This is a genomic window from Candidatus Binatia bacterium (genome assembly GCA_029243485.1).
In the GTDB taxonomy this organism is placed as follows: domain Bacteria; phylum Desulfobacterota; class Binatia; order UBA12015; family UBA12015; genus VGTG01.
This window is the reverse complement of record JAQWRY010000072.1, coordinates 1-57,141: the sequence shown is the minus strand read 5'-3', so window position 1 is coordinate 57,141 and position 57,141 is coordinate 1. Positions and strand designations below refer to the sequence as shown.

General features: G+C 65.2%; 56 protein-coding genes (1 of these 56 only partly in view). 23 read left to right on the top strand and 33 right to left on the bottom strand.

The genetic code is table 11. The annotated features are described in order from the left end of the window. The 3 genes from P8R42_20375 to P8R42_20365 form a co-directional block, all read left to right on the top strand. Positions 1 to 1,691, top strand: partial view of a sulfatase gene (locus P8R42_20375; GenBank protein ID MDG2306956.1) — the 3' portion only. 16 nt of this gene lie to the left of the window's left edge; only the last 1,691 of its 1,707 coding nucleotides appear in the window; the start codon falls outside the window, past its left edge; the stop codon is at positions 1,689 to 1,691. A 90-nt stretch (positions 1,692 to 1,781) separates the two neighbouring features. Then, complete coding sequence (locus P8R42_20370) at positions 1,782 to 3,329, top strand: FGGY-family carbohydrate kinase (protein MDG2306955.1); 1,548 nt, start codon at positions 1,782 to 1,784, stop codon at positions 3,327 to 3,329. A 198-nt stretch (positions 3,330 to 3,527) separates the two neighbouring features. Next, positions 3,528 to 4,919 (top strand): aminotransferase class V-fold PLP-dependent enzyme, encoded by a 1,392-nt coding sequence (locus tag P8R42_20365; GenBank protein ID MDG2306954.1) that lies wholly within the window; start codon positions 3,528 to 3,530, stop codon positions 4,917 to 4,919. Here P8R42_20365 and P8R42_20360 read toward each other — a convergent pair. From P8R42_20360 to P8R42_20350, 3 genes are all read right to left on the bottom strand, one after another. Next, positions 4,893 to 5,294, bottom strand: coding sequence for a hypothetical protein (locus P8R42_20360; protein MDG2306953.1), 402 nt, complete (start codon positions 5,292 to 5,294; stop codon positions 4,893 to 4,895). The two genes, P8R42_20365 and P8R42_20360, sit on opposite strands and share 27 nt — an antisense overlap. A 153-nt stretch (positions 5,295 to 5,447) precedes the next feature. Then, positions 5,448 to 6,212, bottom strand: coding sequence for an SDR family oxidoreductase (locus tag P8R42_20355; GenBank protein MDG2306952.1), 765 nt, complete (start codon positions 6,210 to 6,212; stop codon positions 5,448 to 5,450). After that, positions 6,205 to 6,504 (bottom strand): zinc-binding dehydrogenase, encoded by a 300-nt coding sequence (locus P8R42_20350; protein ID MDG2306951.1) that lies wholly within the window; start codon positions 6,502 to 6,504, stop codon positions 6,205 to 6,207. The genes P8R42_20355 and P8R42_20350 overlap by 8 nt, the downstream gene beginning before the upstream one ends. A gap of 133 nt (positions 6,505 to 6,637) precedes the next feature. Here P8R42_20350 and P8R42_20345 point away from each other — a divergent pair, with 133 nt between their 5' ends. Continuing rightward, positions 6,638 to 8,107, top strand: a complete 1,470-nt coding sequence (locus P8R42_20345) for an endonuclease/exonuclease/phosphatase family protein (GenBank protein MDG2306950.1) — start codon at positions 6,638 to 6,640, stop codon at positions 8,105 to 8,107. 262 nt (positions 8,108 to 8,369) lie between these two features. Here the strand turns inward: P8R42_20345 and P8R42_20340 are convergent, their stop codons facing one another. The 7 genes from P8R42_20340 to P8R42_20310 all read right to left on the bottom strand — a co-directional run bounded on the left by P8R42_20340 (position 8,370) and on the right by P8R42_20310 (position 14,151). Beyond that, entirely contained in the window at positions 8,370 to 8,780 is a 411-nt protein-coding gene (locus P8R42_20340; GenBank protein MDG2306949.1) for an OB-fold domain-containing protein, read from the bottom strand. Beyond that, positions 8,777 to 9,955: a thiolase family protein gene (locus P8R42_20335; GenBank protein ID MDG2306948.1), complete on the bottom strand. Its 1,179-nt coding sequence runs from the start codon at positions 9,953 to 9,955 to the stop codon at positions 8,777 to 8,779. Before P8R42_20335 ends, P8R42_20340 begins: the two co-directional genes overlap by 4 nt. Positions 9,956 to 9,959: 4 nt before the next feature. Then, positions 9,960 to 10,370: a hypothetical protein gene (locus P8R42_20330; protein ID MDG2306947.1), complete on the bottom strand. Its 411-nt coding sequence runs from the start codon at positions 10,368 to 10,370 to the stop codon at positions 9,960 to 9,962. Positions 10,371 to 10,380: 10 nt separating this feature from the next. Further along, positions 10,381 to 10,833, bottom strand: coding sequence for a MaoC family dehydratase N-terminal domain-containing protein (locus P8R42_20325; GenBank protein ID MDG2306946.1), 453 nt, complete (start codon positions 10,831 to 10,833; stop codon positions 10,381 to 10,383). Beyond that, on the bottom strand, positions 10,830 to 12,377 hold the full coding sequence (locus P8R42_20320) for an AMP-binding protein (protein MDG2306945.1): 1,548 nt from the start codon (positions 12,375 to 12,377) through the stop codon (positions 10,830 to 10,832). The genes P8R42_20325 and P8R42_20320 overlap by 4 nt, the downstream gene beginning before the upstream one ends. Before the next feature lie 15 nt (positions 12,378 to 12,392). Continuing rightward, complete coding sequence (locus P8R42_20315; protein MDG2306944.1) at positions 12,393 to 12,815, bottom strand: nuclear transport factor 2 family protein; 423 nt, start codon at positions 12,813 to 12,815, stop codon at positions 12,393 to 12,395. 322 nt (positions 12,816 to 13,137) lie between these two features. Beyond that, positions 13,138 to 14,151 carry an LLM class flavin-dependent oxidoreductase gene (locus P8R42_20310; GenBank protein ID MDG2306943.1) on the bottom strand — a complete coding sequence of 338 codons (1,014 nt, stop codon included), beginning with the start codon at positions 14,149 to 14,151 and terminating at the stop codon, positions 13,138 to 13,140. A 215-nt stretch (positions 14,152 to 14,366) separates the two neighbouring features. Here P8R42_20310 and P8R42_20305 point away from each other — a divergent pair, with 215 nt between their 5' ends. Genes P8R42_20305 through P8R42_20290 form a run of 4 tightly spaced genes read left to right on the top strand, consistent with a single transcriptional unit; the run spans position 14,367 to position 18,204 of the window. Continuing rightward, on the top strand, positions 14,367 to 15,332 hold the full coding sequence (locus tag P8R42_20305) for a thiamine pyrophosphate-dependent dehydrogenase E1 component subunit alpha (GenBank protein ID MDG2306942.1): 966 nt from the start codon (positions 14,367 to 14,369) through the stop codon (positions 15,330 to 15,332). A 4-nt stretch (positions 15,333 to 15,336) separates the two neighbouring features. After that, complete coding sequence (locus P8R42_20300; protein ID MDG2306941.1) at positions 15,337 to 16,359, top strand: alpha-ketoacid dehydrogenase subunit beta; 1,023 nt, start codon at positions 15,337 to 15,339, stop codon at positions 16,357 to 16,359. After that, the gene (locus P8R42_20295; protein ID MDG2306940.1) at positions 16,359 to 17,657 is read left to right on the top strand and encodes an alpha/beta fold hydrolase; all 1,299 of its coding nucleotides are present in this window, start codon (positions 16,359 to 16,361) and stop codon (positions 17,655 to 17,657) included. The genes P8R42_20300 and P8R42_20295 overlap by 1 nt, the downstream gene beginning before the upstream one ends. Before the next feature lie 16 nt (positions 17,658 to 17,673). Continuing rightward, entirely contained in the window at positions 17,674 to 18,204 is a 531-nt protein-coding gene (locus tag P8R42_20290; protein ID MDG2306939.1) for a nuclear transport factor 2 family protein, read from the top strand. A 123-nt stretch (positions 18,205 to 18,327) separates the two neighbouring features. On the opposite strand, the gene P8R42_20285 is transcribed toward P8R42_20290, so the two are convergent. Further along, complete coding sequence (locus P8R42_20285; protein MDG2306938.1) at positions 18,328 to 19,704, bottom strand: aminotransferase class V-fold PLP-dependent enzyme; 1,377 nt, start codon at positions 19,702 to 19,704, stop codon at positions 18,328 to 18,330. A 468-nt stretch (positions 19,705 to 20,172) separates the two neighbouring features. Here P8R42_20285 and P8R42_20280 point away from each other — a divergent pair, with 468 nt between their 5' ends. The 3 genes from P8R42_20280 (at position 20,173) to P8R42_20270 (ending at position 22,908) form a co-directional block, all read left to right on the top strand. After that, complete coding sequence (locus P8R42_20280) at positions 20,173 to 20,388, top strand: glutathione S-transferase domain-containing protein (GenBank protein MDG2306937.1); 216 nt, start codon at positions 20,173 to 20,175, stop codon at positions 20,386 to 20,388. Between the two features lie 108 nt (positions 20,389 to 20,496). Continuing rightward, entirely contained in the window at positions 20,497 to 21,390 is an 894-nt protein-coding gene (locus P8R42_20275) for an SDR family oxidoreductase (GenBank protein ID MDG2306936.1), read from the top strand. Between the two features lie 201 nt (positions 21,391 to 21,591). Continuing rightward, entirely contained in the window at positions 21,592 to 22,908 is a 1,317-nt protein-coding gene (locus P8R42_20270; protein MDG2306935.1) for a cytochrome P450, read from the top strand. A 101-nt stretch (positions 22,909 to 23,009) separates the two neighbouring features. Here P8R42_20270 and P8R42_20265 read toward each other — a convergent pair whose 3' ends face one another. The 3 genes from P8R42_20265 to P8R42_20255 are packed head-to-tail and all read right to left on the bottom strand — an operon-like array spanning position 23,010 to position 24,647. Next, positions 23,010 to 24,062 (bottom strand): TonB family protein, encoded by a 1,053-nt coding sequence (locus P8R42_20265; protein ID MDG2306934.1) that lies wholly within the window; start codon positions 24,060 to 24,062, stop codon positions 23,010 to 23,012. A 9-nt stretch (positions 24,063 to 24,071) separates the two neighbouring features. Next, on the bottom strand, positions 24,072 to 24,461 hold the full coding sequence (locus P8R42_20260) for a hypothetical protein (protein ID MDG2306933.1): 390 nt from the start codon (positions 24,459 to 24,461) through the stop codon (positions 24,072 to 24,074). Between the two features lie 15 nt (positions 24,462 to 24,476). Beyond that, complete coding sequence (locus P8R42_20255; GenBank protein ID MDG2306932.1) at positions 24,477 to 24,647, bottom strand: hypothetical protein; 171 nt, start codon at positions 24,645 to 24,647, stop codon at positions 24,477 to 24,479. Between the two features lie 60 nt (positions 24,648 to 24,707). On the opposite strand from P8R42_20255, the gene P8R42_20250 reads away from it, so the two are divergent. Then, positions 24,708 to 25,010: a hypothetical protein gene (locus tag P8R42_20250; protein ID MDG2306931.1), complete on the top strand. Its 303-nt coding sequence runs from the start codon at positions 24,708 to 24,710 to the stop codon at positions 25,008 to 25,010. Positions 25,011 to 25,125: 115 nt separating this feature from the next. Here P8R42_20250 and P8R42_20245 read toward each other — a convergent pair whose 3' ends face one another. Further along, on the bottom strand, positions 25,126 to 25,746 hold the full coding sequence (locus P8R42_20245; protein MDG2306930.1) for a hypothetical protein: 621 nt from the start codon (positions 25,744 to 25,746) through the stop codon (positions 25,126 to 25,128). 114 nt (positions 25,747 to 25,860) lie between these two features. On the opposite strand from P8R42_20245, the gene P8R42_20240 reads away from it, so the two are divergent. Continuing rightward, entirely contained in the window at positions 25,861 to 27,423 is a 1,563-nt protein-coding gene (locus tag P8R42_20240) for a glycosyltransferase family 4 protein (protein ID MDG2306929.1), read from the top strand. 1 nt (position 27,424) lies between these two features. Here the strand turns inward: P8R42_20240 and P8R42_20235 are convergent, their stop codons facing one another. Together P8R42_20235 and P8R42_20230 are read right to left on the bottom strand one after the other, a co-directional pair. Continuing rightward, on the bottom strand, positions 27,425 to 28,498 hold the full coding sequence (locus P8R42_20235) for a glycosyltransferase (protein MDG2306928.1): 1,074 nt from the start codon (positions 28,496 to 28,498) through the stop codon (positions 27,425 to 27,427). An 18-nt stretch (positions 28,499 to 28,516) separates the two neighbouring features. Continuing rightward, a complete protein-coding gene (locus P8R42_20230) occupies positions 28,517 to 28,975 on the bottom strand; it encodes a hypothetical protein (GenBank protein ID MDG2306927.1) in 459 nt (152 codons plus the stop codon). A 92-nt stretch (positions 28,976 to 29,067) separates the two neighbouring features. Between P8R42_20230 and P8R42_20225 the strand changes: the two genes are divergently transcribed. Then, entirely contained in the window at positions 29,068 to 29,502 is a 435-nt protein-coding gene (locus P8R42_20225) for a pyridoxamine 5'-phosphate oxidase family protein (protein MDG2306926.1), read from the top strand. A gap of 1 nt (position 29,503) precedes the next feature. Here the strand turns inward: P8R42_20225 and P8R42_20220 are convergent, their stop codons facing one another. From P8R42_20220 to P8R42_20195, 6 genes are all read right to left on the bottom strand, one after another. Further along, complete coding sequence (locus P8R42_20220; GenBank protein MDG2306925.1) at positions 29,504 to 30,253, bottom strand: SDR family NAD(P)-dependent oxidoreductase; 750 nt, start codon at positions 30,251 to 30,253, stop codon at positions 29,504 to 29,506. 31 nt (positions 30,254 to 30,284) lie between these two features. Beyond that, a complete protein-coding gene (locus tag P8R42_20215; protein MDG2306924.1) occupies positions 30,285 to 31,742 on the bottom strand; it encodes a wax ester/triacylglycerol synthase family O-acyltransferase in 1,458 nt (485 codons plus the stop codon). Between the two features lie 101 nt (positions 31,743 to 31,843). Further along, on the bottom strand, positions 31,844 to 33,040 hold the full coding sequence (locus P8R42_20210) for an amidohydrolase family protein (protein ID MDG2306923.1): 1,197 nt from the start codon (positions 33,038 to 33,040) through the stop codon (positions 31,844 to 31,846). 10 nt (positions 33,041 to 33,050) lie between these two features. Continuing rightward, positions 33,051 to 34,112 (bottom strand): LLM class flavin-dependent oxidoreductase, encoded by a 1,062-nt coding sequence (locus P8R42_20205; protein ID MDG2306922.1) that lies wholly within the window; start codon positions 34,110 to 34,112, stop codon positions 33,051 to 33,053. Further along, the gene (locus tag P8R42_20200; protein MDG2306921.1) at positions 34,109 to 35,323 is read right to left on the bottom strand and encodes a hypothetical protein; all 1,215 of its coding nucleotides are present in this window, start codon (positions 35,321 to 35,323) and stop codon (positions 34,109 to 34,111) included. The genes P8R42_20205 and P8R42_20200 overlap by 4 nt, the downstream gene beginning before the upstream one ends. Positions 35,324 to 35,366: 43 nt before the next feature. After that, the gene (locus tag P8R42_20195) at positions 35,367 to 36,704 is read right to left on the bottom strand and encodes a carotenoid oxygenase family protein (protein ID MDG2306920.1); all 1,338 of its coding nucleotides are present in this window, start codon (positions 36,702 to 36,704) and stop codon (positions 35,367 to 35,369) included. A 126-nt stretch (positions 36,705 to 36,830) separates the two neighbouring features. Between P8R42_20195 and P8R42_20190 the strand changes: the two genes are divergently transcribed. Beyond that, positions 36,831 to 39,191, top strand: coding sequence for a CoA transferase (locus P8R42_20190; GenBank protein ID MDG2306919.1), 2,361 nt, complete (start codon positions 36,831 to 36,833; stop codon positions 39,189 to 39,191). Positions 39,192 to 39,202: 11 nt separating this feature from the next. After that, a complete protein-coding gene (locus P8R42_20185; protein MDG2306918.1) occupies positions 39,203 to 40,309 on the top strand; it encodes a DUF1214 domain-containing protein in 1,107 nt (368 codons plus the stop codon). 12 nt (positions 40,310 to 40,321) lie between these two features. Here the strand turns inward: P8R42_20185 and P8R42_20180 are convergent, their stop codons facing one another. From P8R42_20180 to P8R42_20155, 6 genes are all read right to left on the bottom strand, one after another. Next, complete coding sequence (locus P8R42_20180) at positions 40,322 to 41,110, bottom strand: methyltransferase domain-containing protein (GenBank protein MDG2306917.1); 789 nt, start codon at positions 41,108 to 41,110, stop codon at positions 40,322 to 40,324. A 15-nt stretch (positions 41,111 to 41,125) separates the two neighbouring features. Further along, positions 41,126 to 42,556, bottom strand: coding sequence for a sulfatase (locus P8R42_20175; protein MDG2306916.1), 1,431 nt, complete (start codon positions 42,554 to 42,556; stop codon positions 41,126 to 41,128). A gap of 32 nt (positions 42,557 to 42,588) precedes the next feature. Then, positions 42,589 to 43,722, bottom strand: a complete 1,134-nt coding sequence (locus P8R42_20170; GenBank protein MDG2306915.1) for a sulfotransferase — start codon at positions 43,720 to 43,722, stop codon at positions 42,589 to 42,591. A gap of 19 nt (positions 43,723 to 43,741) precedes the next feature. After that, positions 43,742 to 44,539 (bottom strand): SDR family NAD(P)-dependent oxidoreductase, encoded by a 798-nt coding sequence (locus P8R42_20165; GenBank protein MDG2306914.1) that lies wholly within the window; start codon positions 44,537 to 44,539, stop codon positions 43,742 to 43,744. Continuing rightward, a complete protein-coding gene (locus P8R42_20160) occupies positions 44,539 to 44,901 on the bottom strand; it encodes a zinc-binding alcohol dehydrogenase family protein (protein ID MDG2306913.1) in 363 nt (120 codons plus the stop codon). Before P8R42_20160 ends, P8R42_20165 begins: the two co-directional genes overlap by 1 nt. A gap of 115 nt (positions 44,902 to 45,016) precedes the next feature. Further along, entirely contained in the window at positions 45,017 to 46,096 is a 1,080-nt protein-coding gene (locus tag P8R42_20155; GenBank protein ID MDG2306912.1) for an LLM class flavin-dependent oxidoreductase, read from the bottom strand. Between the two features lie 130 nt (positions 46,097 to 46,226). Here P8R42_20155 and P8R42_20150 point away from each other — a divergent pair, with 130 nt between their 5' ends. The 5 genes from P8R42_20150 (at position 46,227) to P8R42_20130 (ending at position 51,153) form a co-directional block, all read left to right on the top strand. Beyond that, entirely contained in the window at positions 46,227 to 46,820 is a 594-nt protein-coding gene (locus P8R42_20150) for a TetR/AcrR family transcriptional regulator (GenBank protein ID MDG2306911.1), read from the top strand. Then, positions 46,817 to 48,253: a carotenoid oxygenase family protein gene (locus P8R42_20145; GenBank protein MDG2306910.1), complete on the top strand. Its 1,437-nt coding sequence runs from the start codon at positions 46,817 to 46,819 to the stop codon at positions 48,251 to 48,253. Before P8R42_20150 ends, P8R42_20145 begins: the two co-directional genes overlap by 4 nt. Then, positions 48,250 to 48,393: a hypothetical protein gene (locus P8R42_20140; GenBank protein ID MDG2306909.1), complete on the top strand. Its 144-nt coding sequence runs from the start codon at positions 48,250 to 48,252 to the stop codon at positions 48,391 to 48,393. The genes P8R42_20145 and P8R42_20140 overlap by 4 nt, the downstream gene beginning before the upstream one ends. Continuing rightward, positions 48,393 to 48,596, top strand: a complete 204-nt coding sequence (locus P8R42_20135) for a hypothetical protein (protein ID MDG2306908.1) — start codon at positions 48,393 to 48,395, stop codon at positions 48,594 to 48,596. Before P8R42_20140 ends, P8R42_20135 begins: the two co-directional genes overlap by 1 nt. Positions 48,597 to 48,801: 205 nt before the next feature. Continuing rightward, complete coding sequence (locus P8R42_20130; protein ID MDG2306907.1) at positions 48,802 to 51,153, top strand: NAD(+) synthase; 2,352 nt, start codon at positions 48,802 to 48,804, stop codon at positions 51,151 to 51,153. A 10-nt stretch (positions 51,154 to 51,163) separates the two neighbouring features. On the opposite strand, the gene P8R42_20125 is transcribed toward P8R42_20130, so the two are convergent. Continuing rightward, the gene (locus tag P8R42_20125; protein ID MDG2306906.1) at positions 51,164 to 51,892 is read right to left on the bottom strand and encodes a phosphoadenylyl-sulfate reductase; all 729 of its coding nucleotides are present in this window, start codon (positions 51,890 to 51,892) and stop codon (positions 51,164 to 51,166) included. Positions 51,893 to 51,991: 99 nt separating this feature from the next. On the opposite strand from P8R42_20125, the gene P8R42_20120 reads away from it, so the two are divergent. After that, complete coding sequence (locus P8R42_20120; GenBank protein MDG2306905.1) at positions 51,992 to 53,290, top strand: acetyl-CoA hydrolase/transferase C-terminal domain-containing protein; 1,299 nt, start codon at positions 51,992 to 51,994, stop codon at positions 53,288 to 53,290. 27 nt (positions 53,291 to 53,317) lie between these two features. On the opposite strand, the gene P8R42_20115 is transcribed toward P8R42_20120, so the two are convergent. The 3 genes from P8R42_20115 to P8R42_20105 are packed head-to-tail and all read right to left on the bottom strand — an operon-like array spanning position 53,318 to position 56,737. After that, complete coding sequence (locus tag P8R42_20115; GenBank protein MDG2306904.1) at positions 53,318 to 54,247, bottom strand: alpha/beta hydrolase; 930 nt, start codon at positions 54,245 to 54,247, stop codon at positions 53,318 to 53,320. After that, entirely contained in the window at positions 54,244 to 55,371 is a 1,128-nt protein-coding gene (locus P8R42_20110; protein MDG2306903.1) for a phosphotransferase family protein, read from the bottom strand. Before P8R42_20110 ends, P8R42_20115 begins: the two co-directional genes overlap by 4 nt. Continuing rightward, positions 55,364 to 56,737, bottom strand: a complete 1,374-nt coding sequence (locus P8R42_20105) for an amidohydrolase family protein (protein MDG2306902.1) — start codon at positions 56,735 to 56,737, stop codon at positions 55,364 to 55,366. Before P8R42_20105 ends, P8R42_20110 begins: the two co-directional genes overlap by 8 nt. A 131-nt stretch (positions 56,738 to 56,868) precedes the next feature. Here P8R42_20105 and P8R42_20100 point away from each other — a divergent pair. Further along, positions 56,869 to 57,141: DUF3604 domain-containing protein (locus P8R42_20100; GenBank protein ID MDG2306901.1), on the top strand; the 273-nt coding region annotated here is incomplete at its 3' end.

The following is a 57,141-nucleotide window of genomic DNA, read 5'->3' as shown; positions in this document are numbered from 1 at the left end:
CCTTCCTGCTCTACGCCACGCTGCTGCTCTCGGCCTGCCAAACGCAGGACGGCGGCAGGACCACTCGCCAGCAGGAACGGCCCAACATCCTCCTGCTCACCGCCGAGGACCTGAGCGCCCGCATCGGTGCCTTCGGCGACGGCGTCGCCGTCACGCCCAACCTCGACCGGCTCTCGACGCAGGGCGTCCGATACCCGAACACCTTCACGACCGCGGGCGTCTGTGCACCCAGTCGCGCGGGGCTCATCACGGGCGTCCGCCAGACGGCGATCGGCGGCCAGCACATGCGTGCCTACGGCCTGAAGTCGTTCCGCGCCGTGCCGCCGCCGGAAGTGAAGGCGTTCCCCGAGCTTCTGCGCAAAGCCGGCTACTTCACCTTCACGACAGCAAAGCTCGACTACCAGTTCAGTCACACCCTTGTCGGCACAGGGCCCTTCACGATCTGGGATCAAGAGACCTTCTCCGAGGCGGATTGGTCGGGCTCCCCGGCCGAGAAGCCATTCTACGGGCAAATCAACTACAACGTCACGCACGAGAGCGGCGTGTTTCCGATCGGCTGGCCGCGCAGTATCACCCACGCAATCATGATCCTCCCACGCTGGATCGCCCTGATGGGCCGCGCGCAGGTGATGGACCCAGCGGACATCGAGCTCCCGCCCTACTACCCCGACACTCCGACTGTCCGGGCGGATCTCGCGCGACACTACGAGAACGTCCACATCATGGATGAAGGCGTCGGCGCGACCCTCGATTCTCTCGAACGCGACGGCCTCGCCGACTCGACCATCGTCATCTGGACCACCGATCACGGCGACGGCCTCCCGCGCGGGAAGCGGTCCCTGTTCGACTCCGGGATCAAGGTTCCGATGATCATCCGGTGGCCGGAGAAGTTCCGTCCTCCCGGCGTGGAGCCGGGCTCGATCGATGAGCGCCTAGTGAGCTTCGTCGATCTGTCCGCGACGATTCTAGATCTTGCCGGAGTCCCGACGCCGGATTGGATGGACGGCCGCGTCTTCGCGGGCCCGCGCGCGACGGCACCCCGCAAGTACGTCTTCGCCTCACGAGACCGCATCGACAAATGGCCCGACCGGGAACGTGCCGTGCGCGACGACCGCTACAAGTACATCCGCACGTACACCCCCGGCACACCCGCCGCGCTGAATCTCGCCTTTCGCAACAACCTGGACATGATGCGCGAGCTCCGCGCCAAGTTCGAAGCGGGCGAACTGAATCCCGCACAGAGCCTCTGGTTCCAACCCCGGCCGGCCGATCAGCTCTACGACCTCCAGAAAGATCCGCACGAGGTAGTGAACCTCGCCGAGGACCCCGCGCACCGGGAAACCCTGGTGCGCCTGCAGAGCGCCCTCGATTCCTGGATCGCCGAACGCCCCGACCTGAGCGACATGCCCGAAGAGGAAATGATCGAGACGTACTGGCCGGGGGGCGAGCAACCGGACACGGTTCGCCCCGACGTCCGCCTCGAACCCGCAGGAGACTACATGCTCGTGACGATCTCTTCACCAACCCAGAGCGCTTCGATCGGCTACCGACTCATCGACGGAACCGGAAACGGCGGAACCTGGCAGATCTACGCCGGCCCGTTCTCGGTACCGGTCGGGACCACCATCGAGTCGAAGGCCGTGCGCTACGGCTGGGCCGAGAGCCCCGTCATCAACGTCCCGACGATTTAGTGCACCGCAAGCATCATGGCATCAATGGATTGCCGCCGATCAACGGCAATCCACTGATGTCACCTCGTTTACGATACACTAGGAATCCTCATGGCTGATTCTCGGTACGCCCTCGCAATCGACCTCGGAACGAGCGGCCCGAAAGTCGCTCTGGTCGGTGCAGACGGCCACGTCGCCGCGCACACGAACCGAACCGTCCGGACGAGGCGCCTTCCACCAGACGGCGCCGAACAGGACCCCAAGGAGATCTGGCAGGCGATCGTCGAGGCGGTGCAGCAGGTCCTTGGAGACGCAGGTAAGTCGCCCGAGGAGATCGTCGGCGTTCTGTGCTCGAGCCACTACTTCTCGCTCGTACCGGTCGACGCGAACGGCAACGCGACGACGAGTCTGCTCGTCTGGAACGATCGGCGGGGCGCCGCCTACGGCACCCGCCTGGTGAAGGACGACATGAACGCGCTGATGAAGTGGATCGAGATCCACGGTGCGCTGCCCTTCGGAACGGAATCGCTCTCGCACATGCTGTACGTGAAGAACGATCTTCCCGAAGCCTATGAGCGCACGCACTGCTTCGTCGAACCCATGGACTTCGTGAATGCCCGCCTCACCGGGAAGTTCACGGCCAACTGCTGCACCGCGTTCGCCCTCATGCTCACCGACAACCGTGATCTCTCGAGTCTCGAGTACGACCCGGACCTCGTCGCTCTCTCCGGCATCGACCCCGCAAAGCTACCAAAGCTGATCCCCGTCGACTCGGTCATCGGAACGGTGCTCCCCGCCATCGCGGGAGAGCTCGGCCTCTCGCCGGACACCCCGGTCTTCTCTGGCATCAACGATACCCAGGCCGTCACGATCGGCACGGGCACCTATCTCCGCGGACGAGGCGGCTTGAACGTCGGCACGACCATCCAGGTCCTCGCGCGCGCCGAGGAGAAGAACACCGACGGCGAGTACCAGATCGTCAGCATGCCGAGCCCGATCCCGGGCGACTACATGTCGATGGTCGAAGTCGGGCTGGGCGGCCGGCTCGTCGAGCACTTCTTGTTGAACGTGGTGTACGCGACCGACGCGCTTGGAGAACACACGGTCGAAGACCCGTGGGCATGGATCGACGCAACAGTGCGGAACGTGGCACCGGGAAGCGGGGGGCTGCTGTTCCTCCCCTGGCTCGAAGGCGCCCAGGCTCCCAAACAGAGCGATACCATGCGCGGCGGTTTCCTGAACATCTCGCTCGAAACGACCAGGGCCGCGATGCTCCGCGCCGTTCTCGAAGGAGTTTCGTATCACCTCCGCTGGATGCTCCCCGGCGTCGAGGCGTTCTCTAAACAGACGTTCGATACGCTGTACTACTCCGGCGGCGGCGCCGTTTCCGACGAGTGGGCGCAGATCATGGCGGACGTGACGGGCCGCCCGATCCTACAGCTCGCCGACGCCCGCCAAGCGAACACCCGCGGCGCTGCCTTTCTCGTATTCTCCCGCCTCGGCCTAGCGACGGACGACGACATCGACGCATTCTGCCCCATCCGCAAGCGGTACGCGCCGCGACCGGACGCGCAGAAAATTTACGATCATCTGTTCGAGCAGTTCATCCTGGCCTACGAACAAACCGAACCGATCTACGACGCCCTGAACCGCTCCTAGAGCGGCCCACCCGCAGCTCGGCCGGCCCTCTGCCGAGACGCAAGCGGATGCGCACGATCGGGGCACGGGAGCGTTCGATTAAACAAACCGCCAAGACTAACGAACGTCCCTACTTCGGGGCGCTCTAGCGGCGAGGCCGGTCCTTCGTGTACCCGTGTCTGCAGCGGGCGGTCCGCCCGCCCAACGAGGAGCTGTCTCATGGCCGACTACTATCCGTACGCAAAGCGCTACCCTGTGAACCGGGCCATGCCCGACAAGGGTCGACCCCGCGAAGAGATCCTCGCCGAGTTGCGCGAGATGGCCACGCAGGAAGACGGCTTCTGGCAAACCGGCCAATGCTCCGGAACGATGTACTGCGGCGACATGGAGCACTACGGGTTCATGAGCGAAGCCTTCAGCATGTACTCGCACGTGAACGTCCTTCAGCGCGACATGTGCCCGAGCGCGACCCGCTTCGAAGGCGAGATCATCGCCATGACGCTGGACATGCTGCACGGCCACGAGGCGCCCGAGGGATCCTCGCCGTGCGGAAGCGTGACATCCGGAGGCACCGAGAGCATTCTCTCCGCCGTGCTCGCCTACCGCGAGTTCGCCCGCGACCATCGCGGCATCACGCAGCCCCAAATGATCCTCCCGGAGACCGCCCACGTAGCGTTCCAGAAGGGCGGCCATCTCTTCGGGCTCGAAGTCATCCCCGCACCAGTTGACCCGGAAACGACCCTCGTCGACATCGACTTCGTGAAGAGTCACATCACCGACCGCACGGCGCTCCTGGTCGGTTCCGCCTGCAACTACGGCTACGGCACGATCGACGCGATCGACGAGCTCTCCGCCTTGGCCGTCGAGCACGACATCGGCCTTCACGTGGACGGTTGTCTTGGTGGTTGGATTCTTCCCTGGGGACAGGAACTCGGGTTCGACATTCCCGTGTTCGATTTTCGCCTGCCGGGCGTCACCTCGATCTCTGCCGATACGCACAAGTACGGCTACGGCCCGAAGGGAAGCTCGGTCTTGTGCTTCCGCGACAAAAAGCTCCGTCAGGGGCTCTACTTCGTGCAACAGGAGTGGTCCGGCGGAAAATACCTCTCACCCGGAATCGCCGGCAGTCGCTCCGGCGGCATCATCGCCGCGACCTGGGCGTCCCTCGTGAGCCAGGGGCGCGAGGGCTACCTGGATTACGCGAAGAAGATCTTCGAGACCTCGTACGCGATGCAGGATGTCGTCACGAGCCATCCCGAACTCAAGCTCATGGGGAAGCCGAGCTTCTGCTTCTCCTTCCGCTCGGACGAGTTCGACATCTACCACCTGAACGACGCGATGCGGGAGCGCGGCTGGCGTTTCAACGGCCAGCAGCATCCGAACGCACTGCACATGTGCGTGACGCGACCGCAGACCCAGGACGGGGTGGTCGACCGGCTCAAGACCGACCTCGCGGAGGCCGTCGCCTACGCCAAGAACCCGAAGCAAGACAAGCCGGTGACCGGAGCGGTCTACGGCGGACTGCCCAAGGGTGACACTGCCGCCCTCGACTTCGTCGAGGGTCTGATGGTCAAGATGCTCGATTCACACCAGGACGTTCCTGACGAATAATCGGCGCGACTCCGCGAGGGATGCCACGGGCCCGCCGCAGGATCTAGTGAATGAAAGGTGCGCATGTCCACTTTGTGGTCGCCGATGAACGCGTACTCGTCCCGGATCGGCGAGATCCCACGTCCGGGCCAGGAAGTCCGCGCCGGGTTGGCGCGCCGGCATCTCCGGAACCGCGAAGAGGATCACATTGCGGTAGGCGATGATCGCCGTGCGCCCTTGTTCGGGCGCCATGAGCCCACTCAGCGGTTCGCCCGGCGTCTGAAGAACGTTCGGAAAGCCCGGCGTGACCACGGCCTGCGCCGACGCTCCGCGGAGAAGCGCGATCGGGAAAAGAGCGAGCACCAGAGCCGCGATCCGAAGGAAGTTGGCGCGCATCTCTCTTCGAGCAGACTGCGACCGGCTACAAGGTGAGGCAACACGAGCATGCTCCAACAGGCCCGATCGGACACCGCATGCGCGTCGCACCGCGGGACTGGTGCAGCGCCGGCGGCATAGGGGTCATGCCTCGCCCCCCTCGACGGCGGAGCACTAGGCTCTCGTGCTGCCGTAGCCCCCATCGAGGAACATCGTGTTCCCCGTGACGTAATGCGCGTCCTCGCTGGCCAGGAAGACCACGGCGCGGCCGATATCGTCTTCACAATCGCCGATCCGCTGCAGGGGAATCTTCGCTTCATATCGCGCGAGGAGACCGGGCTGATCCTTGGCCCACCCGACCATGGCCTCCGACGTCGCGAGCGGGCAGATTGTGTTCACCCGGATCCCCTGCGGCCCCCACTCATTCGCCGCGACGCGGGTCATCCCACGAATGCCCTCTTTCGCCGCCGCGTACGCGATCTGGTTGACCATGCCGCTCGTGGCCGCCCCGGAACCGAAGTTGATGATTGAACCGCCACCGCGCGCCAGAAGATGAGGATGGGCCGCCTGCATGCACCAGAACGTCGCCATCATGCAGACGTCCACCGTTCGCCGGAACGGCTCATCCTGCATCTCGACGATCGGAGCGATCTGCGGAGCGACGGCCGCGTTGTTCACCAAGACGTCGAGTCCGCCGAGCGCTTCCACGCACGCCGCGACCGAGGTCTCACACGCCTCCCGCGTCGCGATGTCGGCCACGACGGCGTGACTCCGGCGGCCGAGCCGCTCGACTTCGCTCTTGGTCTTCCCCGCGGTCTCAGAGTCGATCTCGACGATCGCAATGTCGGCTCCCTCCTTCGCCATCGCCATCGCGATGCCGTAGCCCACGCCCCGACCCGCCCCCGTAATCAACGCGATCTTTCCGTCGAGTCTACCCACTGAAACCCTCTCCTCGTCGCCCTAGTCGAGCGTCAAAACGATCTTCCCCGGGGATGTGCCCGGCCTCGAGACGTGCATGCGCCTCGGCGACCCGACCCAGGGGATACGTATCGGTGACCTGCGGTCGGATCTTCCCAGCCGCCGCCAATTGCGCAATCTCCGCCATGCCTTCACCAGTCGGCTGCGCGACCGGCCACGCGTAGCTCCCGAGGGCCGAGCGGCTCTCGCCCAACGCGACGACCTCGCCCGCGATGTCGCGGGTCAGGCCGCTCGGTTGTAAGGCGGCAGACATCCGGCTCACCGTACTCGTTGATCTCGGCTGCGCGCATGGGGGTCCTTCCCCGATGCGACACCGAATTACAAGCCGCGCGAGGTCGGCCGTTTGACGTTGACAAACCGAGCCCGGGGAGTGAGAGAATGCCGCCATGACATCCTGGATGGGGCCCCCCGCGCTGGCACTCGGAATCCTGCTCGCTCTGCCGCCTCAGGCAACCGCCGTCGACGTCCCCGTCGCCGGCCAGAAGCTTAGGTTGAAGGCGTCGGCGACGAACGCCAAGGCGCGGAAGCTTAGCGTCGTCCTCAAGGACGATGCGATCAGCGCTCCGTTCGCCGACCCCTCACTGGGCTCACGAATCGTCGTATCCGGCGGCGCCGAGACCGGGCACTGTTACGCGGAAATCGAACTCGACCCCGCGGGATGGCAGCCGCTCGGGGGCAGCGGTCCCGTCACCGGTTGGAAGTATCGCCCGGTCGCGGCCCAGCCCGGCGGCGTGCGCAAAGTCCTGATTCGGGACGGACGCATTACGATCTCGGCGAAGGGAGAGAGTTGGCCGTGCGATCTCGCCGCGAACGCGCAGCGCCTTCCGGTGTCCGTACGCCTCGAGATCGACGGCGTGCGGTACTGCGCGAGCTTCGGCGGCACCGTGAAGCGAAACGAGTCCGGCCGCGTCCTCGCAAAGGCCGCACCGGCGCCCGCCGGGTGTGCCGAGAAGAACGACATCACCGTCGTCAACTTGAATCTCCTCCACGGCCTCTTCTGCACACCGCTCAACTGCCGACAATCCGACCGGGTCGACCTGCTGTACGACTGGATCTCCGGGACCGGATGCCCCGACGTCGTGACTCTGCAGGAGATCTGGACGCCGATGGTTCCGCTGATCCAGGCGCAGCTCGGGACAGCGTGCCCGTTCACCTACGAAATGGCCGTGGGCACGTTCAACAACGTGGATGATGCCATCACTCTCAGCCGCTACCCCATCGGAATCTCCGAAGTGATCGGCTTGTTCCCCGGCTTCCGGAACGTCCTTTATACCCGCATCGACCATACGACCGGACCGATCGACGTCTTCACGACCCACCTCGCATCGAGCGCGGACGACGCCACCGGCCCCTGCGGAGGCACCTGCCCGACCGAATGCGTGAACGCCGGCGCGGCGACCGTCCGGGAATGCCAGTCGGTGCAACTCGCCGCGTTCGTCGAGGCCCGGCACGACGTCCCGACGTCGGCGCTCATCACCGGAGACTTCAACGCCGAGCCCGGCGAGTTCGAGTACCTCCAGATGACCGATCGCGGCTGGATCGACACTTGGGTCGAAGCCGGAGCGACCTGCGATCTCGTCACCGGAATCGGCTGCGGATCCAATCGAAACAGCTCGCTGGTCGATCTGGAATCGCCCGCCGTGACGAGCGACGAGCGGATCGACTTCATCTTCCGCATTCCACCCCAATCCGCCACCTGTTCCGTCGATTCGCCGACCGACTCCGATGGGGACGGCGTCGCCACCACCATGTGGGCCGATCAGGCCAATCCGTTCGAAGCGTGCGGCCCGCTGCCCCTCGCGATGTGCTGGCCGTCCGACCACAACGGGAACCAGCTCGACCTCGAATGTAGCTGATTCTCGCTCTGAGCTCCGGGCGAGGCACGCCCTACTACGAAAGGCACTCCGAGGCCACGAGACCGATCGAGACGAGAACACGACGCTCCTGTAGGAGCCGGTACTCGAGCATTCACGGAGCGGTTCGATTCAGGACAGAGATGATCTCGTAAGGGTGCAGCGTCTGATCGTCGGCGAGTGGAACGTGGTCGAGGGTGCGTTCCTCGGCGCCGGAGGCGCGATCGTGAGCGGTCGCTTCTTGCTCGAGACGTGAAGCCGCCGCTCAACGCGGATGGAAGTACGGAAGGTGAATCGCCTCACTACGTTCTTCGAATTCGACCGCAACAGGCAACCCGATCGACACGTCGTCGATCGCACAACCCCTCACACCCGCCATCATCGTCGGACCTTCGTCCAACTCGATCAGCGCGACCACGTACGGTACGTCGCTCGCGAACGCCGGCGAGATCGGATGGCGGACCACGCTGTAGCTACGAACTTTTCCGCGACCCGACGCCGGCTCCCACGTGAGGGAGACCCCGAGACAACCCGAGCAGAACCGACGCGGCGGAAACTGCACCTGGGCACACTCCCCGCAGCGCTGTAGGCGAATCTCGCCCGCGCGACATCCCTCCCAATAGGCCTCCGTCTCCGGAGTCGGTCGCGGCGCCGGCTTGGGGGCGTCCGCGCTCACGATGGGTCCTTTCCGAGAAGGAGAGTGCAGTGGCTGGAGAGGATCCCGCCCTGCGCGTGCACCAAACCGATCTCCGCGTTCTCCACCTGTCGTTCACCCGCGGCACCGCGGAGCTGCGTCACGGCTTCGGTGAGCGCAAACATGGAGCCCGGGTTTCCGGGGTGGCTGTGCGAGAGGAGCCCCCCATGCGTATTCGTCGGAAGACGTCCGCCGAGCGCGGTGTGCCCCGCCTCGACGAAAGGACCCCCGTCCCCCTTGGCGCAGAAGCCCAGGTCTTCGAGCTCGATCAAGACGACCGGAGTGAAGCAATCGTACAGCTGCGCGAAGTCCACGTCCTTCGGGGTGAGGCCTGCCATCGTGTAGGCGCGCTCGCCGGATTCCCGAGCAGCCGACGTCACCAGGCTGTGCGCGGCCGAGACGTGTTCGTGCGAATGCCCCTCCCCCGCACCCAGCAAGTAGACCGGAGCGTGGGGGTAGTCACGCGCGCGCGCTGCGCTCGTGACGATGACCGCGGAGCCGCCGTCCGAAACGAGCGAACAGTCGAGCAAGTGCAGGGGGTCGGCGATCATTCGTGATTCGAGGACATCGCGGATCTCGATCCGGTCGCGTTTCTCCGCCGTCGGGTTGAGCGAGGCGTGATGCCGCGTCGTCACCGCGACGGCGGCGAGTTGCTCCGGCGTCGTTCCGAACTCATGCATGTGCGCGTGCGCGAGGAACGCGTAGGACGCCGGAACCGGCGCACCGTAAGGCGCCTCGAACTGCGGATGGCCAGTCGAGGACTGCTGCGCCATCGCCTGCTCGCGGGTGAGGCCGGTGCGCAGGTTGTCGGCGGAACTGATCAGGACCGTCTCGCAAATCCCCGTCGCGATTGCGGAGGCGGCGTGATGAATCGCCGCGAAGCTCGTCGCACCACCGGCGGCGAGCGTCATGCAGTAGCGCGGGAAGATCTGCATCGTCTGCGCGACCATTTCCGCGTGGTACATGTGCGGCTCGACCATCGAGTTCGACGTAATGAGGCCGTCGACCTGGGCCTTGTCGATGCCCGCGTCGCGCAGAGCGCGTGCGGCCGCATCGATAGTGAGGTCCGTCGCCCCGCGTCCGGGGAGCTTGCCGAGTTCCGTGTCGCCGATGCCGACGATCGCGACGGCACCGCGGAGGCTCCCTGAGCGACTCATCCGCTCAGCCGATCCGGACGCGGGCGGCGCCCGGTGCAATCACGTCACCGGCCTCGTTTCGCACGTGCAGCTCTAAGGCGACTTCGCCCGACGCCCCGTCCACGGAGGTCACCTTCCCGCCGACCTGCAACGTCTCACCAAGGTACGCCGCCTGACGGTTGCTATACTCGAACTCCACGAGCGCGCCGTCTTCGCCCAGCCACTCCATCAAGCACTGGCTCATCCAGTCGCCCTGAAGGGGCCCCTGAATGACGAGGCCTTCGTAGTTCTCTTCCTCGGTCGCGTATTTTTCGTCGAAGTGAATTCGGTGACCGTTCCAGATCGCGGCATTGTAGAAAAAGAGATCGACGATGGTCGGGGAGTGACTCGTCTCGGGAAGCGCGTCGCCGACGCGGATGGTTTCGATTCTCGCCATGATTCGCCGCTCAGCGCAGAATGCGCGTCGTCTTCTCCACCAGGACCGGCGCGCCGGTGTCGGTCTTCACGTCGAGGGTGACCTCGTAGAAGCAGAGGGGACCGGACTTCCCTTCCTTCTCGTAGAGATCGGTGAGGGTGCGCTTCGCAACGAGATAGTCGCCGCAACGAATCGGCTGGGAGTACTGCGTCTTGATCCCACCGGCCATCACGCGCGGGAAGGGTAGCTCGGGCAGGAGCGGATCGACGGTGATGCCGTCCGGGGTCATCCGATCGAGCGACACCACGTCCCAGAACAGCGCCACGTAGAAGAGGGGTGGCGCCTCGACACCTTCGAGATACTTCGGCAGCTTCTGGCGAGTGGCGATCGAGTACTTGCGGATCTCCCGGCGCGTCGCGAGCTCCATCACCGGCACGCGCGAGCGACCGACGTGCGACAGCATTTCCGATGTGAGGCGACTCATACGCTTCGTTCCCGATTCTTCCAGTACGGTTCCCGCAGCTGCCGCTTCAAGATCTTTCCGGTGGGAGCCTTCGGGAGTGCCTCGACGAAATCGACCGAGCGCGGCTTTTGATACGAGGCCAAGTGGGTTCGCGCGGTGTCGATGATCTCCTTCGCGGAGGCCTCCTGGCCCGGCTTCAGAACGACCACCGCCTTCACCGACTCGCCCCATTCGTCGTCGGGTACACCGATCACCGCGGCTTCCAGGACAGCGGGATGCTTGTGAATCGCAGCCTCGACCTGAACCGAGTAGACGTTCTCTCCGCCGGTGATGATCATGTCCTTCGCTCGGTCGACGATGTAGACGTAGCTCTCGGCGTCCCAGGTGGCGATGTCACCGGTCCACATCCAACCGTCGCGAAGCGTCTCCGCGGTGAGCTCCGGCTTCTGCCAGTACTCGCGCATGTTCGCGGGCGAACGCACCAGGATCTCACCGGTCGTCGTACCGTCGCGCGGAGTCGTGTGGCCGTCGGAATCCGCGACCCGTATCTCGGTCACGAAGCCCTCGCGACCGCAGGAGTGAAGCCGTTCGGCGTGCACGCCTTGGAGAGCATCGCGATGATCTTCTTGAGACAGGAAGGTCATCGTCGCCCCCTCCGTCTGCCCGTACCCCTGGATCACCTCGCACGGGAACGACTCGAGTACCGCCTGAACGACATTGGGCGGCATAGGGCCGCCGCCGTACTGAATGTTGCGGAGGCTCGACAAGTCGAAGCCCGAAAATCCCGACTCGGCCATCATCCAGTTCAACATCGTCGTGATGCCGAGGAAGGCCGACACCCGCTCTCGCTGGATCAGTTCGAGCGCCAGGCGCGCGTCGAAGTTCATGAGGACCAGGGGACACCCGTGCGCGAGATAGTTCATCGCGAGCACCATCGGGATGTGGAACATCTGCCCGGTGAGCATGTAGACGTCGTGCGGCACGATACGCTCCGCGACGGTCTGGTTCAGCATGCCCATGGTGGCACTACCGTGCGTGTGCAGGGCGCCCTTGGACTCCCCGGTCGTCCCCCCGGTGTAGAGGATGAAGAACGGATCGGCGTCGACCGCCTCGATCGATTCGTCCGTGTCGTCCGAGCGATCGAGGAGGCTCTCGTAGCTCTTCTCGCCGCCGCCGTACTCGAGCCAGTGCTCCACCGCCACCAGCGCACGGAGCTCGGTCGCCTCGGCTTCGAACTCACTCGAGAAAACGATCGCGCGCGGGGCCCCGTTTTCGAGGATGCGGGCCATCTCGGCGACACCGAGTCGCCAGTTGAGCGGCTGTGAGATCAGACCACGCCGGCCGGCCGCAAAATACACCTCGAGGAACTCGACGCTGTTCTTCGAAAGGATCGCGATGCGATCGCCCGGCGCGAGCCCGAGCGCACCGCGCAGCCCGTTTCCGAGGCGGCGTACGCGATTCTCCAACTCACCGAACGTGACTCGGCGTCCGGTCGTCGCATCGATCACGGCCTCGCGGTTGGGATGGAGGCGTGCGTGCTTCGCGGGGATGGTTCCGACGTTCACCTTGCGACGCCTTCGTCAGTACGGGCGATCGAGAGAGAGAAAGCGCTCGCGGAAGCTCCAGCCGTTCCCGTCGCGCACCACCGTGTCACGATAAAGACCGGCGGACAGAACCGAGATCTCTCCGCCCGCGGTCGCGAGCAGGGTCAGATTCGACAAGACCACCGCCGTGTCGCCCTCTTCCGATTCGAAGAAGACGTTCGAAATCACGTGCCGCCGCTGGTCGGTCTGCGATTCGATCGACCCGCGAATGAGGTCGAGCACCGCGACGCGCCCGTCGTAAGGCCCCACGACATCACCCCCCGCGATCCGCAGACGCATCTGAGCCGCTTCCGTGAAGCAGGCCTCCATCACGTCGAGACGCTTCTCGTCGTAGGCCCATGCGGAGCGTGCGAGAAGCTCCTGGATCGTCTGCTTGTCTTCGATGGAGAGTGCACTCATGTCTGGTCCCTCGGTGGGTCGGCTGAATGGCGGGCCTCAAGGTTGTCGATGCACCTCCAACGTGCAAGCCCCGTGCCCCGGGGCAGCGCCGGGCGCGGCGTTGGCACGGGACATCCCCCCCCGCGGGGAGCATCATCCTCCTAGACGACCCGACAACCGCGATCGACAAGATCACCGCCCTCAAACGCGATGTCGGCCAAAAAGCAGATCTCCTGCGGGAGGCGCCTCGCAAACGAAAAGGTGAAGAGTTCCATGAAGCGCTTCACCAAAGAAGTCATCCCGCCGGTTCGCGACCGGTAGGACTTATGGGGGACGTCGTGCCTTAGAGCACGTCCCTCCGGACTCGCGGCAACACTTCCCGGGCCAGGTACTCCATGCGGGCCGAGCCCGATTCGATGGATTCGCCTGGGAATTGGGCCCAGAAGTGGACGTCTTTCACCTGCGGGTACTGGCGGAGCATCGCGGTGAGGTTTTCGACCGCCTGGTCGGCGGTCCAGAGTTCGTACAGGCCGTTCTCGATGGCGGTGGGGGCATCGGGGAACTGCGGAACCTCGCCGGGAGGTCCGAAGGCTCCCCACTTCACGTACTCGTTGATCTGGTAGAGCACGTGATCCCCGACGTTCGCGGCCTCGCGCTCCGGGTCCGCCGCGACGATCGCCCAGTTGCCCGCGAAGATCGCGCCGTCTGTAGGTGATTTTCCGGCCTTCGAGAGGCCTTCGAGATAGACATCGTGCCCGATGCCCCCGGTGGACAGAAAACCGTCGCCGATCCGGGCCGCGCGCTCGATCGGCGCGTCCGCCATGCCGCCGAGGAGAAGGCGGGGCGCGTGCTCCGGAGTCGGCGTGACGCGGATATCGCCGAAGGAGTAGCGCTTTCCCTGGAAGTCGATCGGATCACCGCGCCACGCTCGACGAACGATCTCGACCCCCTCCTCGATCAGACTCGGGCGATTGATGAGCTTCCGCCCGAAGGCGTCGAACTCGAGCTCCCGGTAGCCGATCGCCACACCGAGATCGAAGCGCCCACCGGTCAACAATGAGACCGTGGCCGCGTCTTCAGCGAGCCGAATCGGGTTGTGGATCGTGATCAGCATCAGGTTCGTGCCGATCCGCATCCGCTTGGTCCGGCTCCCGATCGCTCCCGCCAGGACCAGCGGCGACGGCGTGTAGCCGTCCTCGCAGAAGTGGTGTTCCGTCAGCCAGACGGAGTCGAAACCGATCTCCTCCGCCCAGGTGATCTGCTCCAGGGTCTGCTCGTAGAAGCGCTCGAACGGCACCCGCCACGGCTCAGGGTTCCGGAAGTCGTACCAAAGGCCAAAGTTCACTTGTCGTGCCACGGGCTCCGTCCTATCGCCGTTACCCGGACCCCACAACGCTCCGCGTGCATTCCGCGCCCCATGCATCGCTGCATCACGGAATGTCGAAATGCATCGATTTGACGACTTCCGGGCCGTCTGAAGCCCGTTTGGGCGGGCCCCTGAGTTGCTTCCAGTTCTCCCTGAGTCGGCTGTGAAGTACAGGTGTCGGCTCTGAAGCCCCAGGAGGCCCAGATTTGATCTCCCGCGAAGAAGCTCTCGACGTCTACCAGCAGCTCCGAACGATTCGATCGTTCGAGGAACGGCTCGACACCATGATGAAGGCCGGCAAGCTCGCCGGGTTCCTCCATCTCTACGTCGGCCAGGAGGCCGTCGCGGTCGGCGTCTGCTCCCACCTCAACGAGCGCGACTACGTGAGCTCCAACCACCGGGGCCACGGCCACTGCATCGCCAAGGGGGTCGACCTCCGGGGGATGATGGCCGAACTCTTCGGTCGCCAGACGGGCATCTGCAAGGGCAAGGGCGGCTCCATGCACATCGCCGACATCGACCTCGGGATGATCGGGGCAAACGGGATCGTCGGCGCGGGAATCCCGCTGACCGTCGGCGCGGCGCTCACCGCGTCGATCAAGAAGACCGGTGGCGTCGCCATCGCGTTCTTCGGTGACGGCGCAACGAATCAGGGGCAGTTCCACGAGGCTCTGAACCTCGCCGCGACGTGGAAGCTGCCCGCCGTCTTCATCCTCGAGAACAACGGCTACGGCGAAGCCACCCCGCTTGAGTTTGCCGCGCCCATGACGGATCTCGCCGTCCGCGCCAAATCCTACGCGATGCACAGCCTGGTCGCCGACGGCATGGACTTCTTCGACGTGTTCGAGAAAGCAGGCGAAGCTATCGAACGCGCACGTAACGGCGAAGGCCCCACGCTGGTCGAGTGCAAAACCTATCGCTTCCTCGGCCACTTCGTCGGCGACCCGATTGGCTACCGCAGCGACGAAGAGCTGAACGACTGGAAAGAGAACCGCGACCCCCTTCCGACCTTTGAAGAGAAGGCCATCGAGATGGGCCTCGTGAGCGAAGAGGCGCTCCGTCGTATCGACGCGGAAGTCACCGCAGAGATCGACGCCGCCGTCGAAGCCGCCGAGGCGGCCCCCTTCCCTTCCCCCGAAGACGTCCTCACCGACGTCTACGTGACGGAGTAGATCCATGGCGCGCACTCTCTCCTTCACCGACGCAATCAACGAGGCCCTGCACATCGCGATGGCGGCCGATGACGACGTAATCGTTCTCGGCGAAGACGTCGCCGGTGGCGGCGGCCGCAAAGATCAAGGCATCGAGGACGCCTGGGGCGGCCCCTTCGGCGCGACCCGCGGCCTCATCGGAAAATTCGGTGCCGAACGTGTCCGCGACACGCCGATCAGCGAGATGGGCTTTATCGGCATGGCCGTCGGCGCCGCAGCCACCGGCCTACGTCCTGTCGCCGAGATGATGTTCATCGACTTCCTCGGCGTCGCGCTGGACCCGCTGCTGAACCAGGCATCGAAGATGCGCTACATGTTCGGCGGCAAGGCTCGGGTGCCCCTCACGCTGCGCACGAACGTCGGCGCCGGCAACCGGGCCGCGAGCCAACACTCGCAGGCCCTCTACGGCATGACCGTCGGGATCCCCGGTTTGAAGACGGTCATCCCCTCGACCCCAGCCGATGCCAAGGGCCTCCTGCTCGCGTCGATCCGCGACGACAGCCCGGTCATCTTCTGCGAGACGAAGTCACTCATGAACAGCGAAGGGGAAGTCCCCGAGGGCGACTACGAGATCCCTCTGGGTTCCGCGACCGTCGTCCGCGAAGGCGGTGACGTCACGCTGGTCGGGATGGGCCGAACCGTTCACACCGCTCTCGAAGCGGCGGAGTCGCTCGCCGAAGACGGCCTGCAAGCGGACGTCGTCGACCTCCGCTCTCTGTACCCGCTCGACGAAACCACGGTACTCGCGAGTCTCGAGAAGACCGGTCGCCTGGTGATCGTGGACGAAGCGACACCGCACTGCGGCGTAGCCAGCGAGATCGGCTCCCTTTGCATCGACAAGGGGTTCGACTTCTTGAACGCGCCCGTGAAGAAGGTCACCGCACCGCACACACCGGTTCCGTTCAGCCCGGTTCTCGAGGACGCCTACATGCCGTCGCAAGAGAAGATCATCGCTGCCGTGCACGAACAGCTCGGCTGGAACACCTGATGCCGACTCCGATCGCCATGCCCAAGCTGGGCATCACGATGGAGGAAGGTACGGTCGTAGAATGGCCGTACGCCGTCGGGGACCGTGTCGAGAAGGGCAAGGTCGTCCTGATCATCGAATCGGAGAAAGCCGAGATCGAGATCGAGGCGGCCGAGGCCGGCGTGATTCGCCACTACTACGTCGAGAGCGGCGACACCGTCCCGTGTGGGACGCTGCTTGCTGCGGTCACGGAAGGCGACGACGATTCCTTCGACGTCGCCGCGTTCGAGAGCGCGCACGCCGAAGAGACCGCGGCGAACGCGGGGGCCGCTCCCGCGCGCAAGCCGACCCGGCCGGCCGTCCGAGCCGCCACACCGGCACCGAGCCGCCGGCCCGGCACCGCACCGGCCACACCCGCGGCCCGCGTTCTCGCGCGTGCCCTGGAGGTCGACATTTCCCGCGTCACCGGCACCGGTCCGGGCGGACGCATTCTACGCGAGGACGTGGGGGAGTGGGCCGAGCGCCGGAAGCGGCTCATCGCCGTCGCGGACGACGTCTCGCTGGACGTTCCCCAACACGGCGACGGCACGGCCGTCCTTCTGCTTCCGGGCCTCGGCACCGACGTCTCGGCCTTTGCCCAACAGATCCCCACTCTCGCCGCGGACCATCGCGTTTACGGCGTGAACCCACGCGGGGTCGCCGGCTCCGATGCGCCGGAGCAAGACAGCTACTCCGTCGCGCAGGCGGCCAGCGATGCGGCCGCTGTCTGCGAAGGCTCCGTCCACGTAATCGGAGCGAGCCTCGGCGCCGCGGTGGCGCTCGAGTTCGCCCTGACGCAGCCGAAGCGAGTCCGTTCCCTTACCCTGATCACGCCCTTCGTCGTGAGCGACGCGCGCCTCGATGCGGTCTCCGACAGCTGGTCCCGGCTCGCCGGCGACGTCGCGCCCGACGTTCTCGCGCGCTCGCTTCTGCCCTGGTTCTTCTCGGCGGAGTTCCTCGCCGATGACGGCCGGCGCGAACGAATCGTTCGCGGACTCGGCACCACGGTGTCCCGCGTTCCTGCCGCGACGCTCCACCGAGCCGTCGCCGGCCTTCGCGACTGGTCCGGTACCCGGAGCGACGACCTCGCGAAGCTCGCCGTTCCGACGTTGGTGATCGCAGCGGGGGGCGACCTCCTCACTCCGAATGCGGAGGCGATCGCCGCGCCGATCCCGGGCGCAACGCTCGTCGTCGTCCCGAATGCCGGACATGCCGTCACCATCGAAGCACCCGAGGCCGTCAACGAGGCCCTTCTCGCCCACGTCCGTGCCGCGAGTTGAACCGAAGGAGTTGTCCATGCACACGTTCGTCTCGCGCTGTTTACTGGCCCTCGTACTCGCGGCCGGGTTCGCTGTGCTGCCCGCGTCCAGAGTGGACGCCGCCGATCTCGCACCCGAGGACCGCGTGGCGCTCCTCAACCTCATCTCCGCGTACAGCCACGAGTGGGACGGGGGCGATCAGAAGGGCTGGGTCGATCTGTTCCAGGACGACGCCGTCATCCAGGCCTCGTTCCGCGGCCAACTCGCGTGGAAGTACGGGTCGAACAAAGAACGCGCCAACTTCATCAAGGGCTTCTACGACAACTCCGTGAAGATCGGGATGCTCCAGTCCCGTCACTTTCAGACGAACACGATGTTCACCGCCCAGGACGACGGCACCGTGCATTCGGACACGATGTTCGCCGTGACGTTCCAGTTCAAGGGCGAGCCCGCCCCCCGGTTCAGCAACACCGGCATCTACCGCGACCACTTCGTGAAGACCAAGGCCGGGTGGAAGTTCTCTCTGCGCGACATCCTCGTCGACCAAGAGCCGCCGCCGGCCGAATGATCGGCGACTAGAAATCCTCGCGCGTCACGTCTTTGCCGCGCAGGCGCGTGGTCCCGCGCAGTCGGTCGCGCTTCCCCGTCTGGGGGTCTGGTTCCAACACGACCTACCCGCCCGGGAACCGATTCAATCGGTGGCCGCGTTACACCGCAGAATCGCTTCCAGGCTCCGCCCTACGTCCTCCTCCGTGGTCGCCCAAGACGACACGCTGATCCGCATGGACACGCGATCCCGCCAAACGCCCTCGCCACACCAGCACGTGCCGTCGCGTTGGACCGCGTCGATCACGCGGCGCGTCCGAGCATCGTCACCAAAGGAAACCAAAACCTGATTCAGAACAACGTCGTTGCGCACGTCACAACCCGCGTCCGAGAGAGCCACGCCGAAGCGCCTGGCGTGTGCGCAGCAACGCTCGACCTGGTCGGCGACACCCTGCCGTCCCAAAGAATGTAGCGCCGCCCAGACCTCCGTGCCGCGGGCCCGACGCGACGATTCAGCCGTGTAGTCCATGGGCTCGCGCGACTCCCCCATCAAGAGGTAGGGAGCGCGCATCGCGAACGCGCTGCGCAGAGCCTCTCCGTCCCGTACGCCGGCGAGGCCGCTGTCGTAGGTTACGTTCAGCCACTTGTGGAAGTCCGTCGCCCAGGAATCCGCCTGCTCGAGGCCCACGGTATGAGCGCGCGTCGAGGGCGCGGCCGCGGCCCACAATCCGAAAGCACCATCGACGTGTACCCAGGCGCCAGCCGCATGCGCGTGCGCACAGATCTCCATCAGCGGATCGAACGCACCGGTGTTCACGTTCCCTGCCTGTGCACAGACGATCGTCGCATCGTCGAGATCGCCGAGCGCCTCGGGGCGCATGCGCCCCTGTGCGTCTGTCGGGACGGCTCGCACGCGGTTCTTGCCGAGCCCCAGCACGGCCAGGGCCTTGCCCAAAGTTGAGTGGGCTTCCTCACTCACGACGACCAACAGCGGTGGGGAACCGGCGAGCCCGTCTGCTTCCACATCCCAACCCTTGCGCGCCAAGAGGGCATGCCGGGCCGCTGCGAGCGCCGTGACGTGCCCCATCGTCGTACCCGTGACGAACGCGGCCGCCGTATCGGAAGGAAGTCCCAGTACGTCGAGCGTCCAACGTAACGCGATCGCTTCGATGCGTGCTGCAGCCGGTGAAGAGAGCGTATTGAACGCGTTCTGGTCCCACGCCGTGGTGAGCCAACTCGCCCCCAACGCGGCGGGAAGCACGCCACCGGTCACGAAGCCGAAGTAACGTCCGCCGGTCGATCCGACCGTCGCTCTCGATGCTTCGTCGAGGAGGGCGATCGTGTCTGCGGGCGCACACGGAGCCTCGGGAAGGCCTCGGTCGAGGGCGGCCATCTTCTCGAGTGCCGGCAGCCCCGGAAAGGGAGCCCGTGCATCTAGGTCTTTAATGTAGCGCGCCGCGCGATCCGCGACGTCGTGAAGTAGTGAGGGGATACCTCGGAACGGTGAGGACTCGATCGGCATAATGCGTCGAGGTATGCCACTCGGGTGCCGACGACCAGCCGTCGCCTTTCTACGAGCTTGCGACCGGGCCTCCGTCGGGCATAGCCTCGGTTGGAAGGGCATTCCGTAGGAGCGCAAGGTGCTCGCGGCCGACTACTCTTCCACGCGCCCTCCTCGCGACGGGTAAGCCCACGCTTCCGATCCTGTTCTTGAACGGCAGAGCGATCTCCGATTCCACAGCGATCATCGAGGCGCTGGAAGGCGCCCAGCCCGCGCTTAACCTGTACCCGCAAGATCGGACGGACTGTCGCCGCGCTCTCGAGCTCGAAGATTTCTTCGACGAAAAACTCGGTTCGCCGGTCCGGGCCGACCTCATCGGCGGGGCATTGTACGCGGAACCCGCAAGGGCCGTGCGCGCGCTCCATGCGGATGGGCAACCCGGCACGAAACCTCATCCAGACGATGCTGCCGGTCTTCCGGCGGTTCTAAATGTGGCGGCACAAGATCACCGAGGACGGCGTCGTCGGGGCGCGCGAGAAGATCCGTTTCTGCCTCGATCGGATCGAGTGCGAGATTCAACCGAGCGGATACCTCGCGGGCTCGCAGTTCAGCGTCGCGGATCTCACCGCCGCCGCCCTTGGCCGAGGCGAAGCCGAGCTCGACTGGATCCAGCAACCACCGTTCGGGTTCGCGAGCACGATCTAGAGAGCATAGAGCGCTCCATTGCCCGCCCCTGATGCACATAGTACCGGGTCAGGGTTCGCCTCGAGCACCGTTTCACGGTGATCGCCCCTTCAACCACAGGAGATTCAAATGGCAGTTCGCTTCGATGAAAAAGTAGCGGTCGTCACCGGAGCGGGTGGCGGTCTCGGAAGGCAGCATGCTCTCGAACTCGCGCGACGTGGCGCGAAGGTCGTCGTGAACGATCTCGGCGCGTCCGTCGATGGCACCGGCGGCAACAGCGAGGCAGCCCTCGCCGTCGTCGACGAGATCAAGAGCGCGGGTGGCGAAGCCATCGCCAATGGCAGCTCGGTCAGCGACCGCGCCGGTGCCGAGAAGATCATCCAGGACACGCTCGATGCCTACGGACGCATCGACATTCTGATCAACAACGCGGGCATCCTGCGCGATCGCACGTTCAAGAAGATGACGCTCGACGACTTCCAGCTCGTCGTCGACGTGCACCTCATGGGCAGCGTGAACTGCACCCGCGCCGCGTGGGAGCACATGGTCAACCAGAAGTTCGGCCGCATCGTCATGACGACGTCATCATCGGGCCTCTACGGCAACTTCGGGCAGTCGAACTACGGCGCCGCGAAGCTCGGCCTGGTCGGTTTCATGAACACCCTGAAGATCGAGGGCGCGAAGTACAACGTTAAGGTCAACACGGTTGCCCCCGTCGCAGCGACCCGAATGACAGAGGACATCATGCCGAAGGAGGCGCTCGAGGCCCTGAAGCCCGAGCTCGTGACCCCGGCGGTCCTGTTCCTCTGCAGTGAGGACGCGCCCGACGGCACGATCATCGAGGCGGGCGCCGGGTACTACAGCAAGGTGCACATCGTCGAGGGACAGGGCGTGCACCTCGGCAAGGATGTCAGCGTCGACGACGTTGCAGCCAACTGGTCGAAGATTTCCGACATGAGCGACGCGAAGCCCTACAACGCCGGCGGCGACGTCACGATGAAGATTTTCGGAATGCTGAGCTGAGATCCACGGAGGGGGCGCGAACACCGCGCGCCCTCCGGCTCTCTCCGGCGCAGAATTCGGATGGCAGCGGGTGCCGTCCGAAGATTGCACCTGCGACCAAAGTGCTCGTGTCTGCGGCGCCCGCTGTAGGCACGGGGCTTGCGTATCCTGCGTTACGGCCGCCCGACTGACTTGGGCAGTGCCGAACGGACGGGAGACAAGATGAACCTTCGCGAACGCGTGACCCATGCAGGGATCCTCGCCGGCGCCGCAGTGGCGATGGGCTACGAACGGCTCCGCTACGGAGTGGCGTTCGACCCCCGAGGCAGCGCCAACCAGGAGGATCCCTACCCGCAGTACCGACGCCTGCGCGAGATCGACCCGTTCCATCGCAGCCCGCTGGTGCCGGGGTACGTTCTCACTCGGTACCAGGATGTCGTCGACGCGCTTGCCGACACGCGACTCTCTTCCGACGAGCGGAACTGGAAGCGCTATCCGATGATCGCCGCGCGACGCCGCAACATGGGCCTACCCGAGCCGTACACCGACGGCGGCACCGGCATGCTGCGGATCGATGCACCGGACCACACCCGCCTGCGGAGTCTCGTGAGCAAGGCGTTCACGCCGCGGGCCATCGAGCGCATGCGGACCCGCGTCGAAGAACTCGCGCACCAGTGGCTCGAGCGCGCGGCGGACGGAGACGAGATCGAACTCATCGCGGATTTCGCAGCGCCGTTGCCGGTTACCGTAATCGCCGAGATGCTCGGCGTTCCGGCCGAAGATCACGAGCGTTTCCGCCACTGGTCCGATGAGGGCGTGCGGGTCCTCGGCTTCGGGAGCGGCGACGACATCCGGCGCAGCCTTCTCGCACAAGCCGAGCTTCGTTCCTACCTCGAAGAGATCGTCGAACAGCGCCGGCGTGATCCACGCGACGACCTGCTCTCAGGCCTCGTCGCCGCCGAGGAAGACGGCGACCGACTCTCGGCGGGCGAGCTCTTCGCCCAGACGATGCTGATTCTCGTAGCCGGGAACGAAACGACGACGAACCTCATCGGCACCGGCATGGTTGCCTTGCTCCGAAACCCCGAGCAGATGGAACGGCTTCGGGCGGAACCGGAGCTCATCCCCAGCGCCGTCAACGAGTTCTTGCGCTACGATAGCCCCGTACAACTCACGTCTCGCATGGCCCCCGGGGATCTCGATTTCAAGGGGCACCGGGTCCAGAAGGGCGATCAGCTCGTGCTGCTCCTGGGTGCAGCGAACCGCGATCCCGAGGTCTTCACCAACCCCGAGATCCTCGACGTCGCCCGCGACGAAAAACGAGCCCTCAGCTTCAGCCACGGCGTGCACTATTGCCTCGGCGCCCAACTTGCGCGCCTCGAGGGCGAGCTCGCCTTCCGAGCTCTCCTCGACACCTTCTCCGAGATCGACCTCGCAACCGACCAAATCACCTGGGGCGATAACACGATCCTCCGCGGCCCAAAGGCCCTCCCCCTTCGCGTCCGCCGCCGCCCCCGCCTACGCGCCTCAGCGGCGTGAGGAGGGGACGTTGGTTAGTCGCGCGAATTTTGTTTAGTCGCGGTGGAAGATCAGCTCGGGCCGGGATGTTTGGCGTCCGCGACTAAACAAAATTCGCGCGACTAACCAACGTCCCCTCCGTACTCGACCAGGCGGAGGGTCGTGTCTGGGGTGCCTTCTACGTAGATGGAGCAGGAGCCCCAGCTTTCCGGGATCGTGAGGGAGATGTCTTCTTGGTAGTCGAGGCGCATTTTGCGACGGTCGCATTCGATGCTGAGGGCGGTGATCTTGCCCTCGACGTCCTGGACGCCGACCTCGCGGCGCAGAGGGCGGTGACGCCAGACGCCGCCGTCTGCGGCCAGGGCCGGCTCTAGCTTGCCAGGGACCGCGAAGGACTTGCCGCTCTTCTCGAGATCGCGAATCTCGGCGGCCGTCGGGCCGAATATCACCATGGGCTGAGCACCGCCGTCGAGTGATTCGAACGTGGCGAAGAGATCGAGCGCGTCGCGATAGCGACGCGCATTCACGAGGCCCTGGAAGCGTGCGCCGAGACCAGCGAGGCGTGCGTCCTCTTTCAAGAAGCGTCCTCCACTGATCGTCGCGCGCTCGAGAGCTTCGACCGCGCGCGCTTCGTCCTTATCGTTCGCGGCTATCCGAGACTCCAACAACTGCAGCCGCGCCGCCTGCGTCAGCGTGAGCGGGCCGTCTTCCGCGAGATCTTTCAACGCACGCTTCGCGTTGTCGAACTCCTCTTCGTCGAGGAACGCCGCAGCGCCCTCCAACGTTGCAGTGGTCTTGGCGGCGAAGGGAGATCCGACCGTGAAGAGCTGGATGTCACAGACGTCCGCCTCCTCCGTCGGCTTGCCGTCGAACTGCGCCGGCTTGAACTTCCAACCCTCGGCCGCGCTCTTCCCCGCCTCGGCGAACTCCTCGTTCGGGCTGAGGTCGATGACCCGAACGTCTCCCACCGTTCCATCCTCCTTCACCGTGACGCAGGCCGTGACCCACCCTTCGATTCCGGAGCCCGCCTGATGATTCGGAGGCTTCAACTCCGGCGCGTGCGTCCGCTTCGCCGGCTCGAATCCGGCGGCCAAAGAAGAGCCCGCTACGAGAGCAGACGAGAACACGATCGCGAGCATCGGGGCCACCCGGCCTCCACAAGACAAGGAAGTCATCCCCTCCCGCTACTGTAGATCCCGCACCGGCTTCAAGAGCACCACGTAGGCGCCACTCAGCACCATCGAAACCAGGCCACTCGACAGGAGGGTCACCTGCGTCCCGAACGCACTCGTGACCGGGCCGGCCTGCAGGTAGCCGATCGGCGACGAGGCAAAGAAAGCTAGTGAATACATGGTTATGAGCCAGCCCATCATCCGCGACTCGGTGTTCTCCTGGAGAAGCGCAATCACATAGTTGATGAAGACGGCCGCGCCGGTGCCCCACCAAACCAGAACGAGAGCCGAGATGTAGAGCGTCTCGCTCAGACCGTAGAACGTCAGGCCCGCTCCGCCCGACACCATCGAGAGGCAGATCGCCAACCCGCACCGTGGAATCGGCCATACGGTGAGCGCCAACGGGCACAGGAACACCTAGACGCCGAAGCATCCCCGCAGGATGCCCACCCACTTGTCCCCCGCCTGCACAATGTCCGGAACCACGATCGGTACGGTCACGGAGAACAGCCCGATGAAGAAGACGCCGGGCAGCGTCGCGAGGAGGATTAGGGCGAGAAGGGCCGGACGCTCCCGGATGTAGCGCACCCCATCGTTCCGAAGATCACGCCGTTCTGAAGCTGAGACGGCGACACGAACTGCGGAAGCATGCTCTGTCGAGCCGGATTCGTGAAGGCACCCGCAGCGCCCACCATCGCCCCCAGCGGGAACACGGGCCAGATCGCGCGCGTCGAAGCCGGCGAGGAATACGTAGACGGTCGAGACCACCGCCACGACGCTTTACGTCCGCACGAGAACCCGGCGCCGCTCGACGCGATCCGCGAAGGCGCCACCAAACAAAGTCAGGAAGGCCCCCGGCAGGCTCTGCACGATCAGGGCCGCCGCGATCGCAAGAGCCCGTTATCCGCCTCGACGCGATCGCGAATGAAGAGTGGTACGGTGACGGCCTGAATACCGATCCCGGTCGCCGCGACGAGAGACGCTAGCCACCACTGAACGAAACGCCCTAATTGAAACGGATTGCGGGACTCTTCCGAATACGATTCCGAGCCGGCCTCCTCGCCCGTCATGACGTCACCCCCGTCACCCGCTCAATCACCTCGAGGAGCGAAGCTCCGGAGAGTTCCTCACCGGTCGCGTGCGGGATGTCCGCTCCACAGTGCTGCCGCACCGCACGACTCTCTTCTTCCGAGCCGAATACGAACCCCGCCGCACCGGAGATCGCGGCCCGCAGAAGCCTCGACTGCAAGATCTCCAAGTCCCGCAACTGCGGCACCACGACCGACGGCGCGCCGACACACGCGAGCCCGAAAGCGGTCGTCGCGGTTTCGAGTCCGAAGAAGACGAACACGTCGTAGCCGGTCGCCTCGGCGGCGAGATGGTCGAGGAGAGCCGAGGAATAGGGTCCGCGCTCCTGCATCCACCGCGCTTCGAGCGCCGGCTCCGCTTCCCCTTCGAACACGACGGCCGCGAGCCGACCCGCAAGCGCGGGCACCGTCGCGTAGTCCGACCGAAACCGGTGCCGGCAGAAGGATTCCACCTGCTCTCGACCCGGCGAAAAGAAGTCTCGCAGGGAACCGTCGTCCCGCCGGCAGGTGGTCAGAACATCGACCGAAGCGCGGGACGCAAGCTGTTCGGCGACCCCCCCGCACGAGTGATCACTGGGCGCGACAAGAGCGATTTTCATGAGAGATTCGGCGCACGGCGCTGCGTCCGCGACCGTCCCTCAGCACGGGCTGGGAGTCAACCGAACGCGCGGGTTCGTCCCGCGGCCTTCAATTGCTATCTCGTTACAGGAACGATGACGGCTCCGGTCTACCTACTCGTCCAAGGGATGTATCTCCGCGCGGATTCGATCGCGTTCGATACCGCATTCCAGTACCGGCTCTTCCAAAGCTGGGGACTCCCGGTCCAGGTCTTTGCGGAGCGCGTCGATGCCAGGAACTACCCCGGCATCAATGCTCGCCCGGTAGGAGAACTCGCGGAGGCGCTGCGCCGCGCCCCCGGGCCGGTCATCTACCACTGGGTCGACGGCTGGCAGGAAGGTGATGAGTTGCTCCTCGACGCCAGAGCGCCCGTCGTCCTGCGTTGGCACAACAACACCCCGCCCTGGTTCTTCGCGAGCTACTCCCCGGCGCCTGCGTACAAGACCGTTCGAGGCTTCCTCGAGCTGCTCCGCGTGGCCGACGCGCTCCCGAACGCGCGCGTGTGGACGAACTCCGAGTTCTCCCGCCGTCAGCTCGGCGTACTCGGCATCACCGAAGACCGCGTCGACGTCGTCTATCCCGCCTCCGCGTATCTCGAATCGCCCGCGCCGAGCGAGCCGGACGAGACAACCGAGCCGGCCAACGGAAAAGCTCGGGCGTCCGCCAGCGAACCGATACGCCTCCTGTTCGTCGGCCGCGTCGTCCCCCACAAGGGACACTTTCACCTCATCGCCGCGGCGCGCGAGGTCGCGGAGATGAGCGGCCGTGAGGTCCGCGTCGTACTCCCCGGACGTCCGGATCACGACATGCGTCGGTACGTGTCGGAAGTCCGTGCACTCGGCCAGCGCCTCGGCGTCACCGTCGACCTCCCCGGAGAGGTGAGCCACGAAGAGCTCGACCGCGCGTACCGTGATGCCGACGTCTTCGTCGGGCTCTCGGAGCACGAGGGATTCGGACTACCGATCCTCGAGGCCATGACCCGTCACCTTCCGGTCGTCGGCTACAAGTGCGGTGCGGTCGCAGAACTGCTCGACACGCATCCGTTGGCCGTCGACGAGCTCGACCCCGTTGCCATCGCGCGCCGGATCCTCGCCGCGCTCGACCCGGCCGCGCGGTGTGCCGTCGTCGACTGGCAGAAGCGCTCGATTCTTCCCCGTTTCTCGAATGGCATCATCAAGAAACAGCTGCACACCGGTCTCCAGAACGAAGGAATCGAGCTGTCCGCGTCACCCGCTGCTGCGCACGAGCCATCCGCCGACGACGATGCCTGCCCGGGCGAAGTGCGCTCTGCGCTGGACCGCGCCCTCGCCCTTCCCGCGCCTGAGCTCGGTGCGTCGGTCGACCTGTCCCGCGACACGAATCCCCACTTCGTCACCCGCTACGACCTCGCAGCGTACCACGCCCTGCTCAGCAGCGCCGAGCGTGGCGACCTCCGGGGCCGCGCCCTCGCCATGGAGTTCGGATCCCACCGCGAAGCCCTCGGCGGATTCATGGGGCGCCTCAAGAAGGGGATCCTCCGCCTGCAGGACGGACTGGTTCGAACGATCGAGATCTCGCACAACGATCTCGAGGGCCAACTCCGGACGATGAGCGACCGCGTCGACGCCCTGTCGGAAGAGCTCAAAAAAATCGGCTCCGACACGCCGAAGAAGCGCTGACCTAAGTCGAACCGTCCACCCGACGGACGAACGCATCGAGCGCCGCCCCAAACCGCTGCGGCGTGTAGACCTCGAGCCGCTGCCGCTGCCGTTCGACCACATCCCGACGAAGCTCTGCATCCGAAAGCACGAGCCCAATCGTCTCGGCGATCCGCGGAACGTTCCGCCCGTGCACGAGAATCCCCGCATCCCCGAGCGTTTCGGGAATCGCGCCCTCCGCGCGAGCCACGACCAGAAGATCGTGAAAAATCGCCTCGACGAGTGGCGCGCAGAATCCCTCGTGCTCGCTCATGCAGAGGAACAGGTCCGCGACTCGGTAGTAGGCGACGAGTTCGGGAAAAGACACCTTCCCCGCGAACACCACGAAGTCGGCGACTCCGAGCGAATCCGCCACCCGGACGAGATCCTCCCGATACGCGTCGATCTCCGGCGCGGCGCCGACGAGCAGGAGCCGCGACGCCCGGTCGACGTAGCGGTGGTACCAAGCGAAGACGCGAATCACGTCTTCCTGCCTCTTGTTCGGGGCCAGACGCCCCACGAACAAGAAGTTCGTCCAGCCATCGGAGTAGCGCTCGACGACGGCAGGGTCGGGCGCGGTGTCGGAGAACAGCCCCACGTCCATCGGAAGCGGCAAGAGGCCGACGTCGGCGTACCCCGCGGCCGAGAGCTCGGCTCGATTGAACTCCGAAACGGTGAGCGGAATGTCAACGAGCGACCGCAACGGGTCGAGCGCCGCGCGCGCGCGCGCCGCCGACCACCGCAGGTCCGCACTGTAGGGTGCGAAGTAATGTTCCGGCGTGATGTTGTGATAAATCATCGCGAGTCGCCCCGGGAGGGTCCCGAGGCGCTCGTGGATCTCTTCCGACCAGAACGCGTGATGATACAGCGTGACCGCGTCCGGCGACGTCGGCATCTCCTCAAGCGGGCGCGTCGGCTCGGTGGCGAGAGGATGCCTCGAGGGCGCGAAGAGATCGGACTCGTGGCCCTGGGCGCGCAGGTGTCGCTGGATTGCGATTGCCTGATTCGCCACCGCGTCGCCATACTCGAGGCTCGCTAGGAGCTGGTGAATCTGCATCGGAGCGGCGGCCGCGCGTCAGCCTTCCTTCGCTCGCCGGTCGCGACGAAGCGCGTCGTCCACGAGAACCGTCGCGTTTTCATCGAGCAAAGCATGCTCCGCCGTCCGTAAGGCCGAGAGCCGTTCGAGCACACGCTGCAAGGCGACGTGAACTTCCTTCTCTTGGTCCAGGTGTCGCTGCACTAGCTTCCGGACGATTCCCTTCAACGCCAACTCCACGCGACCACCGAAGCCGGTGCGTGTCGTCGTCACCTCTCCGAAGCGCCCCATGCAGTCACGCAACTCTCGGATCGACTCGTCGAGCGACTGAAGCTCGAGGGCGATCAAATCCGTTCGCCCCAAGGCGAGCGGTGGAGACTCGCCACTACGTGCCCGCACGCCGACGTCGACCGCCGCGCCGAGCGCACTCGTCCGATCGTGCGAACCGCGCACCTCGACCGCCTCCGCTCGATCCGACTTGTCTCTCGTCTCACTCATGGGTTCCCCGAGGTTGGAGCACAATGGCGCCCCGCGCTCTAGTGCCCCGCCCAGGAAGTCTGTTAACGAGGCGACAGAAGGGGAACCAGACCATGTCGCTGGCCATGTCAAAGGAACAACGAGAGACCTTCCTTGCCGCAACCCGCATCGGGATCGTGAGCGTGGAAGAAGCCGGCCGCGGACCGTGCAGCGTCCCGGTCTGGTATCAGTACGAGCCCGGCGGCGTGCTGCGCTTCGCGAGCGGCCGCGAATCCCGCAAGGCGAAGCTGGTCGCGAAGGCTTCGCGCATCAGCTTCTGCGTTCAGACCGAAGCCCCGCCGTATTCCTACGTGAGCGTCGAAGGACCGGTCTCCATCGAGCCGATCGACTACGAGCGGCACGTGAAGGAGATGGCGATCCGCTACCTCGGCGACGAGATCGGCCTGGGCTATCTCCAGATGACCCACCCTGACGAAAGCGTCGCCGACACGATTCTCGTGGCGCTCACGCCGAAGCGGTGGTGGAGCGTCGACTACAACAACCTCTGAGTCACGCGCACGTCGCGCCATCCACGAGGATGTGCTCGCCGTTCACGTGGTGCGCATCTTCGGAAGCCAGATAGGCGATCGCCGCGGCAACCACGCTCGGCGCTTCGCCCCCGGTGAGCGCCATGCTGCGTTGGATGATCTTGAAGTCGGCGTCCTCGGGAAATCCGGGAGGGGCCGCCATCGGTGTGTCGATCTGCCCAGGCGCCACCGAATTCACGCGAAGCCCCTGCTTCCCGAACTCGACGGCCAACATCCGACTCATCGTGAGGATCCCACCCTTCGAGGCCGCGTACGCCGCCGCATAGGGTGTCGCGCGAAAACAGATCGACGACGCGGCATTCACGATGTTCCCCTTCACTTCGAGAAGATGGGGAATCGCCGCCTGGCACATGTAGAATGTGCCGGACAGGTTGATGTTCAGCACCTGCTGCCAGGTTTCGATCGAGAAGCTCTCGGTGTGACCCATCCGGATGATCCCGGCCATGTTCACCAGGGCATCGAGGCGACCGAAGCGCTCCACGCAGGCCGCGACCGTCGCACGACAGGCTTCGGCCTGGCTGACGTCGCACCCGTGAGCCGCCCCTTCCCCACCGAGTTCGCCGACCCGAGCAACGACCCCCGCCAGGGGATCGGCGTTTACGTCGACGCAGAAGACCCGTCCCCCTTCGCTCGCAACTCGTTCCGCCGCCGCTCGACCGATGCCGGAAGCGGCGCCCGTGATCAGGACGACCTTGTTCTCGAAGCGCTTCATCCCACAAGCATAGGGGATGGATCCGGTTTTCTCAGCCCGAGCTCGCCGCGGTCGAATGGACCGAACTCGCCCGCGGTGCGACACCCACGGCGCCGAGCAGCTGATCGAACGACACCTGGAGGCACTCCGCATAGAAGCCCGGGTCCGGCATCATCTGGCGACAGGCCGTAACGCCGATGCTGATCTTCCCGGAACAGCTGAACACAGGATGAATGAGCCCCATCCCGTCCATGACCGGCCCCATGCCGTGCAGAGCGACCAGACGCGCGCCGGTGAAGTACAGCGGAATCTGCGGACCCGGGACGTTCGTGATCACGGTATTTAGGAACGGCGTGATGTTGTTCGCAAGGCCCATGCGAGTGTAGAGCCGCGCGGCCAGACCGGCGAGCGCACCCGGCATGAACTGGGTGACGTCGGTCATCGTCCTGGCACCCACTGCCGCGGCCGTTGCCTTGGATTGTTGTGTACCCTCGTGAACCTTCTGCAGCCGCTTCACCGGATCCGCCTCGTCGGAAAACAGCGTGACCGACATCATCGAGATCTGGTTGCCGGCGGCCCCCTGCTGATCAGCGGGCCGCACCGAGATAGGCGCCATCGCGACCAGGGTGTCCTCCGGCAGCTCGCCGTGCGCCTTGAGATACCGCCGCAGAGCTCCGCTACAGACGGCCAGCACGACGTCGTTCACCGTCGCACCGGCGACAAGCTTCCTGATGAGGCGAATGTCATCCAGCGCGAAGACCCTCGCTTCAATGGAGCGATGCGGCGACACGACCCCGTTGAAGCGGGTACGAGGCACAGGCCCCGAGTTCTCGACTTCGACCTCGGGATTCCCTCGGAGCATCCGTGTCAGGCCGGGAGCCACGTTGCGCACGGTGCGCGCGAACCGAAACGGGTCACGCAGGAGACTCCCCGCGTAACTCGACGCGAGATCCAACGTGCTCGGATCGGTCTCGGGCTCCCACTTCTTCTTTGGCGGAGGCGGCGTCCCGTCGATCTCGAGGTCGTGCACCGCCGCGGCGAGTTCCGCACCCGAGACCCCATCGATCGCCGCGTGGTGGATCTTGGTCAGAACCGCGAAGCTTCCCGGAGGGGCTCCCTCGACGTTCTCGAGTCCTCCGATGACGTACATCTCCCAAAGCGGTTTCGAGAGATCGAGCGGGCGGGCGTGAATCCGCGCCACCTGAATGCACAGCTGTCGCCAATCCCCCGGCTGCGGCAGCGCGATGTGGCGAACGTGGAACTCGAGATCGAATTCTGGATCCTCGATCCAGTACGGATGGTCGAGATCCATCGGGACGCGCACAACCTTCTGACGAAAACAGCGCGCGAGATGCAGCCGTCTCTCGACGTTAGCGAGAATCCCCTTGAAGGTGACTCGACCGCCGGGTGCACTGGATTGATCGTAGATCCCGAAGGAACCGATGTGCGTCGGCGAGTTCCCCGTTTCGAAGTAGAGAAACGAGGCGTCCATCCCACTGAGCTGCTGCATGTGCCAACCTCCCGGCTCGACCCCGGAATCGGGGAGTGCCAGCACTAAGCCCAAGTCCCCCACAGCGGCAAGGGAGTTCGCCGAACGAGTGATCGCCGGAGCTAAGGTGCGGGCACGCCCGCGAGGCCCTGCCCCATCAGGTCGATGAAATTGTCCTTATAGAAACTGGCCCGAGCGCGTGCCGAGATCCCTTCGAGCGAGGATTCGAAGCGCCGAATCGGGTTCCGCCCGCCCTCAACGTGCGGCCAGTCGGAGGAGAAGAGGCAAACCTCTTCCCCCGCCTGTTCGATGATCCAGCCGACCGGCTCGGCGGGATACGGTGTCACTCGGATTTGGCGGCGGACGTACTCACTCGGAAGGAGCTCGAGCTTCTGCAGACGCTCCTCGTTCCTGCGAAACGCGTTGAATGACGTGTCCATGGACCGCATCCAGCCCGGGACCCACACGGCGCCCTGCTCGATCACGCCCACCTTGAGCCGCGGGAAGTGATCGAAGACCCGATCGAAGATCATCGTCGCGAGCGTCTGCATCGGCGGATAGGGAATCGCCATATAATCGACAGAGCGAAAGTTCTCCGCGCCCCCGTGGAAGTCCGGCACCGGCGGCAATCCGTTCTCGAAGTAGGCGGGATCGAGAAGCTTGCCACCCCCGCCGACGTGGAACACGACGGGGAGGCCCGCTTCCTGCGCCATTGCCCAGACCGGGAACAGCCCGGTGTGACTCGGCGAGTGGCCCTTCGGACAACCCGACGCGACGAGCAGAGCCTTTGCCCCCATCCGGATCGACTCTTGCGCGATGATGCGGGACTGCTCGAAGTCCGCGAGCGGAACGTAGGCCGTCGCAAGCAACCGGGGGTCCACCGAGCAGAACTCGACCATGGCGCGGTTGTGCGCGCGAGCGAGGCCGTAGGCGAACTCGAGATCGTCCTTGTGCTCGGCGGCGTAGAGATAGTCGTTCGTGAACGTGTTGAAGACGAGTTGGCTTCGAAAGCCGAGGAGGTCCAGCGCCCGAGGACGGTCTTGTGCGATGAAGCTTCCGAGCGCCGACCAGTTCTTGGTCAACATGATCTCGGCCTCCGCCTTCGAGCGCCGCGCGGGTTCGGCGTGACGCCGACGCCAAACGTCGACCATGCTCTCCTCGCCGGGTTTCACCGATGCAACGAAGACGGGCTTCAGCTTCTCTCGGACACCAGGATCGGCGTGGGCGACCATCCAGTCCGGCTCTTCGATGATGTGCGCATCCGCATCGTGGATGAAGGCATCGCCGGTGTACGGAGTGAGTTCCGCGGCTTCGTTCATCGGGGGTCCCCTAAGACAGGAGCGGCAACAGGTCGCGGCCGACTCGTTCCAAAACATCGTAGCGCGGCTCCCATGCCGGGAGAAGCATCAACTGGTCCAACCCCGCCTCCTCGAGCGCCTTCAGTCGCTGCGCCAGTTCACCCGCCGTGCCGACCAAACAGGTCGATTCGATCAGCTCTCGAGACACGAAGCGCTCTTCCTCGGGCAGCACCCAGCAATTGTGGCCGGCGTGGATTCTCTGGTGGAGACGATCGTCCGGAACGTCCGCCAGCATCGCGCAGTACTCGTCCCAGATCGGTCGTACGACCTCCGGCGGCGGGTTCCCGAACTGGCGCCACTGATCGTACATGTAGTGAACCGTCGCCATGGCGAAGGCTCCGCACTCGGCGCGAACGCGATCCGAGTCTGTCCTTTCGCCGGGGTCGAGCACGCTAATCGTCGTAAGCGCCGTCGTCGGGTAGGACGCGCGGTCGAGAGTCCGACCCGCGCCCTTGGCCCCCGCGCGGATGAGATCGAGCATGATCTGCAGGACCTCGGGGCTCGGCGGCATCCCCATGACCGCGCCATCCCCGTGCTTTCCAGCGAGACCGAGCGACCGCGGACCGAAGCCCGAAACGTACAGCGGAATCGGGTCCTTCACGTTCACGAAACCATGGTCGGGCATCACGTGGCGGATCGGCTTGCCTTCGTGCATCGTCTCGTCGCCCTGCAAGAGCGCGCGCAGCGTCGTCAGATAGCGATCGAATTCCGCGATCCGATGCGGCTTCTTTCCCATGATGCGCATCGCGGTGTTGCCGGTCCCGACGCCGAGAAACGTACGGCCGGGCGCGATCGCATTGATGGTCGCGATGCTCGCCGCCGTCACGGGTGCGGGCCGCGTTCCGGAGACCGCGACACCGGTGCCGATGTAGATGCGACTCGTACGATCGGCCGCGAGGGCCAGCGTCGCGTAGCAGTCCGACCAGATCATCTGGCTGTCTGCGAGCCAGGCGTGCGTGTAGCCGAGCGCCTCGGCGCGACAGACGTAGTCCACGTCGCCGATGTGCGACGCCACGCAGACTCCGAGTTTCATCGCAGGTCCGGTGCGTAGCCGCTCGAACGATACGCCTGGCAGAAGGCCGCCTCGTCCCCCGCGAAACGCGGATCTTCGGCAACCAACGCAGGTCGTGCGAACGCCCAGGCGCCACGGGCCGAAACCGCATCACCGATGTCCTTTGCGACAATCACCATGTCGAGGCCGGGATGGCCGGTGATGATCTGCCCGAAGAGGCCCAGTGCGCTCCAGACGCCAACATCGTTCTCCTGCGTACACGAAGCCTCGGCCCCGTAGCCGCAATCCGGCGCGTCCGACAGGCCGTGGGGATTCTCGGGCCAGATCGAAGCGGGAGCGCAGTCCCCGAAGAACGGATTCTGCAGGCGGGTACTGACCCATGTGAGGTAGCCGTACGTCGTCGCCGCATCCTCAAACGACGGATGCGTCATTTTGTAGATCCAGTCCTCGGAGAGAACGCGGTTGCCGTTCCACTCGCCGCCGTTGAGCATCAACAATCCGAGACGCGCCATATCGCGTGTGGTGGTCTCCCAGGTGAAGGCGAAGATCTTGTCCGGGCCGCCGCCGGTCCACGTGGAGCCTGTCATGCCGACCGGCTCGTAGAGGTAGCGCTGCGTGAACGCGTCCAGGTCGGCGCCGAACCGGCCGGGATCCTGGTCGATCGCGGTGTTGATCACGTCGCTCAGCCGGTTGATCTGAACCGTTCCGTCCGCATCGTACGCGAACGTCTTCTGGTCGAGACCAAGGTCGTCGTTGTGCGCCACCATCGAGAGCACGTGCGCAACCTGCGCATCGGGGTTGAACGTGAAGTCGTCGAGCCAGTGGTCGACTCGGTCCGTGTCCGACAACGGCCCCGTCTTGCGTCCGGTTCGGGTGAGGTCCCGCGTCTCGTACACCGCGATCCCAGTGACCACCGCGCTGAGCGTCTTGGTCGCGGAGTACACCTCGGTCACTTCGTCGGCTCCACTCGGGTAGTACTCGTGGCAGAGCTTCCCGTAGCGAATGATCGCCCACGGCCGGTCGATCGCCTGGTCTGCCTCACGCAGCAGCGCTGGGTCGAGGCCGCACTCTTCGGCGACGCGGTCCTCCGGCACCAATTCCCAGGGCCCCGCTTCAGGATCCACGGACTCGGCGGCGGGCGCACCCTGCGAACTGTCGGTCGTCGAGGAACCACCGCAGCCGACGACAAAGAAGGGCACCAAAAGAACGAGGGGCAGGAGATAGGACCGCATCCCTTCCCCTAACCCCTCGGATTGAAGTGGGCTACTGCCAGAATTAGGCAGGAAGCCAGTTGCCATGTGCGCCGAACGGCACCCGGCGGGGCAACCGAACCCGCGCCACCGGTGCCGCCTCGAAGTCCTGCGCGTTCACGATCACGAGATGCGACTCGTTCTCGTCCGAATCGTAGACGATTGAGACCACCCAGCCGTCATCTTCCGCCGAATCGGCGGCGCGCGGCGCAAAACAGGGCTCCCCACCGAACCAGCCCTTACCGAGATCGTGCGTCTCGCGCCGGCCCGACTCGAGGTCATACTTGAACAGGCGCCGATCGAAGGTCAGAGTCGGCTTGTCCGAATCCAGGCCCATGATGTAGCCGTACTTCGCCTTCAGGCCGACTCGCCGATCGTCGATACGCGGGAAATCACCGGCCGCATCGTCGAGCTGCTCTTCTTTGACGGACCCGGTCTTGGTGTCGATCGTCCAGCGCCACAGGCGGCCAGCATCGTCTTCGCCGTCTCCAATGTCGTTCATCCCACCCTTCATCGCGTGCGGCTGGCGACAGACGTGCAGGATGATCCGATCGCCTTCCTCGTGCGCATTCACGGGATGGAAGACGTAGCAGGGATTCATGTCGTACCACTTCACATCGGCGTTCGTGCCGTTGCGCGGCATCACCCCGAGGCGAGAACCGTGCTCGGGTCGCCACGCGAAGCCCGGATTCGGACCTTCCAGCGAGAACACGAGCGGCATGTCCATGAAGATCACGTGGTTCCGCGTGACGTTCCAATCGTGCATCATCACCGGCCGCGGGATCTCGATCGGCTCGTTCTGCACGAGCTCTCCCTTGGCGTCGATGCGATAGTAGTGAACGTACGGGTCTTGCATCATCGAGTAGCCGAACGAGAGAAGCTCACCGGTCTCGGGACAGACCCGCGGATGCGCGGTGAACGGCGTCGTGAGCCGGCCGTCCCAATCCTGAACACCAACCGTGTTCAGGTCGCGATCGATCTCCCAGGGCACGTGCGCCTCTTCCACGCAGAGGATTCGACCGGCGTGCGGTACGACGTGCGTGTTTGCCGGAGAGGCCTGCGGCGACATCAGCGCGTCCATCATGCCCATGTCGTTCTCGTAGTACGGGGTGCGAACGAACTTGTTGCGGTACGACGCACGACCGTTCTTCAACTCGACGCCGTGCACCATGCCGTTGCCGAAGAACCAGTGCTCCGAGAAACCGGAACGGGGGTTCATGCCGTTGCGCAGGTAGATCCCGTCGAGTTCCTTCGGAATCTCGCCCTCGACCTTGAGGTCGTCGACGTTCAATTCGTCCTGAACCGGGGCCCAGTTTCCTTTGAGGTGCCAGGGAAGCTCTTCGGTCTGCCGCTCGACGGTCATGTGCGTTGGTCCCTTTCCCCCGAGTCGATGCCCGAGGCGTAGTGAGTCATCACTACGCTGATTCTCCGGCCCGCTCAAGCCCAGTTTCTTGGCGGCCCCAGGGGCCCCGCGCTAGGCTCCCTCGCGATGCCCCCACTTTCCGGCCTTCGTGTTCTCGATCTCTCGACGGAGATCGCGGGGCCTTACTGCTCCAAGCTGTTTCGCGACGCCGGAGCCTCGGTCTTGAAGGTCGAATCGCCCGCCGGGGACCCGATGCGACGGTGGAGCGCGTCGGGCGCCGAGATCCCGGAGGACGAGGACGGCGCGCTCTTCCAGTTCCTCAACTCCGGGAAGCAGTCGGTCGTTCTCGACCTCGAACGAGCGGGCGACCGCGCACGCCTTCTCGAACTCGCGTCGAACGCGGACCTCGTGATCGAAAGCTTCGGCGCCGGGGGACTCGCGCGGCGTGGGCTCGACTTCGATTCGTTCTCCCGAGCGCAACCGCGACTCTCGCTCGTCTCGATCTCGCCGTGGGGACTCGAAGGCCCATGGGCCGAGCGCCCAGCAACGGAGTGGACGCTGCAAGCCGCCGTGGGCATGACCGCGCGGCGCGGGCTTCCCGAACGCGGACCCGTCGGAGCGGCGGGTCGGATCGGCGAGTGGGTCGCCGGAACCTACGCGAGCTTCGGCGCACTCGTCGCGTGGCTGTCCACGCGCAACACCGGCCGGGGCCAGCACGTCGACGTCTCGATGTTCGAGGCGCTGCTCCAGTGCGGCACGCAGTACCACGACTTGAACGGCCAATTCACCGGCAAGCCGCTCGACCAATTCATCGACACGCCATCGGTCGAACCGGCGAAGGATGGCTGGGTCGGCTTCGCGACCGTCACCGCGCAACAATGGCAAGACTTCTGCGCGATGGTCGAACGTCCGGAACTCGCCGACGAGACGAAGTACCACCACACCGACAACCGGATGAAAGAGCTCCCGTTCATCCAGAACGTGATCCACAGCTGGACGCGCGAGCACACGGTCGACGAGATCATCGAACTCGCCTCCGCGTTACGCATCCCGGTCGCGCCGATCGGCAACGGAGAGACGCTGCCCAATCTCGATCACTTCGCCGAGCGCGGCGTATTCCAGACGCACCCGGGCGGGTTCCTTCAGCCCCGCGTGCCCTACCGGCTGGGCAGCGTGCCCCGGCCGGAACCCGCACCCGCGCCGCGCCTGGGGGAGCACACCGACGGTCTCGGCGCCGCGACGTCGGCCACGCCCACAACCGACACGGGGGACTCTTTACCCTTGGCCGGACTACGTGTCCTCGACCTCACGGCCTTCTGGGCCGGGCCGTTTCTGACCGGGCACCTCGCGATGATCGGCGCCGACGTCCTCAAAATCGAATCGACCCAACGGCCCGACGGCATGCGCTTCGTGAACGCGATCAAAGGGCAGCGCTTCTGGGAGACCAGCTCGATCTTCCACGGCGCCAATGCGAACAAGCGCGATATAACGCTAAACCTCGACTCCGACGAAGGGCGCGAACTATTCCTGCAGCTGATCGACGACACCGATATCCTCGTCGAGAACTTTTCCGTTCGGGTTCTCTCGAACCTCGGTCTCGATCCCGACGACCTGCGAAAGCGCAACCCCAAGCTGATCGTCGTACGGATGCCGAGTTGGGGCCTCGACGGTCCCTGGCTCGATCGGGTCGGCTTCGCGATGAACGTCGAGCAAGCCTGCGGCCTCGCGTGGCTCTCCGGATACGAAAACCTGCCGATGATCGTGAACGTCTGCGACCCCATCGGCGCGCTGCACGCGTTCTTTGCAATCAATCTGGCTCTCGAACGCCGACGTGAGACCGGCCTCGGCGACCTCGTCGAAGTGCCTCTCGTCGAGCCCGGCCTGAACCTCGCTGCGGAACAACTCATCGAGCACTCCGCCTACGGCGTCCTTCTCGAACGAACGGGCAACCGCGGTCCGTACGCCGCTCCCCAGGGGGTGTATCTCTGCGGAGACGAGAAACATCTGGCACTCGCGGTCGTCGACGATGAGCAGTGGAAGGCTCTGTGCCAGGTCCTCGAGAACCCGTCGTGGACGGAAGCCGACGATCTTCGGACCGCCGCCGGTAGGCGAGCCGCGCACGACCGAATCGACGAAGAGCTTCGGAAGGTGTTCGCCGAAATGCCCTGCGGCGAGATCAGTTCGAAGCTCCTCGCGGCGGGCGTACCGGCGGAACCTCTCAACAACGCACACACCGTGATGCCAAATCCCCAGCTGGAACACCGGCAGTTCTTCCAGGAACTCGAGCATGAGGTCGTCGGTACGAGGCGGTACCCGACGCTTCCGATGGGGTTCTCCACGCTCGGGCCCAAGTGGCACCGCTCCCCGCCACCGACGATGGGCCAACACAACCAGGAAGTCCTCGGCGGCACGCTCGGCGTCACCGACGAGCGGCTGGCCGATCTCGCCGAACGAAAGATCATCGGCGACCGACCCGCCTGGCGCTAAGACTCGAGCCCATGCCCTCACGCAAAGACAGCCCGCTCACGGCACTCGCCTCCGGCCGCGCGTGGCAGGAGTTCTGCCGGGAGATCGAGAAACTCACGGATGAACTCAAGGAATCCGGCGGACCCGACACGCCGCTCGACGTCAGTGAGGGCCATCGCTACCTGACCCGCATTCTGCGCGGCGCTCTCGAGCAAATCATGGAGGGCGGTGACGCGCGAAGACCTGTCTTCTTCGAAAGCCTTCACGAGACGCTCAAGAGCGGCTGGGACAATCCGGACAACATCCACACGAACGCCTACGTGAGCGGCGACCACCAGTACCGGATCCGCGGCACGCGGGGCGATGCGCACTACATGACGATCGCGATCTACGGTGGGTCCCTCGGCCGCCAGGAAGGCCGGCGAACGGTCGCCTACGTGAACGTCGACGATCTGGAAATCGGAAAAGACGGTCGATTCGAAGTCACGCTCAGTGCGCAGAAGACGACCGGGAACTGGATCGAGAGCGCGTCCGACGCGACCACGGTGATGGTGCGACAGACCTTCTGGGACAAGCGAAGCGAACGGCCCGCGGACTTATCGATCGAGCGCATCACCGACGACCCGCCACCGCCGCTCGACCCGGAATTCGTCGCGTCCGCGCTCCGGCGGGTCACGCGATACGTCCGCGGCACTAACCGCGCCTTCTTCGAGTACGCCCGCCGGTTCCGCGCACTCGACGGCGAGGTCTACGAGAGCTCCCCCGTCGTCTCGTCGGAGACACTCGGCATCGCCGACATGCGCTACCTGAGTTGCTGGTGGCGCCTCCGCGACGGGCACGCCGTCGTCGTCGACGTGGCTCCGCCCGAGTGCCGCTACTGGGGCTTCGTGCTCTCGAACTTCTGGGGAGAGTCATTCGACTACCGGTACTACGCGGTTCACACGAACAAGAAGCGCGCCCGATACCGTGCCGACGGCTCGCTCCGCGTCGTCGTCTGCCCCGAGGATCCACATCTCGAGGATGCGAACTGGCTCGATCCGTGCGGTCACGCGGAGGGGATTTGGACCCTTCGTTGGCTCGAAGCGAATGACCATCCCGTCCCCAAGATGTCGCTTCTCCCGCTCGCCGACCTGCGTTGAACGCGTCTCGCGCTAGCGCCTCGCGACGATGAACAGCCGGGCGAACGGGAAGAGCGTCTCGCCCCGCGACCTCCGGGGATACGCCTCGCGCAGTCGGGACGCGTACTCCGAGAGGAATCCCTCCCGCTCGACCCCTTCAAGCGCATCGAGAACCGGGCGCAGGCCACTTCCCTTGACCCACTCGAGAACCGGGTCCTCGCCTTCGAGGATCTGCACGTAACGCGTCTCCCAGATGTCGACTTCGCCGCAGTGCGGACGAAGGTGATCGTAGTAGAAGTCGGCGTCTTCGACCCAGCGACGACCCATCCTCGCGCGCAACTCGTCGGCACCGTAACCTTGGCCCGAGTTCCCGGTCGCGAGCGTCTCGCGCATGAGCCGATGCGACGGCTGCGACCAACTGAGCGGCATCTGCACTGCCAGTACACCGCCCGGGCGCAGGAAGTGCGCAAGTCGAGGGAAGACCCTGTCGTGCCCCTCGATCCAGTGCAGCATCGCGTTCGAGAAGACCACGTCCGCCGGCTCGGCCGGCTCCCACGTGCTCGCGTCCTGCACTTCCCATGCAACGCGGGTCGGACCGGCCGCGCGGGCTCTCTCCAGCATCGCCCCGGAACTGTCGGACCCCACAACGTCCGCTTCCGGCCAACGCTCGGCCATGATGCGGGCGATCTCCCCGACGCCACACCCCAGATCGTAAACGCGCCGTGGGTCGTCGACCGTAACCCGCTCGAGAAGCTCCAGCGCCGGGCGAAGACGTAGACCTCCGTACTGCTTGTACTGCGCGGGATCCCACGTCGCGGTCACGTCCTTCCCCCTTCCTCAGTCGATGTAGCCGAGCGCGCGCAGGCGATCTTCCTGCTTCTTCGAGAGATCGACGGGCGGCGGGCGGAACGAGCGGACACGCTTCGACGCGTCGACGAGTTCCTTCTTCAGCTCCTTCACCGTCTCGGATTTCGCCGGCGCCGCGACCCGCTGCTCGGGGTACGTCGTGACGTCGTAGAGAGCGACGAACGGGAATTCATCGATCTGGACGCCACCGTTTTTCTTGGGAGGCCGGCCCATCATGCGCCACGGACCGCGCATCACGCTCACACGAAGATCCGGCGTGACGGTATACATGATCCGCAGGCGCTCTTCGGCCGGCGCGCCGAAAATCGAAGCCGAGACGTCCACGCCCGGAATACTCTTCGGCGGAGTAAGTCCGACCAGGCTCGCGAGCGTCGGATAAAGATCGATGAGCGAAACGGGTGCATCGACCTTCGAGCCGGCCGGAAGCGAGCGATGTCGCAGAACCAGCGGAACCCGAACCGAGCTCTCGTTCAGCATCTTGCCGTGCTGAAAGTAATAGTCGTCTTCGACGAGGCTCTCCCCGTGGTCGGCGGTGAAGACGATCAAGGTGTCGTCGAGCTTCCCGTCCTCCTCGAGCCAGGAGCGCAGCCGCCCGATCTGCAGGTCCGTGCCGAGAATCTCGCCATCGTAGCGACGAACGTAGTCACCGGCGCGCTTCATGTTCGGGAGGCCCTGATACTTCGGGACCGCGCCGAACACCCAGTTCTGCTCGCTGGTCTCGAGTTCCTTGTCGAGCGCCGGATCGTCCGGATACTCGAAGGCCTTGCTCAGTCGCGCAGGCGACGAGTCGTACGGGCCGTGCGGATCAATGAAGTGCAGCCACAGGAACCAAGGCGCCTTGGCCTGCTTCAACCACGCCAGACCGAGATTCACCCCGAGATCGTCGGCCATCTCGAGTCCGCCGGGCACGACGCGACGCGGGAATTCCTCCCAGACGTCGAAACCACGGCCGAATTCCTCGACCGCTTCGTTGCCGTAGAACCCGGCCGTATCGTAACCAGCTTCCGCGAACGCCTCTGCCAGTGAGGACAGCCCTTTGGGGAACGTCCCAGTGTTCTGCGTGACGTGATGGTGCTGGACGTGATGGCCCGTCAGGAGCGATGCGAGCGCGGGGGCCGTCATGGGCACCGGAGTGATCGCGTCGGTGAACAGCACGCCCTCGCCGGCGAGCTGATCGATCGCCGGCGACGTCGGAAGCCGATAGCCGTACGCGCCGAGGTGATCCATTCGAAGGGTGTCGACGGTGAGCAGGAGCACGTTGGGCCGCGCTCCGTCTTTCCCCTGCAGCGGAAGGGTCGGCTTCGTCTCAGCGGCAGCAGGCCCGGACACCAGAGTGAAGCCTAGGGCGACGACCGCGAGGGCGATTCGGGCGCCCGGAGCACGCAATAATCGGGAACTCACCTCGCGCAGGCTAACCGCGGCCCGAAGGCAGGTCAAAACGGGGGCGGCCAACCGAAGCGCTCATAGAGCGGTCCGAGCCGACGCTTCAGTTCCTCCGCGGAGGGCCCGAGTTCACCCGGGTCGTATCGGTGCTGGCTCTCGTAGGTGCGCGACGACTCCTGCTCTCGAAGGAGGAACGCTCGGTACTCGGCGGCGATCTCCATCCCGAAGCGACGGTAGATCGAGGCAACCGTGTCGAGCGGGCGCTCGGTCAGTTCCTCGAACGTCACGACCGCGAACCGTTCCTTTGGAAGCGTATCCAGGACTTCGAACGCGTACCGATAGCCCTCCAACTGCACCTCGCGGACCCAGTCCGTGCCTTCGTCGACGTCTGTCCGATCGCAGCCCATCGCCAGCCAGCCTTTGCGGAGCATGTTGATCAGACTCGCGATCGTCTCCCCCGGGTTCCGCACAGGGCAGACGAAGCGTGCATCCGGGAAGCGCTCGAGCAGGCTCCGCATGCGGAGTACGAAACCCGGATTCTTGCTGAGGAGAGTGAGATCTGCGGGCCGCCCGCCGTGCACATATAACTGCCGCTTCACGCACCCCTCGTAGAACCGCAGGCGTCGACGTTGCTGCGCCGCAGGGGCCGCATCCAGGTTCCCCAGTCGGCCGAGTTCTCGCACGTACGGGAAGAGAACGGTCAACGTCCCGGAATCGAACGTGTGCAGCTCGAGGAAGCCGTCTTCTTCGGGGCCGGAGAGCCGCCAATCATGCATGCGCCGCGCCTTCGCGAGCGTCTCGTCCTCCCGGGCGCCGAATCGTTGCGCGAGTCGACCGCCATTCCACTGAGCATCGAGCCGTCCGATCAAGTGGACGAGCTTCTTCTGTGTGATCGCTGGACAGAGGATCTCCCACGTTCGGAAGTAGAAGAAGTGCGCCTGGTCGGCGGCGAGGAGTCGATGGAGCTGGGTCGTCCCGCTGCGCGCGTTGCCGAGAACGAACACGGGCGCCGTGACCCGAAGCGAACGAAATCCGGGGAACAGAACGTGATCGAGTGCCATGCAGATCGCGTCGAAGCACGCGAGCAGTGGTGCCGCGATGAGCAGGATCGCCACGGTGCGACCCCGAGCACCACTGCGGTCCTCCCGCAGCGCGCGGCGAACGACGCCGAGATAGTTCTTCACGCTGAAGTACATGCCGGGGTCAGCCGTCGAGCGGACGAGGCTCGATGCCGAGTTCCTTCAAGAGCGGGCCACTGTAGGTCACCCGTCCGGTCAACACCGCGGGATCACATGCGCAGAGTGCGAGTGCCGCCTCCGCCATCACTTCGAGCGGTTCGATCATCGAGGGATCATCGGGCATCTTCCCCATCTGGGCGGCGGCGGCGGTGTATACCGCGGCCACGGGAGCGAGCGTGTTTACCGCGATACCGTCGCCGTGGAGTTCGGCCGCGAGACCGACGGTCAGGCGCTCCAACGCGGCCTTTGCTGCGGCGTACGTGCCGCTCGTCTTCGTAAACTCGTTCCACGGCGGACCCGAAGGCGCGACCGTCGTGGCGGACGAGAGATTCACGATCCAGCCGGCTCCGCGCGCCCGCATTCCCGGGACCACGCGTTGGATCAGATCGAGCGGGGCGAGGAGGTTCAACTCCATCCCGAGCCGCATCCTCTTGTCGGAGATCGTATGTGCCGGCTCGTAGAATGCCCGCGCCGCATTGTTCACGAGAATGTCGATCGGGCCGAGCTTCTCTTCGACCTCCGCGATGACGCGAGCGCGATCCGATACGTCGGAGAGGTCGGCAGAGATGGCCACAGAGGGGGCCGGTCCGGCCAGTAGATTCAGCGTCTCGCGAAGCGTGCCCGGCAGCTTCGGGTGCGGTTCGAGACTCCGCGCGGTCACGGCGACCGCGGCACCCGCGCCCGACAACCGCCGCGCAATCCCGACACCGATGCCCCGACTCGCCCCGGTGACGAGCGCGACTCGTCCCGTCAGGCTCCCCACTACGGGATCATCACGACGCGGCCAAACGACTGCCGACTCTCGACGTAGGCGTGCGCGGCGGCCGCCAGAACCGCTCGCTTCTCCGCGTGCGAACCATTCGGAAAGATCGCCGTGCCCCGCTGACCGACCCGGAGATCGGTTACACCCTCGCCGACTTCGCAGATCACGCCCGCCGCCTGATAGCCGACAACGTACGGCGCATGAGGCGGCGGTGCCCCCCAACGATTGATGAGGTCGCCCCCTTCGAGGCTGACCGCCTTCACATTGATGACAACCCAGCCAGGTGGGCACTCGGGATCGGGCACGTCCTCGTATTTGAAGACCTCGGGGCCACCGTTGTCGTAATACACCGCCGCTTTCATGTGATTCTCCCGCTCAGACCGCGGACCGTCTCCGGCGCGTGCACACGGTGGACGTCGAGGTCAACGTTCACCGTAACACCTCAGCCCCTCTCGCGATCAAGCGGGGCCGGGATCCTCAGGCCGCCTGGCCCGTCGCGGTCGCCCGAACCTTCGGCATCACCTCGCTGGCGAACAAACGCATGGAGGACTCCGCCTCGGCGTCCGTCATGCCGCCGTACTTCGTGATCGCCAGGACGTCGATGTCACAGTCGAGAATGCTGCGCTGTTGCGCGATCTTCTCCAGGAGCTGCTCGGGCGTGCCCCAGGAGTTCACACCGGCGTACATGTTCGCCATCTCGTCGAGGCCGATCGCCGAGATCATTTCGGCCGCGGATGCGTAGAACTCGTAGCCCTTGCCGAAGTGACTGCCGCCGATCTCGTAGTGCTCGACGACTGTAGAGAAGTAGTTCTTGATGTACGTCTGCCCGAGCTCCTCGGCCTTCTTGGCGTCAGAGTCACAGTAGACGAGCTGCCCGCAAACCGGCGGTGGCGGCTCGGAGTCTCGCACCTCGCGCCACTTGTTCTGGTAGGGAATCAGCGCGGTGTCGCGGAAGATCTCCCACGGCTGCTGCGCGAGAACCATGAGACGCGCGCCGAGAACGGCCGCCTGGACCGCGGAGTCCGGAGACACGCCGATCGAGAAGACCCGGTCGTTGAAGCTGCCGGTCGCGCGCGGCCGCAGCTCACAGCGCGGCTGTTTGAAGTGCTCGGTATCCGCCTCGAAGAAGCCGGTATCGAGCGCCCTCACCACCAGCTCCGTGCCCTCGTCGAACCGGGGACGGGCCTCGTCCATCGGGATGTCGAAGGCACCGTACTCTTTGCGCGACAGGCCCCGCCCAAACCCGAGCAGCGCGCGACCGCCCGACTGCTGATCGAGCAGCGCCATCTTGGAGGCGACGCGGTACGGGTCGTTCCACGGCATGATCACGGCGCCGGTGCCGAGCTTGATTCGACTGGTCTTTCCCGCGACGCCCGTGAGCCACTGAATGTTGTCGGGACACATCGAGTAGCCGAAGAAGTGATGCTCCGTAGCCCAGTAGCTGTCGAAGCCGAGCTCTTCGCCGAGCATCGCCACCTTCATCTCGCCCTGCATGACCGAGCCGTCATCCTGCTCGTCGCGATAGTTCTGGAAGATGCCGAGTACGCCGATTTCCATGATTCCTGCTCCTCGAAGAATGGGGGGAATTCCGACCGATTTCTTGACGGACGATAAGGATCGCGGCCCGCCCCGCAAAGCCCTTCCAAAAGAGTTGACACTGTAAATTTTACATTGTACGTTTGCCCCCGTGCCGCGCAGCGCCCTATCCCAGGTCGAAGTCGAGCAGTTTCGCGACTCCCTCTGCGACGTCGCGACCCGCCTCTTCGCCAAGAAGGGGTACGAGGGCGTCACCATGCGCGCCCTCGCAGCCGAACTCGGCTGCAGCCCCATGACCCCGTACCGGTACTTCCAGAACAAAGACGAGATCTTCGAAGCGGTGCGCCGCGCCGGCTTCCAGCGCTTCGCAGCGGCCCTCGAGACCGCCGCTGCGAAAGCCAACGGCGATCTCGAGCAGCTACACGCGCTCTGTCGCGGTTACGTCGGGTTCGCGCTCGAAGAACCGCACGCGTACCGGATCATGTTCGAGCTCGACCCACCCGGGGCCGCCACGTCGCCGAGCCTCGAGGAGGCCCACGCCTGGTTCGTCATGCGCGACACCGTCGCCGCCGCCGTCGAGAGCGGCAGTCTTGGCGGCACGCCCGATGTTCTCGCCCACCTCTATTGGTCCGGCGTCCACGGATTGGTGGCGCTTCACCTCGCAGGAAAGTTGGTTCTAGGCTGCGATCTCGAGCAACTGATCGAAGCCTTTCTGGAGCGCGAGCTCCGAGGAGATGCACGATGACGACGCAAGCGGTCGCGATGACGAAGAGCCCCGAGGAAATGCTGGCGAGTGTACTTCGGCCCCATGCCGTCGAAGCCGACTACGCCATCGGACACGTCGAGGGAGAGATCCCGCGCGACTTGTCGGGCACCCTTTATCGCAACGGACCTTGTCAGAATATCCTGCCGTCCGCCGGCGCAGCCGCGCTGCACCTGTTCGATGGAGACGCGTTGATCCACGCGCTTCGCTTCGAGAATGGCACCGCCCACCACCTCAGCCGCTTCGCACGCACCGAGAGCTTCCTGCGCGAAAAGAAGGAAGGAACCTTCTGCCTCGGAGGCCTCAACCTTCCGGCCGACGAGCTGCTCAGCGAGCCACCCCCCGGAGTGCAGCCGAACACCAACATCGTCGCGCACGCCGGCCGTCTGTTCGCTCTGGTCGAGAACGCGATGCCGTTCGAGCTCGACCGCAAGACGCTCGGGTCCATCGGGACGTGGGACTACGACGGCAAGGCCATCGGGATGTCGACCACCGCCCATCCCAAGATCGATGGCCGGACGGGACAGATGTTGATCCACGGCTACCAGCCCATCGAACCGTACGTGCAGCTCTACGTCGTCGAGCCCGACGGATCGGTCTCCCTCGCGGAGGCCATCGACGCCCCGTGGCCCTCGATGATGCACGACTTCGCCATCACCGAGAACTACGTTATCTTCCCACTCGGCAGTGTGTACTTCGATCTCGAAGCGATGCTTGCCGGCCGGGGGTTCGGACAGTCCGTGACCGCACGGGACGACCTCAACATGAAGTTTGGCATCCGCCGCCGCGAGCCCGGAAGCGAGACGAAGTGGTTCGATGCACCGTCGATCGGCTACATGTTCCACCCCAGCAACGCCTACGAGAAGGACGGCCGGATCGTGATGGACGCCTGCAAGTACGAAGACCCGCAGGGGCTGCTCGACGACATCGGGACGATCCGCGCGGGCGAAATATCGAGCGGCCTCACGTCGAAGCCCTACCTGTACGAGTTCGATCTCGAGGCGGGTACGTGCAAGGAGACGAAGCTCTCGGACATGGCAGCCGAGTTTCCGCGATTGGATGACCGGCTGGTCGGGCGCGAGAACCGTTTCGGCTACGCCTCGACCGCCGAGCCCATTGACGGCGCGAACGGATTCTTCCGGCGCATCACGAAGTACGACCGCGTGGACGGTACATCGGTGCACCGCGAGACCGTCCCCGGTCAGTGGGTCGGCGAGCCGGTCTTTGTTCCGCGTCACGCAGACGCGGCGGAGGACGATGGGTTCGTATTGAACCTCGTCTACGACGCACCCGACGATCGTACGGCCGTGGATATCCTCGACGCGCGCGCAATCGACGCGAAGCCTCTCGCGCGGCTGTGGCTCGAGGAGCGGGTGTCGCTCGGCTTCCACGGGAACTTTGCACCGGAGGCGTGAGCCGAAGCTTCCCCATCGCGCCGATGTCACCGCTTCTTCGGTGGCTTACGATTGCCGTCCTCGCGCTGCCGGTGCTCTTCGTCGGACTCGGCGTAGCGGCCCCCGACGGGGCGGCACTGGCCTTGCGCCAACCGGGGTGATGATCGCGATCCTCTACGGGGCCATCTGGCGCTACTGGCGCCCGACGTCTTTCAACGTCGAGCCGACGAGCCTCCGCATTTGCTTTCCCGGGAGGGAGAAAACCGTTCCCGCAAGCGAGATCACCGGCGCCCGAGCCCTCACCGGAAAAGAGTTCCGAAGTGAGCACGGCTGGGGCATACGCGTCGGTGCGGGCGGTCTCTGAGGAGGCTTCGGCCGGCTCCGCACGCCAAGCACCTCTTTCGAGATGTACCTGTCGCGGTCCGATGGGTTCGTGGTGATCGAGCGAGGCGCGGCCAATCCTCTGCTCATCCCCCCCCATCCCGAAGAGTTCGCGGCGAACTACGCCGACGGACCGCGCCCCGGCACGTCGACTCGACGCAGCGTTACATATGTGACTCTATGGTCACATGAAGACCTCCGACCGGCTCTGGCGCGCTCTCGCCGACCCCCACCGACGGGGCATCCTCGAGGCCCTACGGAGCGGCCCCCGCACAACCGGCGAGCTCGCCGACGGCTCCGAGATCACGCGATACGGCGTCATGAAGCACCTCGCGACTCTCGTCGAAGCCGGCCTCGTTCGGGTCGAGCGGCGCGGCCGGGAACGCTGGAACCACCTGATCCCGGATCGGCTCGACGAACTCGGGCACGACTGGAATCAACAGCTGGACGTTCGGCCGAAGAGCAACGCCGAGCGGTCTTTCTTCGACCTGTACGCACACGGATTCGTCCGGGCCGCGATTAGCGTCCCGCGGGTGCACCTCGCGGACCCGGCCGCGAACGCGGCTGAGATTGCAGCCACGTATCGCGCCGCCGTCCGCGAAGGCGCCGCACTAGTCCTCTTCCCCGAACTCGCACTGTCGGGCTACTCGCTCGACGACCTGCATCAGCAAGATGCTCTTCTGCGCGCCGTCCTCGAAGGCCTCGCCGAAGTCGTCGCGGCAACCGAAGAGAACACCGCGCTTGCGATCGTCGGCGCCCCACTCCGGTTCCAGGGCCGCCTGTACAATTGCGCCGTGTTCGCAACGGGCGGCCGGATCCTCGGCATCACTCCGAAAACCTACGTGCCGAACTACCGCGAGTTCTATGAGAAACGTCAGTTCACCAGCGGCCGCGACGCTCTCGCGACGACCGTCCCGTGCCTCGGTCAACAGTACGTACCGTTCGGTAGCGATCTCATCTTCCGCGACGAACGTCAGCCCGACTTCGCCGTGCACGCGGAGATCTGCGAGGACGTGTGGGTCGCAATTCCACCGTCGACATATGCCGCGTTCCACGGTGCGACGGTGCTCACGAACCTCTCTGCCTCCAACGTGACAATCGGAAAGTCCAGCTACCGCCAACAACTCGCCGCCGGGCAATCCGCCAAGACACTCTCCGCCTATCTCTACGCCGCCGCCGGCACCGGCGAGTCGACGACCGACCTCGCATGGGACGGACACGCCCTCGCCTACGAGGATGGAGAACGCCTGGTCGAATCCGAGCGATTCGTCGACGAAGCGCAACTCGTGTTCGCCGACATCGACCTCGACCGCCTCGTCCAGGAGCGTGCTCGCATGACGAGCTTCGCCGACTGCGCCGCCGATCACCGTGCGCACACGATGAGAACCATCCCCTTCCGCTTCACGCCGCCGACCGAAGCCACGCACCTACGACGGACGTTCGAACGTCTCCCCTTCGTCCCCAGCGACCCCATGCGGCGAGCCGAGCGCTGCTACGAGGCGTACAACATCCAGGTAACGAGCCTCGTGAAGAGGCTACGTGCGACCGGGATCACCAAGCTGGTCATCGGCATCTCCGGGGGCCTCGACTCGACGCAGGCACTGCTCGTCTCCGCCCGCGCGATGGACCATCTCGAACTCCCCCGAACGAACGTGCTCGCCTACACGATGCCCGGATTCGCAACATCGAAGGAAACGCGGAGCAACGCTCACGACCTGATGAAGGCGTTCGGCGTGACCGCAAGCGAAATCGACATCCGACCGTCGAGCGAACAGATGCTGAGCGACATCGGGCACCCGCACGCTCTGGGCAAGGAACGCTACGACATCACGTACGAGAACGTGCAAGCGGGCGAACGAACGAGCCACCTCTTTCGGCTGGCCAATCACCACGGCGCCCTGGTCGTCGGCACCGGAGACCTGAGCGAGCTCGCTCTAGGCTGGTGCACCTACGGCGTCGGCGATCAGATGTCTCACTACAACGTGAACGTCTCGGTCCCCAAGACGCTCATCCACTACCTCATCGAGTGGGTCGCCGATCTACCCGAGACTGGGAAGGCCGGCGCCGCAGTTCTGGGGCGCATTCTCGCAACCGAGATCAGTCCCGAGCTCATCCCCGCCCATGCGACCGACGGGGAGATCCAGAGTACGGAGAAGACCATCGGCCCGTACGAACTGCACGACTTCGACCTCTACTACATGAGCCGACGCGGCTACGCGCCGTCCAAGGTCGCGTTGCTCTTCGCCCACGCGTGGTCGAGCGACACGCCGGTCTCAGCGGCCGACGGCAAGTATCCCATGGAGGAGATTCTCTCGTGGCAGAGATCGTTCCTCGATCGCTTCTTCCGCACCAGCCAGTTCAAGCGTTCGGCTTCGCCGAACGGACCGAAGGTCGGATCGGGCGGCTCCCTCTCGCCGCGCGGGGATTGGCGCGCACCATCGGACTCCACGTCTGCCCCATGGCTCGCCGACCTGGCCGAGGCGACCTCGTGGATCGAGCGGTCGACCCCCAAGAAGGCCAAAAAGCGGCGCGCGCGCTAACGCTTGCGAGCTACTCCTTGTCGATCGTCTCGAGGTGCAGACCGCACTCGAGCTTGTCCGAACCGGCCCACCGCCCCGCGCGCTCTTCCTCGTTTGTCCGGATGGGTCGCGTGCAGGGGATACAACCGATGGAGCGGTAGCCCACGTCGTGCAAGGGATTGTACGGGATCTGATTCGCCGTGATGTACGTCCAAACACGCTTCTCATCCCAGTCGGCCAGAGGGTGCAGCTTCCAAACGCCGTAGCGCTCCGACCACTGGGTCTTGCCGATCGTCGCGCGGCTCGGAGACTGATCGCGCCGGATCCCCGACACCCAGGCGCCGAACGGGTGCAGAGCTTCGATGAGCGGCTCGACCTTGCGAATGTGACAGCACCGATCGGGATCCGTTTCCCAGAGATTCGGACCTTCCGCTTTGTGTTGCTCGGCGATCGATGGGATCTGCGGTCCCGTGAGCGTCAGCCCGTACCTCTCGACCAAGCGGTCGCGCGTGTCGTAACTCTCACGAAAGAACAGATGTGTATCGAGCTCGACGACCGCGGGCTCGAGCCCCAATTCCGAGAGCATGTGAATCAGCACGGACGACTGCTTCTGCCAGGAGCACGTAACGCACAACTGCTCCCCGAACTCCTGCGCGGCCCAGGAAAGAACATCTTCCGCCGACATCGCATCCAGCTCTTTCGAGGGGAGCGAAAGAGCGGGAGCGGTGGACGTCTCGGAGGCTTCCGGCGAATCGCTCATCTCTGCGGTTCTCCGCCCCCGGACGCGCCAACGCAAGGCGGCGCGGGACCGCGAGGGCTCCCCGATTGATTGCGGTAGGAAACCCGGTATCCATTCCGCATGGGCGACTCCCCCCGCTTCGTAAGCGCACAAGAAGCAGCCGGTCTGGTTCGAGCCAAGGATACCCTCGCGGTTCCCCTCGGACCGGGGCAGCCATCGGACTTCCTGAAGGCGCTCGGAGCCGAAGACCGGTTCGAGGACCTCACGGTATCGACCGCACTGCTCACCGACTTATTCGAGCTTTTCATGCGCCCCGGCGTGCGTCTCCTCACGGGCTTCTACGGCCCGGCCGAGAGATTCCTGCGGGGCGCGGGACACGACGTGCAGTTCGTCCCAGGAGACTTTCGACGCTTCGGCGTGATCCTCGAGCGGCTTCATCCGCGCGTGATGGCGACGGCCGCCTCGAGGCCCGACGAGAAGGGCCGCCTCAGCCTTTCCCTCCACGCGGGAGCCACGGTCACCGAGCTCGAACGGTGCGGTCGAGACCCGGATCGGCTGCTCATCGTCGAGGCGAGTCCCCGGTTCCCGCGAACGGTCGGCATCGAACCCGACTCGCCTCACTGCCTTCGCATGGAAGACGTCGACATCCTCATCGAAAGCGAAAGCGAGCCGTTCACTCTACAGGATCCGGCGCCAACCGAAGTCGACGCAGCAATCGCAAAGCACGTGGCGCGCTTCGTCTCCGATGGGTGCACGCTACAGACCGGAATCGGCGGCGTTCCGAGCCTCGTGGTCGGGCGTCTCGCGGACGGCAACGGCGGCGACTACGGCATCCACTCCGAGATGTTCACGAGCGGACTGATGAAGCTCCACCGCGCGGGCAAGGTCACGAACCAGAAGGGCCTCTACGACGGGGTGTCGGTGTGCACCTTCGCCGCCGGAACCCGAGAGCTCTACGACTGGCTCGACGGAAACGAAGACGTTCGCTTCCTGCCGGTCGAACGCGTGAACGATCCCGGGCTGATCGGGCGCAACCGGAAGATGATCTCGATCAACGGCGCACTCGCAGTCGATCTCGCAGGTCAGGTCGCCGCGGACACTCTGGCCGGCGGGCAGTTTTCGGGCATCGGCGGCCATGAAGACTTCGTCGAGGGAACCGGCCAGTCCCTACAAAACCGATCCCTCGTGTGTCTGCCGTCGAGCTCGGTGCGCGACGGCAAGCGGATCTCCCGGATCGATGCCGCCCTCGGTACCGAGATGCTCGTGACCACCCCCCGCCATCAGGTCGACGCGATCATCACCGAGTTCGGCGCGGCCGAGCTCTTCGGTCGAACAGTGCAGGAACGAGCGGACGCACTGACCTCGATCGCGCACCCGGAGTTCAGAGACGAACTCCGTCGCGCGACGCTCTTCTCTTGATCGAATCCCGATTGCGGCCGCGGAGGGTCAGGCCACGAACTGATCGAAGCCTTTCCAAAACTGGGCCTGGATCTCGTCCGTTTCCTGCAGGATCTCGTGCATCGCCTTCGCAATCGGCATCACCGTAAACGTCGTATTGAGAAACGGCAGATTCAGGTGCCGGTCCGACGAGATGATCTTGTCGCGCCCGGCGCTCGCGACGAGCACCGGCGTCTTCACGCGGATCAAGCGGTCGCGATCGAGAATGCGAGCGATGCTCGACGTCGCCTGCTGAAGCCAGCGCCAGGTCGGCCCGCCCAGCTTCAGGTCCGGCACCTTGTCCCAAAACGCCATCCCGCGTTTGAAACGCGCCTGGTCGCTCGTGATGTCGTTGACCTGATTGTTCGGATCGGGATCGCCGCGCACCCAGGTATACGACGTACCCATCCCGAGAGCGACGTTCGTCGCAGCGATGGCGCGCGCCACGCCGAGAGGGAATTGATCCCATCCCATCATCGGTGCCGACAGCACCGCCTTGTCGAACCGGCCCGGATAGTCCTGCAGGAATCGTAGGGCTAGATGGCCGCCCATGGAGTGGGCGAGAAGCACGTGTGGGCGCGGCAGATCCACGACGCACTGCTGGTGAACGAGGAGCGCGTCGGAGAGGAAGTCGGCGTAGTCCTCGACGTGGCCCTTGCAACGATTCGAGAGGAGGCGGGTCGACAGTCCTTGGCCGCGCCAGTCGAAGGTGACGACCGAATAGCCGCGCGCTCGCAGGATGCCGATGACCTCGTAGTACTTTTCGATGAACTCGGTATAGCCGTGAAAGAGCAGTACGGTGCCGCACGACGCGCGATTCTCCGGAGCCGTCCACCGCGCGACGCGAATGTCGACGCCACCGGGCGCGCGCAGGGTGAAAACCTCGCCGCCGGGCGGAATGTCGCCCTCTACCACCGAATGAAGAACGGATTGCGTCAAAACGAAACTCCTTGCCGCTCGAGAAGCCGCTCCAGCGCAGCCGTCGTTCCGCTCTCGATGGCCATGTTGGCTTCCTTCGGGACATAGCCCCGGTCGACCAAGCGGTCTCCGAGACGAATCATGATGGCGTCGAAACGCATCGCGCCGAAGATCTCCCAGTAATCAATCCCGCCGACGACTGCACGGCCCGTCGCCTTCTCCCAGTGGGCGTGCATGGCCTCACGCGCGGGATAGCCCTCCAGTCTGGCGATCCCCTTGTCGTCGAACGCCATGCGGTCGAACATCACCCACCAACCCAGGTCCGCCTCCGCCGGGAGGAGCGAAACGGCCTCCCAATCGAGCACGGCAACGCAGCGATAATCGCGCCAGATCATGTTCGCGAGGCGGGAATCTCCCCAACTCACGCCTACGGGAACCGAATCGAGCGACGGCGCGTTGCTCTCGAGCCACTCGAGACAGGCTCGGAGAACCCGGTGCTCTCGCCCCGCGAGCTCCCGCTCGACGTACGATTGGTAGATGCCGAGTTGGGACGCGAGAGTCGGGGCGCCGGTGCCGGAGGTGTCCAGCCAGTCCAGACCCGCTTCACGCCAGTCCATCTTCTGGAGCGCCAACAACGTCTCCACGCCGTCCCACACCAGCTGCTCGCGCTGCGCGGGTGTAGCCTCGTCGACGAGAAAGCCCGACTCGGTGTAGGCGGGGATGTCGCCCGGGATCTCCCCCTCGATGAAGTCCATCACGAAGAAAGGCCGACCCAGAACTGCCGGGTCGCCGTCGTAGGCGATGACGTTTGGGACCGGAACGACGTCGCAGGCGGCGACGGCTTTCATGATCCGCTGCTGCACGTCCACGGAGGTTCCGCACTCGGCCGTCTGATCGGGAAAGAGCCCACCGTCTGCTTGTTCGATCCGTGCGACGAAGCGCTGCGAGACGGCTGCGCCGCCTTCTTTCCAGGTCGCCTCAAAGACGACGGTCTCGTTCGAGAACCCGGTCGACGCCGGCATCTCCATCTCGGGGATACGGAGATCGGTGACGTCGGGCTTGTTGCGCTGCATCCAGCCTTCGAGAGAGGCGCGGTGTCGGTCGGGCTCGCCGACGGACTTCCCGGGGAAATTTTTCTCACTCATCTGAGACGCCACGCTCCTTCAGGGCCTGTTTGACCCAGGCCAGATCGTCGGACGCGGCGCGGCGGCGGGCTCGCTCGAGATCGATCCCGTAGACGCGCGCTGCATTCACGCCGAAGATCTTCGCCTTCCGCTCCGCGGTCAGCTCTGGGTAGCCGAACTCCTGTTGGTAGGAAACCGGAATCTGAAACGCTCGGAACGCATCGATCGCCACTTGGCTCGGTCCGTACCAGATCGAGTCGGTGCCCCAAAGAACGTTGTCCTCGCCGACTTCGAGCAGAAGCTTGCCCAAGACGTGCGCCGCCTCGTCGGGGCGCCGGATCAGTCCGAACCACGTCGACCCGAGCTCGGCGTAGACGTTCTTCCCGGCGCCGACACCCGACGTTCGCAGCGTGTGGAGAAGCCGGTTCACACCCCGGTCCGCCGTCCCGTCGGTGTAGGGCCCCTCTTCCGCCGCGTCGCTCGTCGGGATTTCCCAGCCGGAGTGATAGATCAGAAAGTCGACGTGGGGAAACGCTTTCGCGATCGGGCCGACATCGCGGGGCGAGCCGTTATCGACGAGCGCACTGATGCCCTTGTGGGCGCAGATGAGCGGCACGCCGAGCTCCACTGCCTTCTCCACGAACGGCACCCCGGTTCGCTCGTCGTCGAGCCACCAGCCGCGCACCTCGTCGCTCCGCGAGCCGATCGTGTAGCACTTCCAGCCCACCGGGCGGTGACGCTCGAGTTCGTCCTCCATCGCCTCGATCTCGCTTTGGTGATTGGCGTGGATGATCGAGTGATTGAGGAGCCGACCCTCGCCTGCGAGATCGTCGAGCAGCTCTCGCGTGCTCGCCATCTCTTCGTTGAAGAGCATTCGCTCCGGCCCGGTCCCCGGCCCCGACGTCAGGATTGCCGCCGCGGTCTCGCTCTCGAGGAAGACGCACCGGAGGTACTCGGCGAAGTCGTACTGGCGCGCATCCCCGAGGTGCTTCCACCAGCGCGGCGCGAGGTCCGTGTACATCTGATGGATGTGCCCCGCCGTGGCTCGGGTCTCCGGCCGGTCGGCGATGAAGTGGGTCTGGACGTCGATCACGACCTCGTCGCCGTCGAACGTCTCCTTCGCCGCTTCGAGTTCGAGCGCGGCAGCCTCGGGAACGACGAAGAATTTCTCATCGAAGCCGGCATCGATCGCTCTCAGCCCCGCGGCGGTTCCGCGTCGACCAGCCCAGTACGAGCCGAGCGAGAGCCCGAGTCGCTGCGCGTCGCGCGGTCCCCGCCCGAGGACCCGGGACAGGCCCTCGCGATCCCGGGAGGTGTACGGCGCCGGCTCGAACTCGTCCGAGTGCCGGCGCTGCAGCACGACCGGCAGACGCGTTTTCTTACTCACGCCATCCCTTATATACGCCAGGCGTGACCTCTGAAGCCCTTGGACGACTCGACGCCCCGGCCACCGCGCGGAGAGGACGACCGGCCCGCACGACCGGGCGATTCTGCTTGGTCCTGGCGGCGGCCGCCGCCATGCTGGCCTCCCCCGCGCTGGCTGCTCCCGACCAACTGCTTTGGGGAGACACCCACCTCCATACCAGCAACTCGTTCGATGCATTCCTGAATCAGAACAAGTCCGCCGATCCCACCACGGCGTACATGTACGCAAAGGGCGCTCCGGTCATTCACCCCGGGAATCGCGCCCGCGTCCAGATCGGCACCCCGCTGGACTTTCTCGTCGTGGCGGATCACGCCGAATTCTACGGCGCGATGCGACACAGCGTGCAGCGCGGCGTCCCCACCGAC

Coding starts and splice junctions, on each gene's coding strand:
- P8R42_20370 (MDG2306955.1), top strand. CDS start 1,782: ATGGCTGATTCTCGGTACGCCCTCGCAATCGACCTCGGAACGAGCGGC.
- P8R42_20365 (MDG2306954.1), top strand. CDS start 3,528: ATGGCCGACTACTATCCGTACGCAAAGCGCTACCCTGTGAACCGGGCC.
- P8R42_20360 (MDG2306953.1), bottom strand. CDS start 5,294: ATGCGCGCCAACTTCCTTCGGATCGCGGCTCTGGTGCTCGCTCTTTTC.
- P8R42_20350 (MDG2306951.1), bottom strand. CDS start 6,504: ATGTCTGCCGCCTTACAACCGAGCGGCCTGACCCGCGACATCGCGGGC.
- P8R42_20345 (MDG2306950.1), top strand. CDS start 6,638: ATGACATCCTGGATGGGGCCCCCCGCGCTGGCACTCGGAATCCTGCTC.
- P8R42_20335 (MDG2306948.1), bottom strand. CDS start 9,955: ATGAGTCGCTCAGGGAGCCTCCGCGGTGCCGTCGCGATCGTCGGCATC.
- P8R42_20330 (MDG2306947.1), bottom strand. CDS start 10,370: ATGGCGAGAATCGAAACCATCCGCGTCGGCGACGCGCTTCCCGAGACG.
- P8R42_20325 (MDG2306946.1), bottom strand. CDS start 10,833: ATGAGTCGCCTCACATCGGAAATGCTGTCGCACGTCGGTCGCTCGCGC.
- P8R42_20315 (MDG2306944.1), bottom strand. CDS start 12,815: ATGAGTGCACTCTCCATCGAAGACAAGCAGACGATCCAGGAGCTTCTC.
- P8R42_20300 (MDG2306941.1), top strand. CDS start 15,337: ATGGCGCGCACTCTCTCCTTCACCGACGCAATCAACGAGGCCCTGCAC.
- P8R42_20295 (MDG2306940.1), top strand. CDS start 16,359: ATGCCGACTCCGATCGCCATGCCCAAGCTGGGCATCACGATGGAGGAA.
- P8R42_20290 (MDG2306939.1), top strand. CDS start 17,674: ATGCACACGTTCGTCTCGCGCTGTTTACTGGCCCTCGTACTCGCGGCC.
- P8R42_20285 (MDG2306938.1), bottom strand. CDS start 19,704: ATGCCGATCGAGTCCTCACCGTTCCGAGGTATCCCCTCACTACTTCAC.
- P8R42_20280 (MDG2306937.1), top strand. CDS start 20,173: ATGTGGCGGCACAAGATCACCGAGGACGGCGTCGTCGGGGCGCGCGAG.
- P8R42_20275 (MDG2306936.1), top strand. CDS start 20,497: ATGGCAGTTCGCTTCGATGAAAAAGTAGCGGTCGTCACCGGAGCGGGT.
- P8R42_20270 (MDG2306935.1), top strand. CDS start 21,592: ATGAACCTTCGCGAACGCGTGACCCATGCAGGGATCCTCGCCGGCGCC.
- P8R42_20265 (MDG2306934.1), bottom strand. CDS start 24,062: ATGACTTCCTTGTCTTGTGGAGGCCGGGTGGCCCCGATGCTCGCGATC.
- P8R42_20250 (MDG2306931.1), top strand. CDS start 24,708: ATGCTCTGTCGAGCCGGATTCGTGAAGGCACCCGCAGCGCCCACCATC.
- P8R42_20245 (MDG2306930.1), bottom strand. CDS start 25,746: ATGAAAATCGCTCTTGTCGCGCCCAGTGATCACTCGTGCGGGGGGGTC.
- P8R42_20240 (MDG2306929.1), top strand. CDS start 25,861: ATGACGGCTCCGGTCTACCTACTCGTCCAAGGGATGTATCTCCGCGCG.
- P8R42_20235 (MDG2306928.1), bottom strand. CDS start 28,498: ATGCAGATTCACCAGCTCCTAGCGAGCCTCGAGTATGGCGACGCGGTG.
- P8R42_20230 (MDG2306927.1), bottom strand. CDS start 28,975: ATGAGTGAGACGAGAGACAAGTCGGATCGAGCGGAGGCGGTCGAGGTG.
- P8R42_20225 (MDG2306926.1), top strand. CDS start 29,068: ATGTCGCTGGCCATGTCAAAGGAACAACGAGAGACCTTCCTTGCCGCA.
- P8R42_20220 (MDG2306925.1), bottom strand. CDS start 30,253: ATGAAGCGCTTCGAGAACAAGGTCGTCCTGATCACGGGCGCCGCTTCC.
- P8R42_20215 (MDG2306924.1), bottom strand. CDS start 31,742: ATGCAGCAGCTCAGTGGGATGGACGCCTCGTTTCTCTACTTCGAAACG.
- P8R42_20210 (MDG2306923.1), bottom strand. CDS start 33,040: ATGAACGAAGCCGCGGAACTCACTCCGTACACCGGCGATGCCTTCATC.
- P8R42_20205 (MDG2306922.1), bottom strand. CDS start 34,112: ATGAAACTCGGAGTCTGCGTGGCGTCGCACATCGGCGACGTGGACTAC.
- P8R42_20200 (MDG2306921.1), bottom strand. CDS start 35,323: ATGCGGTCCTATCTCCTGCCCCTCGTTCTTTTGGTGCCCTTCTTTGTC.
- P8R42_20195 (MDG2306920.1), bottom strand. CDS start 36,704: ATGACCGTCGAGCGGCAGACCGAAGAGCTTCCCTGGCACCTCAAAGGA.
- P8R42_20190 (MDG2306919.1), top strand. CDS start 36,831: ATGCCCCCACTTTCCGGCCTTCGTGTTCTCGATCTCTCGACGGAGATC.
- P8R42_20185 (MDG2306918.1), top strand. CDS start 39,203: ATGCCCTCACGCAAAGACAGCCCGCTCACGGCACTCGCCTCCGGCCGC.
- P8R42_20160 (MDG2306913.1), bottom strand. CDS start 44,901: ATGAAAGCGGCGGTGTATTACGACAACGGTGGCCCCGAGGTCTTCAAA.
- P8R42_20155 (MDG2306912.1), bottom strand. CDS start 46,096: ATGGAAATCGGCGTACTCGGCATCTTCCAGAACTATCGCGACGAGCAG.
- P8R42_20145 (MDG2306910.1), top strand. CDS start 46,817: ATGACGACGCAAGCGGTCGCGATGACGAAGAGCCCCGAGGAAATGCTG.
- P8R42_20135 (MDG2306908.1), top strand. CDS start 48,393: ATGATCGCGATCCTCTACGGGGCCATCTGGCGCTACTGGCGCCCGACG.
- P8R42_20130 (MDG2306907.1), top strand. CDS start 48,802: ATGAAGACCTCCGACCGGCTCTGGCGCGCTCTCGCCGACCCCCACCGA.
- P8R42_20125 (MDG2306906.1), bottom strand. CDS start 51,892: ATGAGCGATTCGCCGGAAGCCTCCGAGACGTCCACCGCTCCCGCTCTT.
- P8R42_20120 (MDG2306905.1), top strand. CDS start 51,992: ATGGGCGACTCCCCCCGCTTCGTAAGCGCACAAGAAGCAGCCGGTCTG.
- P8R42_20110 (MDG2306903.1), bottom strand. CDS start 55,371: ATGAGTGAGAAAAATTTCCCCGGGAAGTCCGTCGGCGAGCCCGACCGA.